Genomic DNA, 54,562 nt, shown 5'->3' with positions numbered 1-54,562 from the left:
TCGTGTTGCTACGCATCCGCGGCAGCCCAATAGTCGGCGAGCTGCTTCTCATCGGTCCACCAGGTCACGTTCACCGCAGCGGTCAACTCGTCGACAAGGCCTCGCTCACGTCCAGGGCCAGCACGGGGTTCGAACGCGCAGTCGTCCATCACGTGCTCCCCGATTCGGTGTAGAGGTCGGGCACCGGAAGCAGGAGCCAGTAGCCGGCGAACCTGCCGCCCTCGCCCATGACCGGGTCAGCCACGACGGTTCCGCCCGCCTCGAGGCCTGAGCCGATCGTGCCGACGATCCCCCGTCGTGACCAGTCCCCGAAGGCCGGGACGCCGGGGTCCGGGGCCTCGAACTCGGGAGGTGTACGTCGGCGCCACCACATGGCCACATCTTGCTCCTCAACGACCCGCATCCAGTCCCTGGACGACGAACACCGAAACCGAGGGCATCAGAGGGTCCGATCGGGGATCCCTTGCCGGACTCATCGAATGGAGAGCAGATCGGGGACCTAGGGCTCTGGTGGTGTCGCTCTCAGCCGTGCGCCGACAGGGTGCGTGAGTAGAGGATGAGCGATCCGTCGCGACCGGTCTCGAGAAGGCCGGCCCGTGTAAGCACCCGCTGGGACGGCATGTTGGACACCTCTGTGTCTGCGGCCGCGATCTTTGCTCCGTGCTGTGCTGCGAAGCTCAGAGCGAGTTGCACAGCTCCGGTCGCCAGCCCCTGGTTCCGTGCGCTGGGGATGAGGCCGTATCCGAACTCGATCCGTCCCTCTTCGTCAGGCGGTCCGAAGAAGCCGAAGCCTCCTACTGCGCGGCCGTCGGATGAGCGCCTGATGACGTACATGGTGAAGTTCGGGTCGGGATCCGTCGACTGCGCGAGTCCGCGCATCGGGTCAAGCTCGTCAGCGAGTGGGTACTCCGCGTCCCAGTTGTCTCCCGGCTCTTCGGCGCGATCGACGATGCGTCGGGCGAGCTCTGGTGTGATCCGATCGAGAGTGACGCGTGCTCCAGACAGTCCCATGCGGCGAGCTTGTCAGAACGCCGTCGGCACAGCTATCAGGAGCGTCCGGTAGCCGATCCCTTGACGAGACGCGCTTGGCTCGCCCTGTCGCGGCAGCTGCATGCTTCCCTGGAGAAGGGGTCCGCGTCGTCACGATGACCCCATCGCGGCAACTCCTCCACTTGCAGGACGACTGCCGGGCGTCGCTAGCCTCGGGGCATGCCCGCGTCCCATGACCGCATCGCTCTGACGACCGCCCGCCTGACCCTCGAGCCGCTTGCGGCGCGCGACGTCGACGCCTTCACGGAGTACCGGCAGGACCCGGATGTGGCCCAGTACCAGTCGTGGGGAACCGACTACTCCCTAGCTGACGCCCACCGACTGCTCGTGGGTCAGCGCGACGGACGGCTCCCGTCGCCTGGCGACTGGCTACAGCTCGCGGTGCGCGAGACCGCGTCGGGAGCGCTCCTCGGGGATCTCGCGCTGCACCGCCTCGACGGGCAGCCCGACACCTTCGAGCTCGGCGTCACCCTGGCGCGCTCGTCGCAGGGTCGCGGCATCGCCTACGAGGCGCTGACCGCTCTGCTGGACCTCGTCTTCGACCGGGAGCGCGCCCACCGAGTCATCGCCTCCTCCGATTCACGCAACGCCCCGGTCGCACGGCTGCTGACGCGCGCGGGGTTCCGGCAGGAGTCGAGGCAAGTCGACGCCGACTGGTTCAAGGGCGAGTGGACCACCCTCGACGGCTACGCACTGCTCGCCAGCGAGCGGCACACGGCGTGCCTCTGAGCGGCTTCTGGCAGATGCCCGACAGGGATTCCCTACCGGGCAGGTCGCGCCTTCGAGGTCGAGGTACTGCGCTCAGCCCTGGAACCCCAGGGTGCCCTCGGCCCTGGCGCGCTGCGCCCGGGCGGAATCTGTCACCTGTGCGGAGTTGATGTCGTCGTCACCGAGCACGCTCTTCGCAGCGTGGGCGTTCATCTCGTCATCGTCTTCAGCAATCAGCTCGAGAGCGGCGCGCGGCCGATCCGGGCGATGCACGACGGTCCAGCGAACCCCCACAGATCGGTCCTGAGCGAGGCGCAGGAGCTGCTCGTCATCCGGGTAGCGCATACCGCGGGCCGCGGCTGACGCACGGACCTCCCATCTGCGATCGGTGATGAGTCGCTCCATCTGCTCCCGCTCGATGCGGGGGTTCGCCGCGCACGCGGCGCGAACTCGATCGTCGCTGTCGTGCAGCAGAGTCTCGAAGATGTCGAGGTAGTTCGTCGTCTCCGCGATCCGCGATCGGGTCTCAGCGAACGTGTCCGCCATCAGTGCGCGTTGCACGTCGCGTGGCAGCGACCGATCGTCCTGATCCAGGAAGGTGCTCGCGAGTGCGGCGCGCAGCCATTCCTTGCTCGATCGGGCCACGAGCCGTTGCAGCGATGGCCGCTCCGCCAGGTTCGAGGCTGCGGTGCAGCGCACCGATTCGTCCGGGTCGTCGATCAGAAGGGCGATGGTCTCGTCGTCGGTTGCTGGGTTGTCGGCGACTGCGTACCGGACCGACATCGAGGGGTGCGTGCTGAGCGATCGGAGAACGTTCGCGTCCTTCGCGTCAGTGGCCTCGAGCGCGCTTGCGCGGACAGTGGGCATGCAGGGATGGTCCCACAGCACGGTGGCAGATCAGCGATACCGAGCTGCCAGGAGGCCACTACGCGGCGTGTCCGGCAGGGGACCGCTCTCCGGACGGCCTCAGAGACGCGGGAGCCGGCGCCGGTTGTAGAAGCGGAGGGCCAAGTTGCCGACCAGGATGACGACCGTGACGATGCCAGCACCCAGAGCCAGGCGAGGTAGCCGGTCAAGATCCGTGAACGACATGACTCCGAGTGCGAGGACCACGGCAACTACCGTCATAGACGCGGATTGCAGGTAGGACAGCCCTCGTGCGCGTCGCTGCTGCTCTAGGAGATCCGCATCGAGGTCGCCTGCGTCCGGGGCCGTCATGCGCTCAGACTGCCAGAACGGCATGGTTCACCCGACGCCACGGCGCCCTCGTCGCTGCCCGTCTCAATGGACCCGTCCGGTGAAGAGTCCGGTGGAGGGGGTGGGGCTGGACGAGACACCCTCCGCGGCCTCTCAGCTGCTTGTCGCGGCCGCTGCGTCGGCTCTCTGAATGTCCCGAAGTCGGCGGTAAAGCGTCGACCTCGACATGCCCACGTTGCGCGCGACCTGGGCGGCCGGCTCGCCGGCATCGATCAGCCGGGCAGCGTTCTTGACCTGGCTGTCGGGAACGCTCCTACGCTGGTCGATGCGCATCGCCGCGGCCCTCGGATCGCCGCTGGTGCCGTGGCCCGGTGCCGTGCACGAGGTCACCTCAGCCACGAGCGCCAGGCACTCGAGGTCACGCGCAAGGTGCGGCGAGCCGTCTCGGGGCCCTGATGCCGGTCCGATGCCCGACGAGCGACACACCGACACGAGCCGCCAGGGCGGGTCGCCGCCTGAGGGACCTGCACCCGCGGCCCCTGCGCGACCGTCGGAGGCTCCCCGCCTCGGTGCTCACCGGCGTGGCACGCGAACTCGACGCGAGGTGAGGGTCCGTGGTCCGCTCGCGCCGACTTCGAGCATCCGGTCGCCGCCGTCGACCGCCGAGCCACCGGCGACGACGGCCGGGTCGCGACGGCCACCGACGCCGTCATCGCCCTTCCGCGGGCTGACCGGTCGTCCGGATCGGCTCCTGTCCGCCCTCCGGCATGCGCAGCCGCAGGGCGCCGACGCCGTCAACCGTCGTCGCGCGGCGTGAAGAACTCGAGGGCGATCTCGTCGGGATCCCGGAAGCTGAGCGCCGATCCGTACGAGACGTCGACGATCCCGCCGTGGGCGATGCCGAGGCCGGTGAGGTGCTCGGCCCAGAGCGCCAGCTCCTCGCGGCTGTCGACGGCGAAGCCGAGATGGTCGAGGCCGGGCTGGAACGGGGTGAAGGTCCCGGTGGTGGTCGGGGTGTGCTCGGTGAGTCCGAGGTTCGTCCCGCCCGGGAGCGCGAACAGCTCGCGGCGGAGGTCCTGACCCTCGAGCTGCGCGGCGGGCGGTGCGCCGAAGACCCGCTCGTAGAACGCGACGCTGGCCGCGAGGTCGCGGACGGTGAGGGCGAGGTGGTGGATTCCCGAGAAGCGCGGCATCTGACCAGTCAACCCGAAGCCGCGGGCTGCCTCGATCGTCGTGCCGCTGGTCGGACATCCCCACGCGATCCCTCCGCCGCAGCTTCGGGCGATCCCGCCTCGACTCCCCCGCCGGTCACCGATGCACGCGGACCGGCATCTCACGGGCGAGCCTCAGAGCACCCTCGGCGGCGGCACGGGCCCCACCTGCGCGTCCCGCTGCAGCAGCACCACGGTCGGCACCACCGACGGACGTCGGCGCCGGACGTGCCTGCACGAGGACCTGTGCGGCGAGGGGCGCGCCGGGCGGGCCGCCTGCTCCTAGGGGTGCAGGCTCGCATCCGCAGGCCCGGTCCGCCACGCGGCGAACCGGACGGTGAGCCCGGCCCTCGACGGGGCGCAGCACATCGGGCCGGCGGTCACGGCGGCGTCGGGATCCAGTGGCGCCACCCGCACCAGGCGCCACGGCTCGTCGTCGACGCGCGCGCGGACCGTCAGCGCGTCGCCGGAGCGGCTGGCGCGGATGGTCACGAGCCGGCCGTGCCAGCCGGGGACGGGCGCCAGCGACCAGTCCGACATGCCGCGCGTGACGACGGCCCCGAGGCCGTCCTCGCCGTCGCTGCGCTCGACGCCCGCCTTGGTCCACGTCGTGTCGTCGACCTTGACGAAGATGCCGGCCTGGTCGAACTGGGCGGAGAAGTCGAGCAGGAACGAGACCTCCATCGCCGTCCCCTGGTCGAACGGCGCGAGGAGGGCGTGCTCCGTGTCGTGCACGAAGCCGTAGGAGGTGACCCGCCAGGCGTCGCTCCCCTCGACCGCGGTGACGCGCATGCCGTCGGCGTCCACCTCCACGTGGGTGGGCGCGGTGGTCCAGGTGCCGGAGGTCCAATCGATGTCGATCATGGGGCCGAGTGTACGCTTGTACACATGGCTACCGACCACTTCGCCGGAGACGACCGCAGCAACCGCGAGCGGATGCTCGCCGGCGACCCGTACATCGCCGACGACCCCGAGAGCGCCCGCCTGGCGCAGCGCGCCGTCCGGCTGGCGGACGCGTGCCGCCGTGCCGCTGTCGAGGATGAGGCCGCGGCACGCCCCCTGCTCGAGGAGCTGCTCGGGTCGCTCGGCTCGGACGCGTTCGTCAAGCCGCCGCTGCACGTCGACTACGGGGAGAACATCCGCATCGGCGCACGGACCTTCGTCAACTGCAACCTGACGGCTCTGGACGTCGCCGCGATCACGATCGGCGAGGACTGCCAGATCGGGCCGAACGTCCAGCTCCTCACGCCCACGCACCCCATCGATCCGCAGCCCCGACGCGACAAGCTCGAAGCGGCCCGCCCGATCACCATCGGCGACAACGTCTGGCTCGGCGGTGGCGTGATCGTCTGCCCCGGCGTCCGCATCGGCGACGACAGCGTCATCGGCGCCGGATCGGTCGTGACCCGGGACATCCCCGCGGGGGTGGTCGCCGTCGGGAACCCCGCCCGGGTGATCCGCGAGATCGCGCCCCGGGGATGACGGCCCCGGCTCCTGCCCGGTCGCCCCGGCGATCGGATCCGCACCGTCGGGATCGGATCGTCGAGGCTTGCCTCGACGTGATCGCCGACGTCGGGGTCGACGGGACGACGCATCGCCGGGTGGCCGCCGCAGCCGACGTCCCGCTCGGCTCGATGACCTACCACTTCGACGGCATGGACGACCTGCTCCACGAGGCGTTCACGCTCTTCGCCGACCGCGTCGCCGAGCAGATGCGTCGCCGCATGAACGACGCCAGGACCACCGAGGAGACAGAAGCCGCCGTGGTCGACGTCATCGTGCGCGACCTCCTCGGGACGCAGCGCGACCTCGTCCTCACCCACGAGCTCTACACGCTCGCTGCCCGCCGACCCGAGTACCGCACCATCACGCAGGCGTGGATGGCCCGCAGCCGCGCAGCCCTCGAGGAGCACGTCGACGCCGCCACCGCGCGCATGCTCGACGCGCTCATCGAGGGCCTCTCCATCCACCGCGCCCTCGACCCCGAGCCCCCGGACGAGGCCTTCGTGCACGAGGCCGTGCGGCGCATCCTGCGAGCGCCGGGCGCGACGACCGCAGGGGGTCCGCCGCCTCGCTAGACGATGGCTCCGGACGCCGCTCGCAGGACCCAGGGGGTCCTGTCGAGCGCACGCCTGCCGAGCGTGTACGGTGTCCCCATCTGAGGTAAAAGGCAGGCCGCGTCCATCCGCGGCATGCGCGCACACGCGGCATCGAACGATCCGCCACTTCTCCCCCGAGAAGGAGTGCGCCCATGGTGCTCGATGTCCCCCGATCCCCCACGCGCGACGCGAAGGGGCATCCCTCCCCGCGTCGCCTGCGTGATGCATGGATCGCCCTGTCCGGCCTCTCGGCCGTATTCCTCTTCGAGATGCTCGACGACTCGATCCTGAACGTCGCCCTGCCCACCATCGGGCGCGACCTCGACGCCTCGACGTCGGGCCTGCAATGGGTGACGGGCGCGTACTCGGTCGCGTTCGGCAGCCTCATGCTGCTGTTCGGCGCGATCGCCGACCGGTTCGGACGCCGACGGGTCATGCTCGCCGGGCTGGTCATGCTGGCCGTCGCCGGCTCGGCCGCCGTGCTGGTGACGTCCACGGATCAGCTGATCGCCGTCCGCGCGGTCATGGGGGTCGCCGCGGCGATGACCACGCCCGGTTCGATGGCGCTCGCCTTCCGGCTGTTCGACGCCGAGGACCTCCGGGTCCGCGCGATGACCGTCATCTCCACTGCCGGGCTCGCCGGGCTCGCCGTCGGCCCGACCGCCGGCGGGCTCGTGCTCGCGGTCGCCCCCTGGCAGGTGCTCCTTCTCGTGAACGTGCCCATCGCGGCGCTCGCCTTCGTCGGCATCCGCGTCGGCATCGCAGCCGACGCCCGAGCCGAGCTGCGCCCGGACCCGATCGACGTCGTCGGCGCGCTGCTCGGCACGGCGACGATCACCGCGGCCCTCGTCGCGCCGACGCTGTTCGTCGGGGGCGGCTCCGGATCCTGGGCCCCGTGGGCCGCCACCGCTGCGGCCATCGCGGCGGGGACCGCCTTCGCCGTCCGCCAGCGCCGCGCCCGGCACCCGCTGCTGGAGCTGCGCCTCATCTCCCTGCCGCTGGTGTCCAGCGGCCTGGCCTTCAAGGCGGCGGCCGGTCTGGCGGTCGCGGGCCTGTCGTACCTGGTGACGCTGCAGCTCCAGCTCGCGTGGGGGTGGCCCCCGGCACTCGCCGCCGTCGCCCTGCTCCCGCAGGTGGTCGTCCTCCTCGCCAGCGGACGCCTCGTCGGCCCGTTCGTCCGGCGCGTCGGCCTCGACCGTGCGGCCCTAGCGAGCGCGACCGCCGTGGTCGCCGGGCTCGCCGTGTTCGCCGTCCTCGGCCGCCTCGGCTACGTCTGGGTGCTGATCGCCCTCGTGCTGGTCGCCGCCGGGGTGCGCGTGGTCGGCGTCGTCGCCGGGACGAACGTGCTGCGCGGGCTGCCGGCGGACCGGACCTCCGTCGGCGCCGCTCTGGTGGACACCTCCAGCGAGCTGGCGACGGCCATCGGCATCGCCGCGACCGGCACGATCCTCGCCGCCTTCGTCACCGGGAGCATCACGAGCGCACCCGCGACCGCATCCGGGCTCGCGCAGCTCCACGGGGCGATCGCCATCGCCGGCTCCACCCTCGCCCTCGCCGCGGCCGCGCTCGTGGCCCTCGGCGCCATCCGCTCACGCACCACCACCTCGAACCAGGAGCCCGCCCATGTCTGACGCACTCGCCCGCCCGCCCTTCGACCCCGAGCTCGCCGAGTTCCTCACCCGCATGCAGGAGCACGGCCCCTTCACCCTGACCACGGAGATGCTGCCCCGCATGCGCGAGCTGGGGATGACGGAGCAGGAGCTCGACGAGTCCCTCCGCGCGCGCGGGCTCGAGCGCCGGACGGTCACCGTCCCCGGGCACAGCGGCGACCCGATCGCGCTCGGCATCATCCAGCGCATCGGGCGCACGGGCTCCGCTCCCTGCTTCTTCACCATCCACGGCGGCGGCATGATGTTCGGCCACCACCTCGGGAACCTCGACTCCTACGACGACTGGCTGCTCACCCACGACGTCGTCCTGGTCACGGTCGACTACCGCCTCGCGCCCGAGCACCCCGATCCCTACCCGGTCGAGGACTGCTACGCCGGCCTGGTCTGGACCGCCGAGCACGCCGACTCCCTGGGGATCGACGCGGACCGCATCGTCCTCGTCGGCCAGAGCGCAGGCGGCGGGCTCGCGGCGGGCACCGCCCTGCTCGCCCGCGACCGGAAGGGGCCGCCGCTGCTGGCCCAGATCCTGATCTCGCCCATGCTCGACGACACCGACTCGACCGTCTCGACCCGGCAGATCGACGGCGTCGGCGTCGCCGACCGCGCGATGACGCGCTTCGGGTGGGAGGCATACCTCGGCGACCGCCGTGCCGGATCCGACGTGTCCGTCCACGCCGCTCCCGCGCGGGCGAGGGACCTGTCCGGGCTCCCCGAGACCTACATCGACTGCGGCAGCGCGGAGGTCTTCCGCGACGAGACGGTCGCCTACGCGAGCCGGCTCTGGGAGGCCGGCATCGCGGCCGAGCTCCACGTCTGGCCGGGGGCGTTCCACGGGTTCACCAGCATGATGCCGCAGGCAAGACTGTCCCGGACCGCCGTCCACGCGCTGGCGGGGTGGACGACGCGGCTCCTGAGCAGGTGACCGGGCAGCAGGGCGCCCCGGTAGGGCACACGGCGCCACTGCGCCGGAGGGTGGACGATCCGGCCGGCTGACCGCACGCACCTCCGTCCTCGACGGCGTGGGCGTGCAGCGCCGTCGTCGGCGACCCTTCCCCGGATATGGAAATCGGTCCTGTACCGTCGCGCCATGGCGATGCACACCGACGAGCACCACGTCGACGCGACGACAGCACGCCTCTTGATCGCCGAGCAGTTCCCCCAGTGGAGCCACCTCCGCGTGCGACCCCTCGCGACCGATGGCACCGTCAACGCCATCCACCGCATCGGCGAGGGGCTCACCGCGCGGTTCCCCCTCCGCGCACAGGACCCGTCGGCCGTCGACGCTGAACTCGACCGGGAGGCGCGCGCGATGCGCGAGCTCAACGACAGCTGCCCCTTCCCCACGCCGACCCCGATCGCGTTAGGGCACGGCGGACACGGCTACCCCCTCTCCTGGTCGGTGCAGACATGGCTGCCCGGAGACGTCGCGTCGCCGACATCCGTCGCCGACTCGACCGCCTTCGCGCTCGACCTCGTGACGCTCATCCGTGCGCTCCGCGCTGCGGATGTGCGTGGTCGCGCGTTCACCGGGATCGGGCGCGGCGGGCACCTCCCGGCGTCCGATGCCTGGATGGAGACCTGCCTGACGAACAGCGCGGGGTTCCTGCCCGTCGATCGACTCGGTGACCTCTGGAGCTGGTTCCGCACCCTGCCGCCTGCCGGCCCGGACGTCATGAGCCATGGCGATCTGACACCCGCGAACGTCCTCGTCCATGAGGAGCGCGTGGTCGGCGTCCTCGACGGAGGCGGCTTCGGGCCGGCAGACCCAGCCCTCGATCTCGTCGCGGCATGGCACATGCTCGACGGTGACGCTCGCGCGCTCCTCCGCCGCGAGCTCGACAGCGACGACGTCGAATGGCAGCGAGGTGCAGCATGGGCCTTCGAACAGGCGATGGGCGCCGCCTGGTACTACCGCGAATCCAATCCGGGCATGAGCGCTCTCGGCCGGACCACCCTGGCTCGGATCCTGGACGACGCGAGCATCGCCGCCGCAGCCGGCGGCTGGCTCGGATCCCGAGCTCCCATGCGATGAGCTGCCGCGCGTGGGTCGCGGCCTGCAAGTAGGGTCGGCCGTCATGGACGCGACGATGCCGAGACCCCGACGACTCTCCCCCGGCGACTCGGTCGCACTGGTATCCCCCGCGTCATGGCCGGACGACGACGTACCGGCATGGATGGTCGAGCGGATCGAGGCATGGGGGCTGCGGGTCGTCATGGGCACCCATGTCCTCGATCACCGGGGCTACCTCGCCGGCCGCGATGAGGATCGCCTGGCTGATCTCAACCGCGCGATCCGCGATCCGGAGATCCGCGCGATCATCGCGACGACGGGCGGCTGCGGCAGCTTCCGGCTCCACCCTCACCTCGACCTGGATGCGCTGCGCGCGGATCCGAAGCCCCTCGTCGGCTACAGCGACATCACAGCGCTCCATCTGGCATGGGCCAGCGCCGGCGTCCCCGCGCTCCATGGTGCGATCGCCGGGAAGCACGGCGACCACGTCCGTCGCCTGCTCCTGGATGACGCCGAGACGGTCGTCACGACCGACGTCGAAGCGCTCTCCGCGCGGCTGACGACCACAGGGAAGGCGCAGGGTCGACTGCTCGGCGGCAACCTCGAGATGATGGCCCGCAGCGTCGGGGTCGTCGACATGGACCTGACCGACGCGATCCTGCTCCTCGAGATCAACAGGGCCGCCGGACTCGGCATGGTCGACCGCGCCCTCACCCAGCTCCGCTACTCCGGCGCGCTAGACGGAATCGCCGCCGTCGCACTCGGCAGCATCGACCAGTTCGCCGGATACGAGGACCGCGGATGGACGATCCTCGACGTGCTGCGCGACCACCTGGACGCCCTGAGGGTCCCCGTCCTGGGCGGCCTGCCGCTGGGCCACGTCGAGGACCTCGTCCCCGTCCCCGTCGGCGTACCGGCCACCCTGGACACTGCGACCGGAGAGCTCACCGTCGCTCGTCCGTTCGCCGAGCGAGCATCCGGCGGATGACCGGCGTGTGGCGATCCCCGCCTGGATGGCCGGGCCGACCGGCCGCCGGACCGCGGGCCGCGCCCTAGGTTCGGATGGTGGACGAGCGCATCGAAGTCGTACGGCATGAGGATCTGAGCCGCACCCGCCTCGAGCAGCTGCAGGTGCTGTTCGACCACGAGTACCTCGACGACCACGGACCCTGGACCCCTGATGCGCCGTACGGCTACTCCCCCGCGGACGTGCACGTGCTCGTCACGCACGGGTCCGAGCTGGCCGCGCACGCGGGATTCCAGCGACGCGTCACCGCCGTGGGAGTGCACGACGTCGCCGTGGGCGGGACGGGAGGCGTGCTCGTCAGCGAGCGCGCCCGAGGAGGAGGTCTGGGCGGTCGCCTCATGAGCCGTCTCGCCCGCACGATGCGCTCGACGGCCGGCGTCGAGTACGGGTATCTGGGCTGTCGGCCGGAGGTCGCGCCGTTCTACGCCTCCAGCGGGTGGCGACCCGTAGCGGCCGATGAGCGCTCCCGATCACGACGGGACGGAACCGTCGTCGTGACGACCGATGACCCGATCCTGATCCTCCCCGTGACCCGAGCCGTCTCCGACTGGCCGGCGGGAGTCATCGACCTCCGCGGCACCCCGTGGTGAGCGACGCCGGGACTCCGCCGGCGCGTTCCAGGACGATGAGATGCGTCCTGGCGGCGGCTCAGCCGGCTCGGCGCGCGAAGAGGCCGAGGGCGTAGGCGAGCAGCATGCCGCCCATCGCGAGGCCGGCGATCACGGCGACGAGCTCGGCCGCCGCGGTGAGGAGCCCGACGGTGCCGAGCACGACGAGCATCGCTCCCAGCCAGGTGAACATGCGCTCGTGGAAGGCCCAGGCGAAGGGCAGGAAGTGCAGCCCGACCACGAGCACGATCAGCGCAGGGCGGAGCTCGTCACGGCCGGCGTCGACCAGCGCGTCCGTGCCCACGCGGATGAGGGCGAGCTCGCCCACGACGCAGAGCAGGTACACCCCGATCGCGACCCGCGACGGCGGCACGAACCGGCCCAGACCGCGAGGTCGGACGAACAGCATGCCGAGCGTCGCCACCACGATCACGACGACGAGGACCTGGACCGCCACGGCCGCCGCGTCATCCAGGCCGCCCGCGTACGAGAACACGAACGTCGCGGCGCCGACGAGCCCGGCCAGCGCTCCGATGCGCCGCGGGTCGACGAAGCGGGGAGGGGTCCCCGCCCGGTCGGTGCGGGTGCCCTGTTCCATGGGGCGAGTGTAGGACCGGGGCTCGATGGACGCCACGGCGCCGGATCCCCTCACGCGCTCGTCGGCTCCTCCACCGGATGGGGATCCCCTATCGGACGTGAGCGTCGAGGAACTCGAGCGCCTGGTGGACGGTCTCCTCGAGCGGGCGGGTGCTGTCGATCACGAGACGGTCATCCGTACGTGCTTCGTATTCCTCGGCGGTGCGCTGCACCGCCTCCCATGTCGGCAGGATGAAGCCGGGCAGATCGTTCTCACGGTGCTCCACGCGCCGACGGTGCTCGTCGGCATCGGGACACACGACCTCGATCACGCGCAACTCCACGCCTGCGGCCTCTGCTGTCGAGACCCAGCCGGCTCGCGCCAGCTCCACACCGCTCACCGCGTCCGCGATGACCGTCTGGCCACGGCGCAGGTTCGGAGCGGCGATCGCGTGCATGACCGAGTACGCGGCGATCCCCGACTGCTCTGGCGGGATGCCGTGCTTCCACATCGCCGCCTCGATCGCATCGAGCCGCAGCAGCACGGTCGGGACCTCCTCCGCGATCGCGGCCGACAGCGTCGACTTCCCCGCACCGGGCAATCCGCACACCTGTACCAGCATCATCAACCCCTTGATCGACACGTCCCACCTGTCTACCGGACAGGCCGGAGCGACGCATCGACCGTCTCCTACCGGGACTCGGACACAGCCGCACCGTCACCGGCGCCGAGGCCTTGGCCGGGAATCCCCTACCGGCGAGGTCCACCCGGGTCCGGACGAGTCCCTGCCGTTCGGCGCGTCCGGCGGATGGACCAGGAGATGGTCAGGGCGAACGCCGCAAGGCAAGCGAGGGCCGCAGCAGAGGACTCCACGAAGGCGCAGCACCCTGCGGCCGCGGACATGACCCTGATGCGGATCCGATCCTGTCGTGTGACGCTCGAGATGACGGCGGAGACCGTCAGGGCGACGGCGCTGACGACCACCCCGAAGCCGAGGCCCACGGCGGCGCCGACGATCGCGCCGAACGTGGAGAGCCTGGCGGACCCGGTCCCTCCCCGCGACCCGACGGATGACGGCTACGTGGCCGCGCCGTGCTGGTCGCGGAGGTCCGGATCCGCAGCCGGTCGTTCCTCGGTGGCGCGGATCAAGGCGGGGAGCACGTCGTGCAGGCCCATCTCGATGCGGCTGTAGACCTCGTTGTTGAGCACCGTTGTGCCGTCGAAGTCACCCGCGTTCGCGTAGAAGCCGACGGGGATGGTCGCGGCCTGGAAGAACGCGAACAGCGGCCGGAGCTCGTGCTCGATGACGAGAGCGTGCCGGTCGCTCCCGCCGGTCGCCACGAGGATCACGGGCTTGTTCGCCAGCGCGTACTGATCCACCAGGTCGAAGAAGTGCTTGAACATGCCCGAGTACGACGCGCGGTAGACCGGCGTCGCTGCCACGAGCACGTCGGCGGTCTCCACCGCGCGGATCTCCGCCTCGACGGCCGCATCCACGTCCTCGCGCTGCACGGCTCCCGTGAAGGAGGCGCCCAGGCGGTGGATGCCGACGTGGTGCACCTCGATCGGGAGCAGGTCCGCGAGCGTCGCCGTGACGAGATCTGCGAGGCCGCCGGTCTTGGATCGCTCGTTCGGGCTGCCGTTGACGACGACGACCTCGAGTGCCCGGCTCACGCAGCCGCCTGCTCTCGGCGCGCGAGCTCTGCGCGCACGACCGGGGCGACCTCCGTGCCGAGGCGCTCGATGGACGCGAGGTGCTCCTTCTGCGGCACTCCCCCGAAGCCCATCTGGATCACGGCGCGGGTCACCCCGTAGAGCTCGTGGTAGGTCATGAGCTTGTCGATGATCTCCTGGCTGCTGCCCACGAGGAGTCCACCGTGCTCGGAGGCCTGCGCGTCGAAGGCGCGTCGGGGGATGTCGAACCCCGTGCCGCGCTGGTGGTTGTTCTCCCGCATGCCGATGCGGAAGTAGGGGAACATGACATCCCGGGCCTGCTGACTCGAGGATCCGACGTAGCCGTGCGTGTTGATGCTGATCGGCGGGCGCTGCGAGTCGTGGCCCGCCTCCGACGCGGCCTGCCGGTACATGGCGACAGTGCGCAGGTGCTGGTCGACGGGTCCGAGCAGCAGGGCCAACGCCATCGGCAATCCGAGTCGACCGGTGCTGACCGCCGAGGCCGGCGATCCGCCCACCCCGACCCATACGGGCAGGCCTCTGACCGGGCGCGGTGCGATGTCGACCCGGCGCAGGTCGTTGGTGTGCGCGCTTCCCGCCCACTGTGCGGGGTTGCTCGCGCGGATCGCCAGGAGGGCGTCGAGCTTCTCGCGGAACAGGTCGGCGTAGTCGTCCAGCTCGTATCCGAACAGGGGGAACGACTCGCTGTACGAGCCGCGTCCGGCGATCATCTCCGCCCGCCCGTTCGATACGAGGTCGAGCGTGGAGAAGTTCTGGAACACCCGCACCGGGTCCTCGGAGCCCAGCACGGTGACGGAGCTCGTCAGGCGGATCGCCCTGGTGAGGGCGGCTGCGGCACTGAGGATCATGTGCGGCGCTGACGCGATGAAGTCGGATCGGTGGTGCTCCCCCCTACCCCGAATACGTCGAGCCCGACCTCGTCCGCGACCACCGCCTGCTCCAACGTCTCCGCCATCCGCTGCTGAGGCGAAGGGGTGACACCGGTGGTGAGGTCGGAGGTGATCTCACCGAAGGTGATCGCTCCTAGTTCGAAGGGCATGACTGTGTTCTCCTCGTGCTCGTAGGGAATCCGATGCGGGGTGTCCCCCGTCGGAAGTCGTCGTGGGAATCGCTGCCGCGACGGACGGCAGACGTGCTGCATGCGCACTGATGGAGCGCACAGGGCGCGCTGGCCAGGTGCGACGCTCCCGGGCGCCGGTGGAGACCACCGGCCGTCGATCGGCGGAGATCCGGTCGCTGCGCTACTCCGCGCCCTCGAAGCGGTGCTCGGGCGTGCGGGTCCCTGCCAATGCGTGCGCGTGACCCCAGAGGACGATCTGCTGGAGGATCGGGAGGAGCTCTGCGCCCCGTCCGGTGAGCGAGTACCGGACCCGCACGGGTGGCCCGTCGAGGACCTCCCGGACGACGAGGGAGTCGTCTTCCAGCTCACGGAGCCGACGCGCCAGCATCGTGTCGCCGATCACCCCGATGAACCTGCTGATCTCGGCGAAACCCGTGTTGCCCTGACCGATGGCCTCGATGATCAGCCCCGACCACCGCCGGCCGATGACGTCCATCGCCGCCACGAAGGACGGGCATGCCCCGACATCGAAGGACGCACGCGAATCCGGCGCCGTCTCGTTCAGGTCCTCGACCATCGCACTACCTCTCTCGTAGTCACTACACAAAAGGTAGCACATGGGTCGGGAGCGCGGCAATGACGGCCGTGACGAGACGCGACTCGTCGAGCCGCGGCGATGCGCGGTCGTGCTTCGAGCTGATGGCCGGGCGCTGAGCTGGAGCGCACCGCCGCGAGCCACGCGACGACGCCGGCACCGCCCGAGAGCCCATCGGCAACGCGACGCCGACCACCGCGGAGGCGACGGTGATGAGCAGGAGGCCGGGCAGCAGGTGGTCGACGTAGGGGGGTGTTGCCGGTGTCGATCGCACCACCGACGACGTAGGGGAACAGCGACAGGAACGCGATGGGCGGCACCGCGGTCATGACGGTCGTGTCCGGGCTGCGCCAGACGTGCGTGAGGGAGCGCCCGGTCATGACCGTGGTGTCGTGGATCGGGTGGGCGGACATCATGCCGCCTCCTCCCGGCGGCCGAGGACGGCGAGGAGGTCGTCCGCGAGCGCCGACTACTTCTCGACGTCCTGCGGGCAGCTCGCGCGCGACGACCGATCGCGCCTCTCGTCGGGCTCGCGTGGGGGCATCCCGCCGTCGTCGGACAGCGATGGGATGCCCGAGCGGTGCGACGCGAGCGCCGCGGGATCACACGAGCAGTTCGACGACCGCAGCCGCGAGCGCGGAACCCGCTCGTGACGGCGTGATCGCCCCGATCCTCCACGACAGGTCGCCTTGGATGGCGAGTCGTGCGAGCCCCGTCTCCCGCTCGGCGAGGTGGTCGGGGACGACCATGACGCCGAGGCCCGCCTCGACGAGCGAGAACCCGACGGTGACGTCATTGACCTCGTAGCGCCCGTTCCGGACGACCGCCGCTCGGTCGAACGCCCCGTCGACGATGTCGCGGAGCGCCCACTGCCCGCAGAAGTCGATGAAGTCCTCGCGCGCGAGGGACGCGAGCGAGACCTCCGGATGCGCGGCGATCCCCGACCCGGGAGGGGTGACCGCGACGAGGCGCTCGCGGTACAGCTCGCGGACGACGAGGCCCGGTTCGCGGGCCTTGCGCAGCGGGACGACGGCCACGTCGAGGTCGCCGGCGTTGACGTCGCGGAAGAGGTCGCCTGCAGGTGCCTGGCGCAGCGTCACCGTCACGTGCGGATGCTCTCGCCGCATCGTGGTCAGGGTCTCGGTCATGCCCCGCCACGCGCCCTGCGTGACGCCGATCCGGACCGTGCCGCGGAGCTCGCCGTCGGGTCGCGCGACCGAGGCGCGCGCAGCGTCCACGGCGCGGAACACCTCCCGCGACCGCTCGAGGAGCACGCGGCCCTCGTGCGTGAGCGACACCCGGTGCGTCGACCGGTCGAAGAGCCTGACGTCCAGCTCCCGCTCGAGCCCCTTGATGGAGGCGCTGATCGCGGACTGGACGACGTGGCACCGGCTCGCGGCGCGCGAGAAGTTCAACTCCTCGGCGGCGGAGACGAAGTACTCCAGCTGCTTGAGATCCATCATCTTCCCATCTGATGACCGTCATCTCAGATCATCGATCTGAGTGGGGATTGGTCCAGCACCGATCTTGCTTCGATCTCCTGTGCCGCGCATCCGCGACACCCCCTCCAACAGAGAAGACACAACGTGAGCACCTCAGCAACCCGCCTCATCAGCGCCGACGACGCCGTCCTCCTCATGGTCGATCACCAGAGCGGACTCCTCCAGGTGGTCCGCGACTCGCCGATCGCCGAGCTCCGGAACAACGTGGCCGCCCTCGCCAAGGCGGCGAGCCTCGCCGGCGTCCCCGTCGTCGCGACCGCGTCCGTGCCCGCCGGCACCAACGGCCCGCTCATCCCCGAGATCTTCGAGAACGCACCGCACACCCGGTACGTCTCGCGCCAGGGCCAGATCAACGCGTGGGACGTCGACGACTTCCGGGACGCCGTCGCGGCCACGGGCCGCAGGACGCTCGTCATCGCGGGGATCATGACGAGCATCTGCGTCGTCGAGCCCACCATCTCCGCCCTCGCCGAGGGCTACGACGTGTACGCGGTCATCGACGCCTCGGGCGCGTACTCCGAGGCATCGCAGCGGATCTCCATCGCCCGGCTGACGGCTGCCGGCGCCACGGTCGTCGACACCGAGGCCGTCATCTCCGAGCTCCAGCACACCTGGGCCCGCGAGGACTACGCGGCCTGGGGAGCCCTCCACTCGCAGGTCATCCCGTCCTACTTCGCCGCGGCCGAGCTGGCCGGACGAGCCACCGAGGAGGCCATCGGCGGCCCCGGGGCCGACGCCGAGGTCAAGTGGGCCGCGGCGCAGACGCGCGAGGCCTGATCCCGCCGACGGTGCGGTCGCGGAGATTCCCGCGGCCGCACCGTCTCCCCCGCCGGGTCTCCCGGCCGGTGCGCTCGCCGCCGGGGCGGCGGCGCGGCGGCCCGGTCGTGTCCGCGAGCGCGCCGCCGTGGACGCCCTCCGTGCCTCCGCACGCCCCGCGGGCGACGGTTCGGGCGCGGGCGGCGCGTGGTCGGGCAGTGCCGGGCCCCGCCCAGCGCGCCGTCCTCCACGGGCGGCCCCGTCCCGGCGCTCGCGGTGCCGGCCCGCGGGGACGTCGCCCGGTGGACGCCTCCCCGGCGGCGGATCCGAGCCGTCCCCTTGCGCTTCGACCCGCCGTGCATGACCATTGCGTCAACATGCGTACAAGTGTTCGCATGACGAACACCGGATGGTGACTGTGATCTCGAAGCTGAGAGACGATGCGGGCGATGCGATCGCCGACGTGAGCGACGGCGCGACCATCATGATCGGCGGCTTCGGTGCCGCCGGCCAGCCTGTCGAGCTGATCGACGCGCTCATCGCCCACGGAGCCTCGGGCCTCACGATCGTGAGCAACAACGCCGGCAACGGCGACACCGGCATCGCGGCCCTCATCACGGCAGGCCGGGTCCGCCGCATCGTGTGCTCGTTCCCCCGGCAGGCCGACTCGCACGCCTTCGACGCCGCCTACCGCGCCGGCGACATCGAGCTCGAGCTCGTGCCGCAGGGGAACCTCGCCGAGCGCATCCGCGCCGCGGGCGCCGGGATCGGCGCGTTCTTCACCCCCACGGGCGTCGGCACCACCGTGGCCGACGGCAAGGAGGCGCGCACGATCGACGGGCGCGACTACATCCTCGAGCACCCGCTGCGCGCCGACGTCGCGCTCATCTCGGCCTACCGCGCCGACCGCTGGGGCAACCTCGTCTACCGTCGCACCGCCCGCAACTTCGGTCCGCTGATGGCGGCGGCGGCGCGCTCCACCGTCGCGCAGGTCGACGAGGTCGTGGAGCTCGGCGCCCTCGATCCCGAGGCCGTCGTGACGCCGGGCATCTTCGTCGACCACGTGGTCGTGGTCGGCGAGCGCCCCTGGCTCCGTGACGGCGAGTTCGTGGGGTCGCCCGCATGAGCGGCCTCGACCGCCGCGCCCTCGCGGCCCGGATCGCCCAGGACATCCCCGAGGGCGCGATCGTGAACCTCGGCATCGGAGCACCCACCCTCATCGCCGACGCCCTGCCGACCGGGCTCGAGATCATCCTGCACACCGAGAACGGGATGCTCGGCATGGGCCCGGCTCCCGCTCCCGGGCTCGTCGACCCGGACCTCATGAACGCCGGCAAGCAGCCCGTGACCGAGCTGCCCGGCTCCTCGTACTTCCACCACGCCGACTCGTTCGGGATGATGCGCGGCGGTCACCTCGACATCTGCGTGCTCGGGGCCTTCCAGGTCTCCGAGCACGGGGACCTCGCGAACTGGCACACCGGCGCTCCCGGCTCGATCCCGGCGGTCGGCGGGGCGATGGACCTCGCGATCGGCGCGAAGAGCGTCTGGGTGATGACGGATCTGCTCACACGCGACGACCGGTCGAAGCTCGTGGCCGCGTGCACCTATCCCCTCACCGGCGTGGCATGCGTGGACCGGGTCTACACGGACCGGGCCGTGTTCGACGTGACCCCGGACGGGTTCGCCGTGACGGAGCTCCTCGGCGACGTGACCCTGGACGAGCTGCGCGAGCTCACGGGCCTGGGGCTGCGCGACGCGACCGGCGACCGCGACGCGACCGGTGACCCCGGCGACACCCACGACACCGAGGAGATGCCGTCATGACCGCGAGCTTCGTCTACGACGCCGTGCGCACGCCGTTCGGCCGCTTCGGCAAGGCCCTCGCCGGCGTGCGGCCCGACGACCTGCTGGCGACGGTGGTGCGCGGGCTGCTCGACCGGCATCCGGGGCTCGACCCTGCCCTCATCGACGACGTCGTGGCAGGAGCCGCGAACCAGTCGGGCGAGGACAACCGGGACGTCGCGCGCATGGCGGTGCTGCTCGCGGGGCTCCCCACCTCGGTGCCCGGCGTGGCCGTCAACCGGCTGTGCGGCTCGGGCCTCCAGGCCGTCATGGATGCCAGTCGGGCCATCGAGTCCGGCGACTCGCGCCTCGTGCTGGCGGGCGGTGTGGAGTCGATGAGCCGGGCACCGTGGGTGCTGCAGAAGCCCGAGCGCGCCTACCCGGCCGGCGACGCGACCCTGCACTCCACGACCCTCGGCTGGCGGCTCGTCAACGCGCGGATGCCGCGGGAGTGGACGATCTCGCTCGGCGAGTCGAACGAGCAGCTGGCCGAGGAGCTCGGCATCACCCGCGAGGAGCAGGACGCGTTCGCCGCGGCGAGCCACACGGCCGCGGCCGCGGCCTGGGACGCGGGCATGCACGACCGCGAGATCGTAGCGGTGCCGGGGGTCGACCTCCTGCGCGACGAGGGCATCCGGCCCGATTCGACGACGGAGTCGCTCGCCGTGCTGAAGCCGGCGTTCCGCCCCGAGGGGACCATCACCGCCGGCAACGCCTCGCCGCTGAACGACGGCGCGTCGATGGTGATCGTGGGGGCGGAGGACGCGCCGATCGACGCGGAACCGCTCGCCCGCATCATCGGTCGCGGGGTCGCGGCGGTCGACCCGGACAGGTTCGGGATCGGGCCCGTCGAGGCCGCGAACCGGGCACTCGCGAACGCGGGCCGGACCTGGGCCGACGTCGAACTGCTGGAGCTCAACGAGGCCTTCGCGGCGCAGTCGCTCGCGTGCCTCCGGCTCTGGCCCGAGCTCGATCCGGCGAGGGTCAACATCCACGGCGGGGCCATCGCCATCGGGCACCCTCTCGGCGCGTCCGGCGGCCGGATCGTCGGCCATGCCGCTCACGAGCTCGCCCGGCGCGGGCGCGGGGTCGCGGTCGCCGCCATCTGCATCGGCGTGGGCCAGGGCCTCGCCGTGGTGCTCGAGCGATGAGCGACACGGACACCGCCGGCGCCGCCGATCGAGCGGGTGGGCCGAGCGCCCGCGCACCGGGCGAGCAGTACGTGCAGTCGCTCGCGCGCGGCCTGGAGGTGATCAAGGCGTTCACCGCCGACCTGCCCGTGCAGACGCTCAGCGACGTCGCGCGCGGCACCGGGCTCACGCGCGCCACCGCACGCCGCTTCCTCCTCACCCTCGTGGAGCTCGGCTACGTGCGCACCGACGGCAGGGGGTTCTCGCTCACGCCGCGCGTGCTCGAGCTCGGCTTCGGGTACCTCAGCGCGCTCACCCTGCCCGAGGTCGCGCAGCCCCACCTCGAGCGGCTCGCCCACGAGCTCGGCGAGTCGACCTCCGCATCGGTGCTCGACGGCGGCGACATCGTCTACGTGGCCCGCGTGCCTGTGCGGCGCATCATGGCGGTGGCCATCACCGTCGGCACGCGATTCCCCGCCTACGCCACCTCCATGGGCCGCGTGCTGCTCGCGGGCCTCCCCGAGCCCGAGCTCGACCGGCTCCTCGATGCCGTGGATCCCGTCGGCCTGACGCCGAGGACGCTCACGGATCGCGAGGTGCTGCGCACCGAGATCGCCGCCGCGCGGGAGCGCGGCTGGGTCGCCGTGGACCAGGAGCTGGAGGTCGGGCTCCGCTCGATCGCCGCTCCAGTGCGCCGGCATGGTCGGGTGGTGGCCGCCATCAACGTCTCGACCACGGTGGGGGCGGCCTCGATCGAGCGCATCCAGGCCGACTTCGCGCCCGCCCTCGTGGCGGCGGCCGAGGCCATCGGGGCCGACCTCGACCTCACCCGACCGGGGAGGCGAGGGTGACGGCACGGGCCGGGGCCCCCGGAACCCGGTCCGCAGAGATCCCTCCGCCCCGACGGAGTAAAGCATCGGGCACCCGCAGTAGCCGAACAACAAGGAGATGACAATGACGTATGTCGCCGGTTCCCATCACGTGACCCTCTCAGTAGGGCATGCGCAAGAGGATGTCGACTTCCACACGCGGGCCCTCGGCCTGCGCTTCATCAAGAAGACGGTGCTCTACGACGGCGGCACGCCGGTCTACCACCTCTACTACTCGAACGCCGGCGGGGACCCCTCCGCCGTGATCACGACGTTCCCGTGGGCGCAGGTGGGGCTCTACGGGACCCGCGGCACCAACCAGGCGCGTGAGGTTCTGCTCTCGGTGCCCACGGGCTCGCTCGAGTTCTGGTCGAGGCGGCTCACCGAGCACGGCATCGAGAACGGCTTCGAGGACGTGTTCGGCGGCCGCCGACTGAACCTCCGCCACCCCTCCGGCATCGAGTACGTGCTGATCGAGGTCGACGACGACCCGCGTGAGGGCTACACGAGGAACGGCGTGGGGATCGAGCACGCCATCCACGGCATCTACGGCGTGGGCATCCACGTGTTCGACCAGGACCGCATGGTCGACTTCGGCAAGGAGGCGTTCTTCGCCTCGAGCGAGGTCGAGGAGGAGGGCGACCGCGCCCGCTTCCGCGTGGGCGACGCCGACGTCGGCAACTTCGTGGAGCTCACCGGCAACCGCACCGACGCGCAGGGGACCTGGCGCTACGGATCCGGCGCCTACCACCACTTCGCCTGGAACCTCGGCGACCTCCAGAACCAGAAGGAGGTGCGGTTCGACATCGAGGGCGCCGGCTACACCGACATCTCGGAGCTGAAGAACCGCACCTACTTCAAGTCGCACTACGTGCGCACCCCGGGCGGCGCCCTGTTCGAGCTCGCGGTGACGCACGACGAGGGCGGCTGGGACTGCGACGAGTCGCCCGAGGAGCTCGGCCGGGCCTTCATGCTGCCCCCGTTCTTCGAGCACGAGCGCGAGGCGATCATGGCCCGCCTCGAGCCGCTGCGCGACGAGGACTGAGCGGCGCGTGCGACGGCGGGCGACGAGGAGAGGATGAGCGGATGACGGAGCCGACCGTGGGACCGCAGGTCTGGGGCGATGCGGAGCCGGGCGACGCGGGGGCGCTCGCCGTGGTGGCGCTGCACGGCCGCACCCAGGACGTGACATTCGTGCGCGGGCTGTCGGTGCGGCTCGGGGTGCCCGGCCTCCGCTGGTTCGCGCCCGAGGCCGTGGGTCGCTCCTGGTATCCGCATCCCTTCCTCGACCCCGCGCCCGACAACGCCGAGCACCTCGGACGGGCGCTCGACGCGGTCGAGGCCAGCGTCGCCGCGGCCCACGCGGCCGGCTTCGCCCGCGTGGCGCTGCTCGGGTTCTCGCAGGGGGCGTGCACCCTGTCGCACTTCCTGCTCACGCGGGACGTGCCCGTCGTCGGCGCCGTGCTCTTCACGGGCGGGTACGTCGGCGCCGACCCGCTCGAGCCCCGGACCGTCGCCGAGCGGGTGGGCACCCTCCGGCGGGGTGTGCCGGTGCTGCTGCGCTCGATCGACCACGACCCCTGGGTGCCCGCCTTCCGGGTCGCCGACACGGCCCGGCTGCTCGCCCTCGCCGGAGCGCAGGCCGACGTGCTGGTCGAACCGGGCGACGAGCACGGCATCACCGAGCGGGCGGCGGCCGACGCCCGCCTGCTCCTGCACCGGCTGCGCGACCCCGAGGAGGAGACACCATGAGGTTCGACCACCGCACCCTGCCCCAGCGCGTGCGCTTCGGCAGCGGGGACGCTGCCGCCGCGCTCGCCGCCGAGGTCGCCGAGAGGGGTGCCGGAGCCGTCATGCTGATCGCGGCGCCCTCCTCGGCGACCCTCGCCCGCGGCATCGCCGCCGGCATCGAGGTGGCGCTGCACTGGGACGACGTGGCGCCGCACGTGCCCGTCGCCCACGCCGAGCGAGCGCGGGCCGCCGCGCGCGAGGCCGGCATCGACCTCGTGGTGTCGGTGGGCGGCGGCTCGGCCACCGGCCTCGCCAAGGCCGTCGCACTCACGGAGCGGCTGCCGATCGTGGCCGTGCCCACCACCTACGCCGGATCCGAGGCCACGAACGTCTGGGGCATCACGACCGACTCCCGCAAGACCACCGGGGTCGACGACGTCGTGCTCCCGGCGGTCGTGATCTACGACGCCGCGCTCACGCTGAGCCTGCCCGTCGGCCTCTCGGTCGCCTCCGGACTCAACGCCATCGCGCACTGCATCGACTCGATGTGGGCGCCGTCCTCGGATCCGCTCGACCGCGCCCTCGCCGAGGAGGGCATCCGGGAGATCGCCGCGGCGCTCCCGGCGATCGTCCAGGATCCAGGCGACGTGCCCGCCCGCGAGCGCATGCTCCACGGGGCGTACGTCTCGGCGGTCGCGTTCGCCTCCGCGGGCTCGGGCCTCCACCACAAGATCTGCCACGTGCTCGGCGGGGCCTACGACCTGCCGCACGCGCAGACCCACTCGGCGGTGCTGCCGCAGGTGCTCGCCTTCAACGTGGGGGCGTCGGCCGAGGCGGAGGAGCGGATCGCCCGTGCGCTCGGCGCCCCGAGCGCGGTCCGGGGCCTCGACTCCCTCTACGCGTCGATCCCCGCCACGCGGGCCCTCGCCGACGTGGGGTACCGCGCCGAGAGCATCCCCGAGAGCGCCGGGCTGATCCTCCCCCTCGTGCCCCCGAGCAACCCGCGTCCCGTGGACGAGCGCGACCTCGAGGGCATCCTGCAGGCGGCGCTGGAGGGGCGCCGCATCGGCTGAGGCCGAGGCTCCTGCTGCTGCTGCTGCTGCTGCTGAGGCTGAGGCTCCTGCTGCCGCGTCCGACCAGTCGCCGCAGCATCAGCCAGCGCCTGCCCCGCGGCTGCCGGTTCCCGGCGTCGTCGATGAGGACGGTGCGCAGCAGCGCAGCAGCGCATCGGCCGCGTCGGCTCGCGACGGCACGTCGCGTTCGGCCGGGGTGCCCGTACCGCACCGCGCGCGCGTGCATGGGCGATCCGACGGCGCCGTGGCGGGGTCGGCGAGGCGCGCGACGCCGCCGGGGCTTGCCGCGTCGCCGCAGGGCCGCCTACCTCGTCGGCAGGTCCAGGGCGTGCTCGCGGACGTGCGTGAGGGCCCGTTCCACGGCGCCGAGGGTGACGACCGCGTCCCCGAGGGTGGAGGCCACGACGACGGGCGCCTCCCGGTGCGTGAAGCGGGCGAGCCACTCCCGGGTGCGCTCCAGGAGGAGGTCGATCGACGGCGCGACCGCACCGGCGACGACGATGCGGTCGACGTCGAGCATCCCGCCGAGCACGGCGCAGACGCGCGCGAACCGCTCCGCGGCGTCCTCCACGATCGCGAGGGCGCCGGCATCCCCGGCATCGGCGGCGGAGAGCACGGCCTGGGCGTCGAGGTCGGCGGATGGCGCGCTCGCGAGCGGTGAGGACGGCGGCAGGGTCCCCAGTGTGCGGGCGGCTCGCGCGCCGTCACGGAGGATGGCGCCGAGCCCGTCCGCCGATCCGACGCCCTGCACCAGGTCGAGGAGCCGCATCTCGCCGGCGGCGCCACGGCTCCCCCGCACCAGCGCCCCGTCCAGCACGAAGCCCGCGCCGAAGCGCTCCCCCGCGAGCAGCGCGATGAAGGAGCCCCGGGGCCGGTGCGCCTCGGCCGGATCCGTGGAGGACCGGGCGAGGACCGCCGCCTCCGCGACGGCGGCGAGGTTGGCGTCGTTCTCGACCACCACGGCCCACCCGCGTCGCGAGAGGAGCCCGGCGTAGTCCGGGTTCACGCGCTCCCAGAAGTCCCCGTCCGCCTCGCGCGGCGACCGGCCCCGGGCGTCGGCGGGCGCGGGGACGCCGATGGCGACGGCGAGGACGTCGGCGTCCCCCATCGACGCCTGGGCGAGCACCTCGTCGACGATCCGCGACACGTCGGCGCGCCGGGCCTCGGCGCTCCCGTCCGGGTCGACGCGGCGCACCAGGCGCGCGACGGGGCGCCCCCGGAGATCCGCGATGATGCAGGTGACCTGGTGCCGCCCGGCATCGACGCCCATCACGTGGGCCGCGCTCGACGCGAGGGCATACCGCCGTGCGGGCCGACCCGCGCGCTGCTCACCTGTGGCGCGCGCATCCGGTAGGACCGTGAGCCAGCCGCGCTCGATCAGCTCGTCGCACAGGCTGATCACGGTCGACCGCGTCAGACCGGTCGACCCGATGAGGTCGCTCGCGGTCACCGCCTCCGCCCACCACGCCCGCCGCAGGACGACCTCGGCGTTCAGCCGCCGCGTGCCCACGAGAGGCGACGATCCCGTGATCGTCGTCATGGCGGGCTCCTCGCTGCTCGTCGTCCGTCGTCCGGGCTTGCCCATGGTGCCACGTCCCGAATTGATCTAGTGTCTAAATCTAATCGCTAGATCAACGGGTTCCGTCAGGGTCGACGGCACCACGACCCGGGAGACGACGACGTGCCCACACCCCCACTGCCCACCCCCACGGGCCTCAGCCGCCGGGCGCTGCTCGGCGGGATCGGCGCCGCCGGCGCCTCGCTGCTCCTCGCCGGCTGCGCTCCGAGCATGGGCGGGAGCCGCTCCGGACGCACCGAGATCACCTTCTACCAGACCAAGCCGGAGGCGATCGGGTACTTCTCCGACCTCGTCGAGCGGTTCAACGAGTCGCAGTCGGGCGTCCGCGTCATCCACGACTCGACCTCCGGGATCTCCGCCGGCTTCGTCCGCGGCAACCCGCCCGACATCGCGGCCTTCACCTACAACCTCGAGATGGCGCGCTTCATGGAGCGCGGGGCCCTGAGCGACCTCGGCGACATGCCCCAGGCCGCCACCATCCGGCCGGAGGTGCAGGACCTCGTCGACCAGTACGCGACCTATCCCGGTCGGACGAGCGTGCTCCCCTACTCGATCACCGCCGCGTCGGTGATCTACGACCAGCGGATCTTCGCCGACCTCGGCGTGGACGTGCCGACCACCTGGCAGGAGTTCCTCGCCGCGTGCAAGACCTTCGCGGCCGCCGACGTCACCCCCATCTACAGCACGTTCCGCGAGCCGTGGACCGTGGCGCAGGGTCTCTTCGACTACACCACCGGCGGGATGCTCGACGTCGCCGCGTTCTACCGCACCATGGGCGAGGAGGGGACGCGCGTCGGCGAGGGCAGCGCGGTGTCGTTCGAGAAGGACTTCCGCGAGCCCGTCGACCGCATGGTGCAGCTGGCCGGGCTGTCGAACGCCAACCGCAACAGCCGCGGCTACGGGGACGGCAACCTCGCCATGGCCCAGGGCGAGGCCGCGATGCTGATGCAGGGCCCCTGGGCCCTGGGCGAGATCACGAAGGCCAACCCGGACGCCCGGATCGGCACCTTCCCGTTGCCGATGACCGAGGAGCCCGACGACCGCAGGGTGCGGGTCAACCTCGACCTCGCGCTCTGGGTGCCCGAGCAGTCCCGCAAGCAGGACGCGGCGCGGGAGTTCCTCGCCTTCCTCATGCAGCCCGAGATCCACGACGCGTACAACGAGGAGTTCCTCGCGTTCGGCACGACGACCACGGCTCCCGCCGTCACCGACGAGCGGATCGTCGGCATGCAGAGCTACTACGACGAGGCGCGCTTCTACCAGGGCGCCTCGAAGGCGATCCCGCTCACCATCCCCGCGGAGAACTACGTCCAGGGCATCGTCACCGGCGCCAGCGCCGCCGACACCCTCCGCACCATGGACGCCGACTGGCGCCGCCTGGCGCTGCGTTCGTGAGCACCGCGTCCGCCTCCCCCACCAGATCCGGCCGAGTCGAAGGAGACCCGATGGCCACCACCCGCACCGAGGAGGGCCCCCGTGCCTCCCTCTCCGGAAGCACCACCGGGAACCCGAGGCGGCGGGGCGTCCGCGTCGACCCCGTCTTCCACCTCTTCCTGCTGCCGACCCTGGCGCTGTTCACCCTGTCGATCACCCTGCCCGCCGCGATGGGGGTCTTCTACAGCTTCACGAACTCCATCGGCTTCGGGGAGTTCCAGATGGTGGGCGTCACCAACTACATCGCGATGGCCACCGACCCGGCGATCCTCAGCTCGTACGGCTTCACCATGGGCTTCGCGCTCGTCACGGTGCTGGTCGTGAACGCGATCGCGCTGCTGCTGGCGATCGGCCTCACGGCGCAGATCCGGGCGAAGACCGCCCTGCGCGCGGTGTTCGTGATCCCGATGGTCATCTCGGGCATCATCATCGCGTTCGTCTTCCAGTTCCTGTTCTCGAACTCGCTGCCCGCGATCGGGACGGCCCTCGGCATCACGGGGCTGCAGGACAGCATCCTCGCGGACGCCGGCACCGCCTGGATCGGCATCGTGCTGGTCACCGCGTGGCAGGCGATCCCGAGCACGCTGCTGATCTACATCGCCGGCCTGCTCGCCATACCCGGCGAGGTGTACGAGGCCAGCGCCCTGGACGGAGCCTCCGGCTGGAAGCAGCTGCGCTCGATCACGCTCCCGCTGATCGCCGGGTACATCCTCATCAACACGATCATCGGATTCAAGAACTTCCTGAACTCCTACGACATCATCGTCGGCCTCACCAACGGCGGTCCCGGCACGTCGACGCGCAGCATCGCGATGACGATCTTCACCGGCTTCACCGGCGGCGACTACGCCTACCAGATGGCGAACGCGACCATCTTCTTCGTGATCGCCATCGCGATCGCGCTCGTGCAGCTCCGGATCACCCGTGGAAAGGCGGCCGTCTGATGGCGAACACCGCTCTCGTCACCCCCGCCGCCTCCGCGGCGCCCACTCCCGGCGGCTCCCGCCGCGATGCCGACGCCAGCGCACGACGGCGTCGGAGCCGCATCGGCCGCGAACGGCCGAACCGCCTCGTCACCGTCCTGCTGGCGCTCGCCTCCATCACGGTGCTGATCCCCATCTACGTGACGATCACGATGTCGCTGAAGACGTCGGCCCAGGCCGTCGACGGGAACGCCTTCAGCCTCCCGGCGCCGATCGACCTCTCCAACTTCGCCACCGCGTGGCAGCTCACTTACTTCCCGCGGGCGTTCACGGTGTCGACCCTGGTGACCCTCGTGACCGTCGCCGGGACCGTGGTGCTCGCCTCCATGGCCTCGTTCGCGATCGCCCGCAACTGGGACCGCCGGCTGTTCCGCTGGTCCTTCTACTACCTGCTGGCGGCCATGTTCCTGCCGTTCCCGGTCGTCGCGCTCTCGCAGATCAAGCTGACGGGTCTCGTCGGCCTCGACAACCCCGCCGGCGTCGCCCTGCTGCACATCATGTTCCAGCTCTCCTTCTCCCTCCTGCTGTTCACGGCGTTCCTCCGGTCGCTGCCCGAGGAGCTCGAGGAGAGCGCGCGGCTCGACGGCGCGTCCACCTGGCAGGTGTTCTGGCAGCTGGTGTTCCCGCTCCTCGCCCCGATGAGCGCCACGGTCGGCATCTTCGCCTTCCTCGCCTCCTGGAACGACTTCGCGATGCCGTCGCTCATCACCGCCGACCCGTCGCTGCAGACGCTGCCCGTGCTGCAGCAGATCTTCCAGACCCAGTTCAGCAACGACTACAACGTGGCCTTCGCCTCCTACCTCATGGCCATGGCCCCGGCGATCCTCGTCTACCTCTTCACCCAGCGATGGGTGATGGCGGGCGTGACCCAGGGCGCCATCAAGTAGGCGACGACGGCGGGCGCGCGACCCGCGCGACCCGCACCGACCCCCGATGCCCCCGAGAGGACCTCCATCACGATGACCGACACGCTCCCGAGCACCCCGAGCACCCCGAACGGCCCGTTCCTCGCTGGCGACGCCACCTGGTGGCGGCAGGCCGCGGTATACCAGATCTATCCCCGCAGCTTCGCCGACTCCGACGGGGACGGCATCGGCGACCTCCGCGGCATCACCGCCAAGGTGCCGTACCTGCGCGACCTCGGCATCGACGCCGTCTGGCTCAGTCCCTTCTACCCGTCGGCCCTCGCCGACGGCGGGTACGACGTCGACGACTACCGCGACGTCGACCCCCGGATCGGGACCCTCGCCGACTTCGACGACATGGTCGCGGCGCTCCACGGCGCCGGGATCCGCGTCATCGTCGACGTCGTGCCCAACCACTCCTCCGACCGGCACGTCTGGTTCCAGGAGGCCCTGGCCTCCCCCGCCGGTTCGCCCGCCCGGGCGCGGTACGTCTTCCGCGACGGCCTGGGCGAGGACGGCGAGCTGCCGCCCGCCGACTGGACCAGCATCTTCGGCGGGCCCGCATGGACCCGCACCGCCGACGGCCAGTGGTACCTGCACTCCTTCGCCCGCGAGCAGCCCGACTTCGACTGGACGAACGAGGAGGTCCGGGAGGACTTCCTCACGACCCTGCGCTTCTGGTCCGACCGCGGCGTCGACGGCTTCCGCGTCGACGTCGCCCACGGCCTCGCGAAGGACCTGCCCGACGTCCTCCCCTCCCAGGCGGAGCTCGACGCCGCACCGACCGACGACGGGCAGCACGCGCGCTGGGATCGCGACGAGGTGCACGAGATCTACGCGCGGCATGGCGGCAGGTCTTCGACTCCTACGACCCGCCCCGCATCGGCGTCGCCGAGGCCTGGGTCGACGCCTCCCGGCGGGCCGGCTACGCCAGCGCCGAGGGCCTCGGCCAGGCCTTCAACTTCGACCTCCTCGAGGCGGACTTCGACGCGGCGGCGTTCCGGGAGAGCATCTCCCACAACCTCGAGGCCGCCACCGAGACCGGGTCCTCCAGCACCTGGGTCCTCTCCAACCACGACGTCGTGCGCCACGCCACGCGCTACGGACTCCCGCCGGCGGCTGGCCGGGACATGCGCTCCGGCAACCGCTGGCTGCTCGACGGCGCGCCGTCCGACGCCATCGACGTGGAGCGGGGCCTGCGTCGCGCCCGCGCCGCGACGCTGCTCATGCTCGGCCTCCCCGGCTCGGCCTACGTCTACCAGGGCGAGGAGCTGGGCCTTTCCGAGGTCGCCGACATCCCCGCCTCCGAGCGCCAGGACCCGACGTTCCTCCGGAACCCCGGCGTCGACGTCGGACGCGACGGATGCCGGGTGCCGCTGCCGTGGACCCGCACCGGGCCCTCCTTCGGCTTCGGGCCCGCGGGCGCGCACCTGCCCCAGCCCGGCTGGTTCGGGGACGTGTCGGTGGAGTCCGAGGACGCGGATCCCACCTCGACCCTCTCCCTCTACCGTTCCGCCCTCGTGCTGCGCCGCGAGCTGCAGACGGACGAGCTGCTCACCTGGGAGGAGCCGACCGCAGGGGACGTCCTGCACTTCTCCCGCCCGGGCGGCTGGCACATCGTCGCCAACCTCGGCACGGGCCCCGTCCCCCTGCCCGCCGGCGAGGTCGTCGTGGCCAGCGGCCCGCTGGGCACGCCCGGCGAGCTGCCGGGCGAGACCACCGCGTGGGTGCGCACCAGCTGACCCGCGACGCGGACGGCGGCGGCTGACGGCGTGCGCCGCCGTCGGCCCGCCGGTGCCGGGCGCCTGGACCTCCTCGGGCGTCCGTCCGCTGCGCGGGTCGGCGCTCCCGCCGCCCGCCCCGCGAACGGGGGCGGAGAAGACGGATGCTCCGCCTTCATAGGAGGCGCATAGGGGCGCCATGGCGATCCCATCGAGCGGGTTCGTAGCGTCTCCCCATGATCACGGACACGAACACGACCAAGCGCCCGCGACGGAAGAGGATCCTCGCCGGCACGACCACCCTGCTCCTCGGCGGGCTCCTGCTCGCGGGCTGCGCGGCCGGCGGCGCCGGCACCTCCGGAGGGACGGCGGCGGCCTCGGGCACGACATCGGCGACCACGGTCTCGGCGGCGTCGGAGGCGGTCACCGGATCCACCGCCGCCACGACCGCGGAGACGATCGCGAACACGACCGCGGCTGTCCAGGCGTTCCTCGCGACCCTCTCCGACGAGCAGGTCGCCGCGGTCACCTACGACTACGACGACGAGACGAAGACCACCTCCTGGTCGAACTTCCCCGTCACCTTCGTCGAGCGCGCGGGACTCGACGTCGCGGACCTCACCGAGGAGCAGCAGGTCGCCGCGATGCAGGTGATGGAGGCCCTCCTCAGCGACGACGCATACGACACCGTCTCGAGCATCATCGGCGGCGACCAGTACCTGCTGGAGAACAGCAGCAGCACCGAGGACTCCCTCGGCCAGTACTACATCGCCCTCTTCGGCGACGCGTCCGACACCGGCGCGTACGAGGTCCAGTTCGGCGGCCACCACCTCGGCATCAACGCCACCCTCGACGGATCCGCCGACGCCATCACCTTCGCGCCCACCCACCTCGGAGTGCAGCCCGCCCAGTACACGGCCGCGGACGGCACCGATGTCGAGCCCTTCGACGGCATCTACACCGACGCCTTCGCCTTCTACGACTCCCTCAGCGCCGATCAGCAGGCGACCCTGACCTCGGGCGAGGTCACGTTCTGCGCCCCCGGCGACGTCTGCGACTTCAGCGCCGGCACCGGCCTCACGGGCGCCGACCTCACCGACGCGCAGCGCGCGCTGCTGCTGGACCTCATCGCGAACTGGTCCGGGATGGCCGACGAGGAGAGCGCCGCCGCGACCCGCGCCGAGATCGACGCGACCCTCGACACCACGGTCATCGCCTGGACGGGTGCGACCACCTACGACATGACCACCGGCGACGGCATCTCGTTCTCGATCTCGGGGCCGGACGTCTACGTCGGCTTCCAGGCCCAGGACGGATCCGCCGGAGCGGACGTCGACGGCGTGGTCACCTCCGGGTGGGGCCACGTGCACACCATCTACCGCGACCCCACGAACGACTACGCGGGCAGCGTCACCCAGCAGGCGGCGACCGGCGGCATGGCGGGCGGGGCACGCGGCGGTGGTGGCACGCCGCCCGGCGGCGGCACTCCCCCGACCGAGGGCTGACGCGGACGCGTCCGGTGGCGACGCACCTCCCGGGCGCGCCCGCCGGCGCCCTCCGTGCACCGTCGTGTCGGTGTCGGGCGGCTGTCGGGCCGCTGTCGGGTCGATGTCGTGGCCCGCGCGGGCGTGGTTCCCTAGCGTGGAGCCCATGAACGAGACACGGATCGTCGACCTCCGCACGCAGCGGGGCTGGACCCAGGAGCGGCTCGCCGACGCCAGCGGCATCACCGTCCGCACGGTGCAACGGCTCGAGGCCGGCAACGACGCGAGCCTCGACACGCTCTCCCGCGTGGCGAAGGCGCTCGATGTCCCGGTGCGGGACCTCTTCGCCACCGTCGACGAGAGCGACTTCGGACGCTCCGTCACCGCGCTCGACGACCGGGCGGCACGGCAGCAGGAGCGTCGGGACACGATCACGGACGGGCTCGAGGCCCTCTACTACGGCATCGGCGCGCTGTTCACGATCGCCGTCATCGTCGGCGTCGCCTCGAGCGCCCTCCCCAACCTCGCGGTGTTCCTCATCCCCGCCTACTGGATCGCCGGATGGCTGCTCTCGCTGTTCCTGTTCCTCGTCGTCCTCAGCCCGCGCCTGGACCGCCGGTACCCGCTGTCGCGCGACCGGAAGGAGCCGGCACCCGACGGTCGTCCGTGACCGGCGTCGACGGGATGCGAAGCGGTCGCGGAACCGGGGAGGAGATCGAGCCCAGGAGGACGGCGGTGCGGCCGGACCCGACCACCGGCCGGGTGGCGCTCGCCCCTCCTCGTCAGCGCTCCGCGGGCGGATCGCCCTTGCGCGCGCTCAGCTCGCGCCCGAGCTGGACGCCGCCCAGGACGACCAGCAGCAAGCCGGCCGCGAGGCTCAGGATCGTCACCCACAGCTCCGCCGAGCCGCCGAAGACGATCACCGGCGTCGCGAACACGAACGTCGCCGCGATGAAGCACCAGACCGCCCGTTGCGGCGGCGTGTCCGGTCTGCCCTGCGTCATGGTCATCCTCCTGTCCTCGCTCCCACGCTAGGACCGCGGCTCGCCGCGCGCGTCCGCCTCCCGACGGAACCCGGATCGGCAGACGACCCGTACCCGGGACGCCGACGTGGCCGCCTCGTGGACGAACAGGGGGCTGTCGCCCACTCCGGCGAGCCGCCAGAGTGGGCGCATGTCACCTCGCAGGATGTCCGCCGCCGCGGTCATGACCCTCATCGTGTCGCTCGCCGCGGCCGGCTGCTCCTCGCCTGCTGCGGGACTCAGCGACCTCGAGCGAGACGCGACGACGGACCACCCGGTGCCCGTGGAGGTGTCGGACGACGCCCTCGCGGACCTCGACCTCGACAGCATCCGCTGGGTGGGCGAGCACGACGGCACGGACCTCTGGCTGGCCTCGGGCGCGGAGGACCACGACGCCTGCCTGCTGATCTACCCGGACGCCACGGACTGGGTGATCGCCTGCGGCGTGGGGCCCATGCAGGAGCAGCACCGGCGCCGGCCGCACGTTCGCCGTCGTCCCCGACGGCGCGACCGCGCCGGCGGGCTTCGAGGCCGTGTCCCGGAACGTGTTCGCGTCCTCCTAGCGTTCCGGGGGCATCCGGCCCCGACGGTCGCGGACCGAGTACCGGGGAACCACCGGTTCCCCCTCGCGCTCTTGCGCCTCCGGGGGTGACGACGCCTACGATCGCCCATGGAGATGGTCAGGGTCAGCGCCGACGTCCGAGCCCCCGCACGCGTCGTGTGGGACACGATGCTCGCCCGGGACACCTACGAGCAGTGGACGGGCGCCTTCCACGAGGGATCGACGTACGAGGGCAGCTGGGACGAGGGCGCGGAGATCCGCTTCGTGGGCCCGGGTGAGGACGGCCATGCGGGCGGCCTCATCGGCACCGTCGTCGAGAGCAGGCGGGACGAGTTCGTCTCGATCCGCTACGACGGGGAGATCGACCGCGGCGTCGTGTCGCGCGAGAGCCCGATCGTCGGCCTCCACGAGTCCTACGCGTTCCGGGAGGCGGACGGGGTCACCACGGTCGACGTCGAGCTCGAGGTCCCCGACGAGTGGGCCCCGAGCATGCGCGAGATGTGGGGCGAGGCCGTCATCGCGCTGAAGCGGCTCGCGGAAGCCGCCTCGGCCTCGAGCGCCTCCGAGCGCTGACGACGGCGATCGAGACGGAGCCCCGGATGCCGCAGCACGAGATCAGGCCGCTCACGCCGGAGACCTACCCCGCCTGGCTCGCGCTGGCGCAGAAGCACAACGGGGTCTGGGGCGGCTGCTACTGCAGCTACTTCCACGGCGACACGGAGCGGACGGTCAAGCGGGAGCACGACGGCCCCGCCTTCAAGGAGCGGCTCGTCGCCGAGGGCGTCGCCCATGCCGCCCTGGTCTTCGACGGCGCCGTCGCCATCGCGTGGTGCGAGTACGGCACACCGCAGGAGCTGCCGAACATCTACCACCGCGCCGAGTACGACCGCGGCGAGACCCGCCCCGCCCCGTGGCGAATCACCTGCTTCTTCGTCGACCGCGACCACCGCCGGCAGGGCCTCGCCCGCGAGGCGCTCGACGGAGCCCTCCGGCTGATCGCCGATGCGGGGGGCGGCGAGGTGGTGTCGTTCGCCAACGAGCTCGTGCCCGGGAAGAGGACCTCCTCGTCGTTCCTCCACAACGGCACGCGGGCCATGTTCGAGAAGGCCGGCTTCGCCTTCGAACGCCACCTCGGCAAGCGGAAGACCGTGATGCGCATCACCGTGGCGCCCACCCGCGGCTGATCCGCGCAGGACCGCGCGAGCGGATCGTGCGCTACGGTCGCACTGCACCTCGTGCTGGTTCCGCGGCGTTCCCGCGTGATCGTCGAAGCCCAGGCCGACCTGTCTGCCGATCGATCACCATGCGCCGCGCCGGAGGCCTCGTCGATGACGGCTGCGCACCCTCTCCTGTCCGCGATCGGCGGCTCCGTCCGCTCCGTGACCACCCGGTACCGCGAGGTCCTGGTCCTGCCCGGGGCACGGGGCATCGTCGTCCCGGCCGCCGTCGCCCGACTCGGCGTGGCCATGACCGGGCTCGGCCTGCTGTTCTCCGTCCAGCACGCGTCGGGGTCCTACGCCTTCGCGGGAGCGGCGACCGGCGTCTTCGCCGCGACGGAGGCGGTCGTCGGTCCGCAGCTCGCCCGCCTCGTCGACCGCTGGGGTCAGGGCGCCACGGTCCCGGGCATCGTGGCCGTGCACGCGGCGGCGATGGTCGTCGCGCTGACCTCGGTCGGCTCGGTGCCGACGCTCCTGACGCTCGCCCTCGTCGCCGGTGCGGGCGCGACCGTCCCGCAGCCCGGAGCGCTGTCGGCCGCCCGATGGGTGCACCTCGTCGCGGATCCGGCGAGGCTCCGCACCGCGTTCGCGCTCGAGGCGAGCGTCAACGACGCCGCGTTCCTCTGCGGCCCGGTCCTCGTGACCGTCGCGAGCACGTCCCTCTCCCCGTGGGCCGGCTCGGTCGCCGCGGGCCTCCTGCTCGTCGTCGGGTGCGTCGTCCTCTCCTGCCGCCGGGGCACCGATCCCGGGCCGCGGCGTCGCGAGCGGCACCCGGGCCGACCACGGACGACGTCGCTGCGGACCCCGCGCTTCGTCGCGACGCTCGGGGTGAACGCCGGCCTCGGATGCTTCTTCGGGGCCGTCCCGCTCCTCGTCGCCGCCCGCGCGACGGACAGCGGCCTCGAGGCCCTCAGCGGCGTCATCCTCGCCCTCTCCAGCGCGGCCAGCATCGTCGCGGGGCTCGCGTACGGATCCCTGCGGCGGAGCCCCCGGCCCCCGGTCGTGCAGCTGGTGGCCGCGGTCGTCCTCGCGGGCGGCGCGGCGGTCGGCGCGCTGTGGCCGTCGCTCCCCGGGTCGGCGCTCATGCTCGTCGTGGGCGGGGCCGCGGTCGCGCCGCTGCTCGCGTCGTCGTCGCAGATCGTGCACGCCACGATCGCCCCCGCGGAGCTGACGCAGGGGTTCGCGTGGATCAACACGGCCTCCGCCTCGGGCATCGCCGCCTCCGCGGCGCTCACCGGCACCCTCATCGCCACCGCGGGCATCCGCGCCGCGACGGCCGCGCTCGTGGGGCTGGTGCTGATCGCCGTCGTCTCCGCGGCGCTCTCGGCGCGTGGTGGGAGGCCCGACGCCGTTCCCGCGGCGTCCCGGTGATCGATGCGCGACCACGCGCGGACGACCGATCGTCCTGACGGCTGACGCGGGGGGTCCGCACCGTCCGTAGCGTCGGAGCATGGTCATGATGCGACGGAACGTGCCGCTCGTCCTCGGTGCCGCCCTCACGCTCATCGGCGCGGCCGTGACGGTGCTCTACCTCTTCCAGCCGTGGCGGACGTGCCCCTACGACGACACGGCCGCCGGATGCGGGATGCTCGCCGGCGATGCGGCGGCGATGACGGCGGCCATGGCCGTCACGCTCGTCGGCGTGGTGCTGCTCCTCGCCGCTGCGCTCCGGTGGTGGTGGCGCGGCGTCCGCTGAGGGTCACCAGCCAGACGGCCAGCGTGAGCGGGATGAGCAGCTCGGTCAGCGACGGCCGGTCGGTGACGGTGAGGCCGTCCACGAGCCACGTGCAGGTGCGCCCGAGCGGGAACCAGCTCCATCCCGCGTCCCCGAGGACCGAGGAGCCGGGCGACAGCTCGCAGCCCGTCGTGTCGCCGAACAGCACCTTCTCGGCGAGGACCGAGCCGACCCAGGCGAGCGCCAGAACGCACCAGGGCAGGAATCGAAGGCGGGGATCTCGTGCGGCTCGCATCCCGCCAGCCTCGCAGCGACGCGGCGTCGGCACGTCCTCCCCGGTGATGATCGGCGGGTCGGCGAGCACCGATGCCTGCCGCGGCGGAGACCGAAGCCGTGACCCGGTAGCGTTCTCCGATGGTCTCCCGCCCGGCGGAGGAGACGCCGCCCGCGGGACGGGCTGGGCGCGGTGATCGGATCCGCTCGCGGGGACGCCGCTCGTGCTCGTCCCCGCCGTTGAGATCCGACCCCAGGAGAGAGGGAGGCGAATCCGATGGGAGACCTCGCGCGCTGGCTGTCCCCGCTCCTGCTCGGCGCCGCGTGGGGGAGCCTGTGGGCCGCCGTCGTCGCCGGGCGACAGGGCTCGTCGGACGCGGTGCCGATCCTCCTGGGCGCGGCGGCCGTCGTCGCGTGCCTCGCGCTCCCGGCGATCGCGATCGCGTCACGTCCCCGGGTGCGGTTCTTCCTCGTCTCCTCGCGGCGGACGTCCGGCGTCATCCTGATGGTCGTCCTCGCCGTCGGCGGGCCGCGCCTGCTGCTCTCGCGCGAGCCGGTGATCGACGCCATGATCCTCGTGGTCGTCTCCGTCTCGCTCGCGGCCGTCGCCGCCGCCGCGGCGCAGCACGCGCTGCGGCGGGAGACGCCCGACTCCCCCGACGGGCTCGACGGCGACGGCTGACGCCCGCGCGCCCGTGGTGCCCGCGACCGCAATCACGTGGACGCCCGGACCACCAGCTCGGTCGGCACCCGCTCGATGCCGGTGCGCGCCTGCCCGCCGATGGCGGCGAACAGCGCCGACACGGCCGCCCGCCCGACCGCCTCCAGGCGCATGTCGATCGTCGTGAGGGGCGGGCGGCTGCCGGTGGCCATCAGCTCCCAGTTGTCGAACCCGACGACGGCCACGTCGGTCGGCGCGCGCCGGCCGCGGTCCCGGAGCTGGTCGACGACGCCGCGGGCGAGCATGTCGCTCCCGCAGAAGATCGCATCGAAGTCCGTCCCCCGGTCGAGCAGGGCGTCGACGGCGTCGTGTCCCGTCGACTCCGCCCACGCTCCCTGGATGGGCTCCGCCGGGGGCCGCAGACCCGCCTCCTGCAGCGCCGCCCGCCAGGCCTGGGCGCGTCGCCCGGTCGCCGCGTACCAGTCGGGGCCCGTGACGTGCGCGATGCGCGTGCGCCCGTGGCTCACGAGGTGACGGACGGCGTCGCGCGCCCCGCCCTCCTCGTCGGGGACGACGGAGAAGTCGGCCGGACTCGTGGACGCGCCGTACGCGTACACGACAGGGACCCCCAGCGGCCCGAGCGACGGCTGGTCGTTGGTGTTGTCGGCGAGCACGATGAGGCCGTCGATCCCGTGCTCCAGCAGGGTGTTGAGCTGATAGGCCCCTCGCACGTCGTCGCCTCGGCTGTCGCACAGGAGCACCGACATCCGCTCCGTCCCGACCGCGTTCTCGGCGCCGAGCAGCACCGGCAGGCTGAGGCGCCCCACCCCGTCCTGCGTCAGCAGCCCCACCGCCCGGGTCGACCCGGACCGGGTGGGTCGACCGCTCCCCCGCGGCTGGTAGGACAGCTCGGCGGCCGTCCGACGGACGCGGATGCGCGTGTCCTCGCTGATCTCCTGGTTGCCGGACAGCGCCTTGGAGACGGTCGAGATGGAGACCTGCGCGCGCGCCGCGACATCCCGGATGGTCGCTCGTGGCATGGCCGGCCCGCTTTCGGAAGTTTTCGTCGGAGGTGCTTGTCGACGATCGTATCCCCCACCTAACTTTTCCCTACTGTTTCGCTGACATGGCGAGGCGGGACCCGCGGTACCCGACCGCACCGATCGAAGGAGATCCCATGTCCCACCGCACTCGAGCCCGCGGCCTCGCCGGCATCGCGGGCCTCGCCCTCGGCGCCGTCGTGCTGAGCGGCTGCCAGGCCGCAGCCGGCGGCGGTGGGGGCGACGCCGCCCCCGTCACCGCAACCGACGACGGCACCACCATCACCATGTGGACCCGCTCATCGACGAGCGACTTCACGACGGCCCTGGTGGACGCCTACAACGCGTCCCACGAGAACCAGGTCGACCTGACCGTCATCCCGTTCGACGCCTACCAGCAGAAGGTCGGCTCCGCCGCCGGCAGCGGTCAGCTGCCCGACGTCGTCTCCAGCGACGTCGTCTTCACGCCCAACTACATCCAGCAGGGCATCTTCCGCGACATCACGACCGAGGTCGACGCGCTCCCGTTCAAGGACGACCTCGCCCCCGGCCACATGTCCGTCGGCGAGCAGGACGGCAAGAACTACGCCGTCCCCCACGACCTCGACCTCTCCGCGATGTTCTACAACAAGGTCCTGTTCGAGGAGGCGGGCCTCGACCCCGAGACGCCTCCCACGACGCTCACCGGGTGGGTCGAGGCCGCAGAGAAGATCGACGCGCTCGGCGGCGACGTGAACGGCTTCTACTTCGGCGGCAACTGCGGCGGCTGCATGCTCTTCACCACCTGGCCCTCCGTCTGGGCCGGCGGTGGCGACGTGCTGAACGAGGACGGCACCGAGGCGGAGCTCGACTCCGACGACGCCGGCGACGTCTATGCCCTCTACCGCGAGATCTGGGAGAAGGGGCTCGCCCCGGAGGGCGCGCAGACCGAGACCGGCGCGACCTTCAACCAGGTCTTCGCGGACGGCTCCATCGGCATCCAGCCGCTCGGCGCGACGGCCTACGGGTCGTTCGAGCAGAGCGACGCCCTCGAGGTGGGCGTCGCGCCCATCCCCGGCGTCGACGGCGGCACCTCGACCTTCCTCGGCGGGGACACGCTCAGCATCTCCGCCACCAGCGAGGAGGCCGCCGCCGCGTGGGACTTCGTCTCGTGGACCCTGTCCGACGAGGCCCAGATCGAGGTGCTGGCCAAGGGCGGCTACCTGCCGGCCCGCACCGACCTCGCCGACAACCAGTACAGCCAGGCGGACCCGAACGTGGCCGCGATGACGGCGCTCGTCGAGGTGGGCGAGACGCCCAAGTCGAACGCCTTCGGCGCCACCTTCAACGACGCCAACGGCCCCTGGACGACGTACTTCCGCGACCAGGTGTTCGGCGACGCCGGCAAGCGCGCCGCCGACAACGACGCCATCACCTCCGCCCTCCAGTCGGGCCAGTAGCCCTCCCCCACGCGGCCGCCGCCTCCCCGGAGGCGGCGGCCGGTCACCCCCTCCCGGGAAGGCTCGACCATGACCACCACGACCCGGCTGCCCGCCGCCGCCCCGCGGCCGCAGCCCGCCACCCCGCGCTCCCGCCGTCCGCTCTCCCGCGACACGGCGCGCACCGGACTCCTGTTCGCGACCCCGACGGCCCTCGTCGTCGGCGTCGTGTTCGTCGTCCCCCTCGTCCTCCTCATCTGGATGGCGTTCAACGACTGGCCGCTCATCGGCGCCTCCTCGCCGAACTGGGGAGCCAACTTCACCGAGATCAGCGACCCGCTGTTCGTCACGGCCATCGGATTCACGGCGCTGTACACCGTCATCACCACCGTGCTCCTCAGCGCCGTCGCGCTCGGGCTCGCGCTCCTCGTGCAACAGTCCCGCCCGGGCACGGCGCTATACCGGACAGCGTTCTTCATCCCGGCCGCCATCGGCCTCGCCTCCACGAGCCTGCTGTTCTACGGGCTGTACACGCAGAAGGACAGCGGCCTCAACGAGCTGCTCGGACTCGTGGGCATCGGGCCGCTCAACTGGATCTCGACGCCCACCGGCGCGCTCTGGTCGACCGTGCTCCTCGTCGTCTGGCGCTTCTCCGGCTTCTACATGCTCATCCTGCTGACGGGCCTGCAGGCGATCCCGGACGAGGTCTACGAGGCCGCCCGCGTCGACGGGGCCTCCTGGTGGCGCACCTTCGTCTCGGTGACGCTGCCGCTGCTCCGCCCGTCGATCGCGCTCATGCTGATCCTCTCGGTGACCGGATCCGTGCTGGCGTTCGACCAGTTCTACATCCTCACCAGCGGCGGGCCCGACAACTCCACCGTCACCCTCGTCGTCGCCCTGTACCGCAAGGCGTTCGTGCAGTTCGACCTCGGCACCGCGGCCGCCCTGTCGCTCGTGGTGCTGGCGTTCCTGCTGGTGCTCAACCTGATCCAGTTCACGTTGCTCCGACGTGACAACACCGCGTGAGGCCGTCATGAAGCGAACCAAGACCCTGGGCATCGCCGCCCACCACGTCACCAGCACCGTCCTCGCGCTGCTGTTCCTGCTCCCGCTGCTGTGGACCCTGCACGGGTCGCTGTTCGGCACCGGCGCCTCCCCCGAGGGCGGCTTCGGCTTCGCCAACTACCAGAGCGTCGTCGAGTACGGCAGCGGCCTCGGCACCTACCTGCTGAACACCACGGCGGTCGCCCTCATGACCGTCGCGGGCGTGCTCGTCGTCTCCGCGTTCGGCGGGTACGCGTTCGCGCGGCTCCCGTTCCGCGGGCGGAACGTGCTCTTCATCCTCACGCTGGCGATCCTGATGGTGCCGTACGCCACGATCCTCATCCCCCTCTACGTGCTGCTCGGCTGGCTCGACCTGCAGGACTCCCTCGTCGGGCTCGCCCTGGTGATGGTCATGCTGCAGCTGCCGTTCAGCCTCTTCATGATGCGGAACTCCTTCGAGGCGCTGCCGAAGGAGCTCGACGAGGCCGCCCTCATGGACGGGTGCAGCGTCGCCGGGGCGTTCTTCCGCGTGCTGCTGCGCGGCACCGTGCCGGGGCTCGTGACGGTCGGCCTGTACGCGTTCCTGTCATCCTGGAACGAGTTCATCGCGCCGCTGATCTTCCTGACCAGCGGCGACCTCTTCACCCTCCCCGTGGCGCTGGTGAGCCTGCGCACCGGGGCGCTCGGCTCGGTGGACTACGGCGCGCTGCAGGCCGGCGTGATCGTGTCGGCCCTCCCCTGCCTGCTCCTGTTCCTCTTCCTGCAGCGCTACTACGTCCGCGGCTTCACCTCGGGCGCGCTCAAGGGATGACCACCCGCCGCGCCGCCGCCGATCCCCTCCCCACCGAAGGACACCCCATGGACGCACACCGCACGCACCGGGCGACGACGCCCGCCCCCCTCGCCGACGTCGACATCGCCGACTCCTTCTGGAGCCCCCGCATCGAGACCGTCCGCACCGAGACGATCCCCTTCCAGTACCACCAGCTCGAGACCATCGGGCACCTGGAGTCCCTCCGCCACCAGCAGGAGGACGGCGATCCCGTGCCCCACATCTTCTGGGACAGCGACATCGCCAAGTGGATCGAGGCGGCCAGCTACAGCCTCGTCTCCCACCCCGACCCAGAGCTCGACGCCCGCCTCGACGACGTGATCGCCCTCCTCGCCTCCGCCCAGGGCGACGACGGCTACCTCAACACGTACTTCACGGTCATCGCGCCCGAGGAGCGCTTCACCGACCTCCGCGACGCCCACGAGCTCTACTGCGCGGGGCACCTGATCGAGGCCGCCGTGGCGCACCACGCCGCGACCGGCAAGACGACCCTGCTCGACGTGATGCGCCGCTACGCGGACCTCATCGGGACGGTGTTCGGCCGGGGCGAGGGGCAGATCCGCGGCTACGACGGCCACGAGGAGATCGAGCTCGCCCTGGTGAAGCTCGCCGCGGCCACCGGCGAGCGCCGCTACCTCGACCTCGCGTCCTACTTCGTCGAGGAGCGCGGCACCGAGCCCTACTTCTTCGACCTCGAGGCGGAGCGCCGCGGGACCCCCGGGTACTTCGGCGACCAGTTCAGCGGCGAGGCCCACCCCGGCCGCAGTCGCGAGTACCTGCAGGCCCACGCCCCGGTGCGGGACCAGCACGAGGCGGTCGGCCACTCCGTCCGCGCCATGTACCTGTACTCCGCGATGGCGGACCTGGCGCGCGAGCAGGACGACGAGTCGCTCCTCGCGGCATGCCGGGGACTGTGGGAGCACCTGACCACGCGGCGCATGTACGTGACCGGCGGGATCGGCAGCTCCGCCGTCAACGAGGGATTCACCCGGGACTTCGACCTGCCCGACGAGACCGCGTACGCGGAGACGTGCGCCGCGATCGGGCTCATGATGTGGGCGCAGCGGATGCTCCGCATCGACCGGCACCGGCGCTACGGGGACGTGATGGAGCTCGCCCTCTACAACGGCGTGCTGGCCGGCCTGTCGGACGACGGCACGTGCTTCTTCTACGACAACCCCCTCGCGAGCCGCGGCGGCATCGAGCGGAGCGCCTGGTTCGACGTCGCATGCTGCCCCCGAACCTCGCCCGGCTCCTCACGTCACTCGGGTCCTACGCCTTCGCGACGGGCGACGCCGAGCTGGTGGTGCACGTGCCGGTGTCGGGGATCGTGCGCGTGCCCGTGGGCGACGCGGTGGCCGTCGTCGCGGTGGATGCGGACGTGCACGGCAGCGGCCGGGTCGCGCTCCGCGTGGTGGACGCCCCCGACGGCGAGCTCACGCTCCGCGTCCGCGTGCCCGCGTGGTCGGCGACGACGACGCTGCACCTCGACGGCCGGCCGCTCGACCTCGACGACGGCGACCTGCTCGGCGAGGACGGCTACGCGACCGTGACACGGCGCTGGCAGGACGGCGAGGAGCTCGTGCTGCAGCTCGACACCGCCCCGCGCCGCCTCCGCCCCGACCCCCGGCTGGTCGACCACGCCGGCCGGGTCGCGATCGCTCGCGGACCCATGGTGCACGCGCTCGAGGAGGCCGACAACGGCGCGATGCTGCACATGCTGTCCCTGCCGGCGGACGCGGACCTGTCCGCCCGTGACGCGGACGGGACGCACGTCGTGACCGCGCGCGGCCGCCGCGCCGACGTCGTCGGGGACGGCCTCTACCGCAGCGGCCCGGTCACCTCCGAGGACGCGGAGCTGGTCTTCGTGCCGTACTCCTCGTGGGCCAACCGGGGCGCCGGCGAGATGCGGGTGTGGACGCGGGAGGCCTGAGGCGCATCCGGTCGGGGTGGTCCGGCACGTCGTGGGCGGGACGGTGCGGACCCTCGTCGACGAGGTGGAGGCGCATCGGGAGCTGCCGTCCTCGATCGGTCGCGGGGACGCCTGATGCGCCCGGCCCAGACGTCGACGCGCGAGACGCCTCGCCGGTCCCGTCAGCGCAGGGGCCGGACCAGGATGAGGGTGGGCCCCGACCAGTCGAGGCCCGTGTGCTCCTCGAGCGGCAGGAACCCGAGGCGCCCGGAGAAGCGGCGCGTGCGCGCGTACGGCTCGTGGTCGAAGGACGGCCCGACCGTGTGGACGGAGAGGACGGCGCATCCGCTCGCCGCGAGATCGGCGCTCACGCGCTCGACGAGGAGCCGGCCGATGCCCCGCCCCTGCGCCTCCGGAGCGACGGCGATCAGGTGCAGCTCCGCGGCCTCCGGGAAGTGCCGGTGGACGAGGGCGACACCGAGCACCTGCGTGCCGTCGGATGCCAGGAGGCTGTCGTACCGGTCGCTCTCGGCGTCCACGACGTACGCGTCGATCGCGTCGGGGTCGCCGAACCAGTCCGGAAGGGCCTCCAGCACACGCCGGACGTCCGTGCCGCTGCGGCCGTGCCCGACGTCGATCTGCATGGGGCCATCGTGGCAGCCCCGGTGCGGAGGCCCCGTGCCGCGGGCCGGCGCGCCTCTCGCGGCAGCGGGTCCGCGCAGGGCTGGTGACCGCCCGCAACGCCTCGATCGGGACCGCCCCAGTGCGAGGGGTCTGCCGGGCAGGACCTGGCGTGCCCGCGGATCCGCGCCTAGCCTCGGCGAGGGATACCCGTCCCCATCCGTCGACGGAGGAGCGCCATGACCGAGACCACCAGGGTGGGACGCCGGGGCACCGAGGGCATCGCCCGCCACGGCCGCCTGCGGAGGCCGAGCGCCTCGCGCACGGTGGCCGCCGCGATCGGCGTGGTGACCGCGGTCGCCGTGGTCGGCAGCGGATCCGTCGCCGCGATCGCCGCGTGGGACATCGCCCGCACCGTCCAGGCCAACTCGGTCGACATCTCCGACGGGGACGCCCTGCCGCCCTCGATCGGCGCGATCGACGGCGGGGCCAACGTGCTCCTCGTCGGCGGCGACACCCGCGAGGGCCAGGGCGACGGCTTCGGCACGGGCGCCGGCGTCCAGACCGGCAACCTCAACGACGTCACGATGCTGCTCCACGTCAGCGAGGACCACACCCGCGCCACCGTCATCTCCTTCCCCCGCGACATGCTCATGACCATGCCCGCCTGCTGGAGCCAGGACGGCATCACGGAGGTGCCGGCGCAGGACGACGTGCAGATCAACGTCGCGCTCAAGAACGGCGGGCTCCCCTGCGTCGTGCGCGCCGTGGAGAGCATCACGGGCCTCGACATCCCCTACGGCGGCGTCATCCAGTTCACCGGCGTGATCGAGATGTCCAACGCCGTCGGCGGCGTCCCCGTCTGCCTGGCCAACCCGATCGACGACTGGCGGACCGAGCTCGACCTCCCCGCCGGCGTCGTGCCCCTCCAGGGCGAGGATGCGGTGCAGTTCCTCCGCCTCCGTCATGGCATCGGGGACAACAGCGACCTCTCCCGCATCAGCAACCAGCAGGTGTTCCTCAGCGCGCTGCTGCGGACCATCACCAGCTCCGACACCCTCACCAACCCGGCGAAGCTCTACGGCATCGCGCGCGCCGCCGTGGACAACATGAGCCTCTCCACCTCGCTCGACAGCCCCGCGGCGATCACGTCGCTCGCGCTCACCATCAAGGACATCCCGCTCGACGAGTTCGTGTTCGTGCAGTACCCGACCACGTACCTGGAGAGCGGCCGCGTCGCGCAGGACGTGGCGACCGGGGATCGGATGATGCGGCTCATCGCCTCCGACGCGGACTTCGCCCTCGCGCCCGACAGCACGGGTCAGGGTGTGGTGCTCGCCGAGCCGACGGATCCCGCGGCTGCTCCCCCGGCGGATCCGGCTCCGCCCGCGTCGGACGGCTCGGCCGCCCCTCCCCGCCGTGCTGCCGGAGGGCGTCACCGGCCAGACCGCGGCGACGGAGACCTGCTCGAACGGCTGACGGAGTCCGCGCGCGTCACGCGGGGGCGGGGGTGACGAGGGCGAGCAGCGGGAAGGCGCCCAGCCAGAGCACCGACGGGGACACGACGAGGAACACCGCGTCGACGACGAGCATCGCGATCGCGCGCCTCCTCCGACCCTCCCGCCGGGCCAGCGACATCACGGCGGACACGAGGCTGACCAGCGCGAGGATCCCGATCGGGACCCAGGCCACGAGGAACAGCGGGTAGAGGATCAGCCAGCCGGAGCCGAGCACGGCGGACGGGATCCACATCAGGCACCAGAGCAGCGCGAACGCGCCGAGGGCGATGAGCCCCGTGGTCACGGCGACCCTCCCGCGGGCGTCGTCCCGCGGAGCCGGTCGATCCTCCACCCGGTCCCCCAGCCGCTGCACCGCTCCAGCGTAGGGACGGGTGCCCGGCGCGAGGACGCGATGGCCGCTGCGGACCGGCGGCATCGCGGCCGTCCGCCGATCAGGGCATCCGTGCGTCTCCACGGTCCTCCGGCCAGAGCGGGGTCCTGATCACCGTCCGATCGGCCGCGACGAGGCGGGCGGCGAGGCACCGGGACGACAGGTCCCGCACGGCGCGGGAGCCGCGGACGACCGCCGCCGTGGACCAGGTGTTCGCGCCCACGCAGGTCGCGGACGCCACAGTGACCGAGCGCCACAGCGGGGCGGCCGGCACGCCCCAGCGGGGATCGAGGATGTGGTGCACGGGCGTGCCGTCGTGCTCCCACCTCCGGCGCCGCGTGCTCGAGGTCGCGACCGCCCAGCCGCTGCGCAGCGAGACGACCTGCGCGGGGTCCTCGTCCGTGTCCTGGACGAGGACCTGCCAGCCCTCCGCGGGACCGTCCCCCGCCGTGGCGATGTCGCCGCCGAGCGACACGAGGACCGCCGCGCCGGAGGCCGCCGCCGCGCCTTCCGCGGCGCGGTCGGCCGTCCACGCCTTGGCGGTCGCCCCCAGGTCGACCACGACGCCGGCGGGGATTCGCAGCCGCGTTCCCCGGAGCTCGACGTCCCGCCACCGCGGCGTGCGCTCGGCGCTCCCGCGCGGGAGATCGCTCGCCGCGCGCCGCCCGTCGCCATGCGCGACGGGGCGGGGTGCCGCGCCCCGCCGGTCGAGGTCGCAGCCGAGGCTGATCAGCTCGGCGCCGAGCGTGGGATCGACGTCGCCGTCGGTGGCCTCCGCGGCGCCCAGCGCCGTCCGCATGAGGTCGGCGAGGAGCGGCGAGACCGCGCACCCGCGCTCGAGGTCCGCGGCGCGCGCCATGAGCTCCGAGTCGGGCCGGAACCGGCTGCACGCCCGGTCGACCGCGGAGGTCACCCGGCGGACCGCGTCGACGGCCGCATCGAGGGCACGGGGATCCGGGCTCTGCACGACGACCTGCGCCGTCGTGGTCCAGAGGTCCCACGAGCGCTCCCCGCTCGCGGGCGGTCGATCGACCACGGTGCGCACGTCAGGACCCCGACGTCCGCGCCGAGGAGCCGGACCCGGTCCCGGCGCTCACGCCGGAGTCGGTCGTCCCCGAGCCGGTAGACGTGTCGGAGCCGGTAGACGTGCCGGAGCCGGTCGAGGTGTCGGAGCCGGTCGATCCGGAGCCCGTCGACCCGCCTCCCGAGCCCGTCGAGGGATCCACCGGGGTCGAGGTAGCGGCCGCGTCGTCGGTGCTCGGGTCCGCGGGGACGACGGCGGACGTCGTCGGGGCGCCGGCGTCGTCCGCGAGCACGGCCTGCGTCAGGTAGACGGTCGAGCCGAGCGCCCCGGCGCCCACGAGGGCGATGCCCGTCGTGAGCCCCGTGATCATGCGCCGCGTCCATGTGGTGTCCTCGTCGTGCATGCGTCCTTCTCCTTCGTGGGGGTGATGCGGTGCCGTCACCAGCTGAAGCGCTCGCGGTGGAGCTGTGCGCGCGGCAGCCCCGCGGCGCGTGCGTCGGCCTCGACGAGGTCCGCCCAGCGTGCGGGTCCGCAGACGTAGAGGTCCGAGCCGTCGAGGTCGGGGAAGACCGTGGCGATGCGGTGGCCCTGGCCGGCCTGCTCGTCGGCCAGCCACGCGCCGGGTCCGCTGCCGCGGGAGCCGACGCTGGTCAGGACGCGGTGACCGCGGGCGGCGGCCCACGCGATGACCTCGTCCCAGAGGTGCGTCTCCCGGGCATCGCGCGCGCGGAGCAGGATGGTCACCGATCCCGCCGGCGCGGAGACGTCCTCGAGGAACGCGCGGACGGGGGTGATCCCGATCCCCGCGGCGGCGACCGCGATGCGGGGGCGGGTGCGGCTGGCCGCCGTGAAGACGCCGTACGGTCCGGCGAACGACACGGGCGTCCCGGGCCGGAGCCGAGCGAGGCCGCCGCTGCCGCGCCCCAGGGCCCGCACCGTGAGCCGCAGGCCCGTGCCGTCGGGTGCGGCGGACAGCGAGAGCGGGTGCGCGTGCCACCAGGTCCCCGCTCCCCAGAACCGCCACATGAGGAACTGACCGCCCCGCGCGGGCAGGCGGTCGAGCAGGCGACCGCGGAGATGGAGGGACACCACGTCGTCGCCGAGCGGCTCGACGCGGTCCACGACCACCCGGTGCCGGAGGGACAGGAGGACGGGCGTGCCGAAGCGGAAGACCGCGATGCAGCCGAGCGCGATCGCGTACAGCGCGATCCAGTACGCCCGCTGCCACGACGTCTCCGCGAGGACCTGTCCCTGCTGCAGCTGGTGCGGGACGGCGAGGACCACCGCGGCATAGGACAGGAGATGCACGCCGTGCCACGCCTCGTACGGGAGCATGCGGCGCACGGCGATCACGGAGCTCACGACGACGGCCACGAGGGCGCCGAGGCCGAGGATCGCGAGCCGGACGTCGGTCGTCTCCCACAGCGCCACGACCATCGGCCCGATGCCCTCGCCGGAGTCGAGGGAGTAGCCGACCACCAGCAGCGCGCCGTGGGCGAGGAGGAGGTGGAGGGCGGGCTTTCCCAGGCGCCCGTGCAGCGCCATGGCCGCGTCATGGCCGACGAGGCGGTCGATCAGCGGCACGCGGGCCGCGAGGACGAGCATGACCAGGATCAGGTCGGTGCCGATGAGTCCCGCGATGATCCCGAGGACGATCAGGATCCGTCCGTCGCCGGTGATGCGTGCCGCGTCGGACGTCGCCCACAGCAGCACCGCCACCACGGCGGAGGCCCATGCCGCGGCACCGAGGAGCCGCGTCATGCGCGACCGCCGTCGTCCCGCCGCCCGCAGCGCCGCGTCGGCCCGCGGTGCGGGGGCGGAAGGTGCTGGTGCAGGTGCAGGTGCAGGTGCAGGTGCAGGTGCTGGTGCAGGTGGTGGCGGTGCATGCATCGGTGCGCTCATGCCCCGATTCAGCGGCATCGACGCATGAGCCGGCCCTGGCACGGCTATGGACCGGCCATGAACCCGGGCGAGGTGGGACGCCGCCCCGACGCGGCCGGTGGAGCGGTGGCGGCATCGACGGCTGCCGGCACGGGGCCGGGTTCCACCGCGTGCCGCCGGAAGACGAGCGTGCGCTGCACGGCGAAGCCGGCGACGAACAGGGCGGCTCCCGCGCCGATCTTGGCCAGGAGCAATGGGATGCCGGCCGTCGTGAGTGCTTCCAGGAGCACGACGTCGCCGAGCGCGACCAGCGACGCGAGCGCCGTGTACCGCAGCGCCTCCCCGAGGAGCAGACGGCGCTTCGCGCCGCTTTCCGCGGGGAGCGGCGCGGCCGGACCGCGGCCTGTGTGGACGAGGCGGCGGTTGGCGAGGAAGTTGACGGTGCCGCTGATCAGTCGTGCGCCGATCACGCCGATCAGGAGCTCTCCGGTCACGGCGACCAGGGCCCAGAGGGCGATGAGGTCGAGGACGAAGGACCCGATCGCGACCAGGGCATGCAGGATGAGCGGTGCGAGCACCCTCCACGAGTCCGTCATCGGGCGGAAGTGCGAGGACGCGTTGCCCTCGAGGTAGAGCGTCTCGATGGGGATCTCCTCCACCCGTCGCCCGTCGGCGTGCGCCCGCAGCAGCACCCGCAGCTCGTACTCGAACCGGTCCCCCGGCACGTCGAGCAGCCACGCCAGGGATCCCGCCGGGTAGCCGCGGAGCCCGGTCTGCGTGTCGTGGACGTTCCCCCCGGACGCCCGGCGGAGGAGTCCGCGGGACACCGCGTTGCCGAAGCGGCTGCGGAGCGGCACGTCGCCGTCGAACCTCCGCCCGCCGAGCACCATGGAGCCGGTGCGGCGGACGTGGTCGGCGACGCGGAGCACGTCGACGGCCGTGTGCTGCCCGTCGCTGTCGGCGCACACGACGTCCTCTCCGGGGTGGGCGGCTCCGGCGTACGCGATGCCGGTCCGCAGCGCGCGGCCCTTGCCGAGGTTCCGCGGATGGGTGAGGACGACGGCTCCGGCCGCCCGCGTCGCGTCGAAGGTCGCGGTGCGGCCGGGCCCGCTGCCGTCGTCGACGACGACCGGGATCACGTCGGGGCGGGCCTCGACGAGGGCGGTCACGAGCGCGGGGAGGCGGGCGTCGGGCTCGTAGGCGGGGATGAGGACGATCATGCGGCGCTCGTGGGGATGTAGAGGATGTCGGAGGTGCCGCGCTCGCTCGTCGTCCCGAGCGGCCGGTTCACGAGCTCGCCGTCGTGGACCATGGTCGAGGATCCGCCGCCGTCGATGTTGTACGCGGTCTCGCAGCCGAGGTCGAGCATGATCGCGGCGAGACCGGGCAGGGTGACGCCGGCGCTGTAGCCGGCGCTCCGTCCGTCGACGACGACCAGGGCGAGGTGGTTCGCGGCGATGACGCCGACGCAGGTGCGGGGCTGGCGGCCCTGGATGGAGTGGTTGCCGAAGTTCGTGTCGACCTCGACCTGGTCGATGCCGGCGACCTCGGCGCCGTCGCGGACGACGGCGGGACCGAACGAGAGGGTGTTCCAGACGCCCGCGGCGACCAGCGCATCCGCGCTGGTGGCGGTCTCGTCGTACACCTCCGCGTGACCGTCTCGGTAGAAGGCCAGCCCCTCGCGGGCGCCCGCGTCGCGGAACGCGACGCCGTTCCGGATGACGATGCCGGTGTCGCGGAAGCCGTAGTAGTCGCCGTTGATCGCGAACGCCGCGTCGTTCTGCGCGGCGATGCTCGAGGTCGTGTCGATGATGTTCTCCCCGAACGCGTCGTCCGCGAACGCGGACCGCAGCGCGGTGGCCTCCGTGAGGAGCAGGTCGGCGACGTAGTAGGTGACGAGGTCGTCGCCGGATCCCTGCGTCCGGGTGGTGACGGTGACGGTCGCTGTTCCGGTACTGGTCGAGGCGGTGTCGGTAGAGGCGTTCGCGGCCTCGAAGGCGTCGACGTCGTCGATCTCTACGTGCGGGACGACGAAGCGGTCAAGGGCCCAGCCAGTCCCCGTGGCAGCAAGGCCCAGGGCTGCGGCGCCGCCGAGGAGGAAGGTGCGGCGGGAGGGGCGTCGGGTCGGTTCGTGGGTCATGGGATCAGGGTGCAGAGCTGCATGATGACGATTCGATGAGGCGTCGATGACGCTCCTATGAGCGCGGATTCCCGTCGAGGAGCTCGGTGCGGGCGGGAGGGACGACGAAGGGGAGGCCCCGCGACTCGCCGGACCTCCCTTCCCTGCTGCCCGCGGGACCGCGGGCAGCTCCGGTGCTAGCGGCCGCCCATCCCGCCGGTCGCGGCCTCACCCGCGGTGACCGTGACGGAGGCGGCCGCTCCCGTGGCGTCGCCCGACGCCGCGAGGCCCCCGTGCTCGCACCGGAGACCGTGCCGCCGATCGCGACCGAGTAGCTCTCGCCCGTGGTGATCGCGTCGGAGGAGTAGACGATGTTGCCGAAGGACTTGCTCGCCTCGAACGATGCGACGACGGTCCCGTCCGCGTCCAGGATCTGCACGGTCGTGCCGGCGTCGTAGGTGCTGTCGAGCGTCGCGGAGATCCAGCCCTGGGTGCTCGTGGTCGCCGGGGAGACGACCATGCCGCTGCTGCCGGCCGCGAGGAGGGTGCCGGCGGAGACGTCGAGGGTGCCGTTCACGTCGAGCGCGCCGTTCCCGCTGCCCTCGGGACCGTTCACCACGACAGTGCCGCCGGAGATGGTGGCGGACCCGTTGGAGTCCAGGCCGTCGCCCTCCGCGTCGACGACGAGGGTGCCGCCGGTGATGGTCAGGGTCGATCCGTCATCACCGCTTCCGCCGCCGCCGGCCATGCCTCCGCCGCCCGTCCGCATCCCTCCTCCGGGGCGCCCCCCGGTCGGGGCCGTGCCGGCTGCAGGAGCGGTACCCGCCTCCGGTGCTGCGGCGCCGTCCGCCGCCGCGGCCGCGTCGCCCGTGCCGGTCGCGCTCTCCGTCGTGGTGGAGCCCACGGTCGCGTTCACGCCGTCGTCCTGGGTGACCAGGGACGTCTCCCCGCCGTTGACCGTGATGGCGGCGCTCTCGAGCCCCTCGACGGCGGTCGTGATGTCGAGGGTGCCGCCGTCGATCACGAGGGCGGTGTCGGCGTGCACACCGTCGTCTCCGGCGGCGGCGTCCACGGTGCCGGAGACGAGGTGGAATCCGCCCGTGGCGTTGATCGCGTCGTGCTGGGCGTCGATGGTGGTCGTCCCGCCCTCGATGACCGCGATGACGCCGGCGGTGATGCCCTGCGCGCTGGAGTCCGTCGCTGCGGCGGCCGCGTTCGCGGCGCCGCCGCCCGTGGTGACGTCGAGCGTGCCGCCCGTGATGATGACGTCGGTCGTGGCCGCGAGGCCGTCGTCGTCCGCGGTGACGGTCACGTCGCCGTCGGTGATGGAGATGAACCCGCGCGTCGGGTCCTCGTCGTCGTCGGACTTGAGGCCGTCGCCGCCGGCGGTGACGCTGACCGTCCCGCCCTGGATGACGAGGGCGTCCTTCCCGCGGATGCCGTCGTCGGCGGCGGTGACCGCGATGCTCCCGGAATCGATCACCAGGCCGTCCTGCGAGGCGATGCCGTCGTTCCCGTTCCCGGTCACCGCGAGCGAGCCGGTCCCGGTGATGGTGAGGTCGGTGGCGCTGTAGAGCGCCGCGTTCGCCTCGGCGGAGTCGTCGTAGGACGAGGCGTCGCTCAGCGCGTTCTCGGTGCCGGTGGCGAGCGAGATGATGGCGGCGTCCGCCTGCCGGATGTCGATCGCGGCCGTCGTGGTGGAGGAGATGCTCGCGCCGTCGAGGATCAGGGCGACGGTCCCGGTGTCGGCCGTGTCGACGACCACCTGGCCGTCGTCGAGCGTCCCGCTGATGCGGTAGGTGCCGGCCGCGGTGATGGTGACGGTGCTGCCGTCGACGGTCACGCCGTCCCCGGAGCTCGTCGCGGTGTCGCCGTCGAGGGCGACGTCGACGGCCGCCGACTCGTCGATGTCGCCGCTGGCATCCGTGACGGCGTCGTTCGCGGCCAGGACCTGCTCGGCGCTCTGGGTGGCGTCGACCTCGACCCCGGCCGAGGCCGTGGTCGAGGAGTCGGCGCCGGTCGTGGCGATGCCGCAGCCGGCGAGGAGGCCGACGCTCAGCAGGAGGGAGACGGCGATGGCGGTGGGATTGCGGAGGGAGCGCTTCGGGCTCATGGGGTGTCCTTCGGTGGGCGCGGGTCGGCGCGGGTGGCTCGGATGCCGCGCTCAGGCGGCGGAGGAGGTGGAGGTGGTGCGGCCGTCGGCGAAGTGGCGCCGGAGGACCCGGTTCCACTTGTTCGAGGGCAGGTCGTCGCGGAGGGCGGCGAGGCCCGTGCCGTACTTCGAGATGGTCGAGGGGCGGTGCCCGTGGCTCCAGAGGAGCCGGTCGACGGCGGACGGTCGGGAGCCGGACTTGGTCTCCACGATCGCCACGCGGGGGAGTTCGAGGCGGCGGTCGTCGAGGATCCAGGCGAGGGAGGTGTCGACGGTCGCGCGACTCTCATCGCTCGGGACGAACAGGGTCGTGCGGTCGTACTCGGTCACGAGCGTGGGCCGCAGCCGCTGGGGCGCGATGCCCCGGATGCCGGCCTCCTGCAGCGTCGCGTCGACGTGGGCGAGGCCCGCGTCGGTGAGCATCCGCTCGTCGCCGGCGACGTGGGCGACCCGGTCCTTGACGGTGCTGCTGCGGCCGCCGCGGGTCTTGACCTCGAGGTTGCACTCGCCGGAGTCGACGTAGCTGCGGGTCCGGACCTTGAAGCGGCGCCGCCGACCGTGCGCGGCCAGGTGGAAGCTCGCGAGCTCGGGGGTGTCGAAGTACACGCTCCGGTACGCCGATGCGCGGCGGCCGTCGATCTCCAGGGCTCGCGTCCCCGGCTCCAGTCCCGCGAGGGCCGCGTCGAGCTCGTGCATCGGCAC

The 54,562-nt window shown here is 72.4% G+C and carries 60 protein-coding genes and 2 pseudogenes; 34 read left to right on the top strand and 28 right to left on the bottom strand.

Going from position 1 to position 54,562, the window contains the following annotated elements; translation table 11 throughout:
• Window positions 1-148: 148 nt before the first annotated feature.
• Both ACZ411_RS01705 and ACZ411_RS01700 read right to left on the bottom strand, forming a co-directional pair.
• Window positions 149-379: a hypothetical protein gene (locus ACZ411_RS01705; RefSeq protein ID WP_464168073.1), complete on the bottom strand. Its 231-nt coding sequence runs from the start codon at window positions 377-379 to the stop codon at window positions 149-151.
• 143 nt (window positions 380-522) lie between these two features.
• Window positions 523-1,011: a GNAT family N-acetyltransferase gene (locus ACZ411_RS01700; RefSeq protein WP_464168071.1), complete on the bottom strand. Its 489-nt coding sequence runs from the start codon at window positions 1,009-1,011 to the stop codon at window positions 523-525.
• A 198-nt stretch (window positions 1,012-1,209) separates the two neighbouring features.
• On the opposite strand from ACZ411_RS01700, the gene ACZ411_RS01695 reads away from it, so the two are divergent.
• The gene (locus tag ACZ411_RS01695) at window positions 1,210-1,779 is read left to right on the top strand and encodes a GNAT family N-acetyltransferase (RefSeq protein ID WP_464168069.1); all 570 of its coding nucleotides are present in this window, start codon (window positions 1,210-1,212) and stop codon (window positions 1,777-1,779) included.
• 72 nt (window positions 1,780-1,851) lie between these two features.
• Here ACZ411_RS01695 and ACZ411_RS01690 read toward each other — a convergent pair whose 3' ends face one another.
• From ACZ411_RS01690 to ACZ411_RS01670, 5 genes are all read right to left on the bottom strand, one after another.
• Window positions 1,852-2,625 (bottom strand): hypothetical protein, encoded by a 774-nt coding sequence (locus ACZ411_RS01690; protein ID WP_464168067.1) that lies wholly within the window; start codon window positions 2,623-2,625, stop codon window positions 1,852-1,854.
• Between the two features lie 99 nt (window positions 2,626-2,724).
• Complete coding sequence (locus tag ACZ411_RS01685) at window positions 2,725-2,871, bottom strand: hypothetical protein (protein ID WP_464168065.1); 147 nt, start codon at window positions 2,869-2,871, stop codon at window positions 2,725-2,727.
• A gap of 237 nt (window positions 2,872-3,108) precedes the next feature.
• Entirely contained in the window at window positions 3,109-3,354 is a 246-nt protein-coding gene (locus tag ACZ411_RS01680) for a helix-turn-helix domain-containing protein (protein ID WP_464168063.1), read from the bottom strand.
• 395 nt (window positions 3,355-3,749) lie between these two features.
• The gene (locus ACZ411_RS01675; RefSeq protein WP_104343372.1) at window positions 3,750-4,148 is read right to left on the bottom strand and encodes a VOC family protein; all 399 of its coding nucleotides are present in this window, start codon (window positions 4,146-4,148) and stop codon (window positions 3,750-3,752) included.
• 300 nt (window positions 4,149-4,448) lie between these two features.
• The gene (locus ACZ411_RS01670) at window positions 4,449-5,030 is read right to left on the bottom strand and encodes a DUF1349 domain-containing protein (RefSeq protein ID WP_464168060.1); all 582 of its coding nucleotides are present in this window, start codon (window positions 5,028-5,030) and stop codon (window positions 4,449-4,451) included.
• Between the two features lie 24 nt (window positions 5,031-5,054).
• On the opposite strand from ACZ411_RS01670, the gene ACZ411_RS01665 reads away from it, so the two are divergent.
• The 7 genes from ACZ411_RS01665 (at window position 5,055) to ACZ411_RS01635 (ending at window position 11,563) form a co-directional block, all read left to right on the top strand.
• Complete coding sequence (locus ACZ411_RS01665) at window positions 5,055-5,648, top strand: sugar O-acetyltransferase (protein WP_464168058.1); 594 nt, start codon at window positions 5,055-5,057, stop codon at window positions 5,646-5,648.
• Entirely contained in the window at window positions 5,645-6,244 is a 600-nt protein-coding gene (locus ACZ411_RS01660; protein ID WP_464168056.1) for a TetR/AcrR family transcriptional regulator, read from the top strand. The genes ACZ411_RS01665 and ACZ411_RS01660 overlap by 4 nt, the downstream gene beginning before the upstream one ends.
• 173 nt (window positions 6,245-6,417) lie before the next feature.
• Window positions 6,418-7,896, top strand: a complete 1,479-nt coding sequence (locus ACZ411_RS01655) for an MFS transporter (protein WP_464168054.1) — start codon at window positions 6,418-6,420, stop codon at window positions 7,894-7,896.
• Entirely contained in the window at window positions 7,889-8,857 is a 969-nt protein-coding gene (locus ACZ411_RS01650) for an alpha/beta hydrolase (RefSeq protein ID WP_464168052.1), read from the top strand. The genes ACZ411_RS01655 and ACZ411_RS01650 overlap by 8 nt, the downstream gene beginning before the upstream one ends.
• A gap of 165 nt (window positions 8,858-9,022) precedes the next feature.
• Window positions 9,023-9,967: an aminoglycoside phosphotransferase family protein gene (locus tag ACZ411_RS01645; RefSeq protein ID WP_464168050.1), complete on the top strand. Its 945-nt coding sequence runs from the start codon at window positions 9,023-9,025 to the stop codon at window positions 9,965-9,967.
• A gap of 142 nt (window positions 9,968-10,109) precedes the next feature.
• Window positions 10,110-10,934: a S66 peptidase family protein gene (locus tag ACZ411_RS01640; protein ID WP_464168048.1), complete on the top strand. Its 825-nt coding sequence runs from the start codon at window positions 10,110-10,112 to the stop codon at window positions 10,932-10,934.
• A 77-nt stretch (window positions 10,935-11,011) separates the two neighbouring features.
• Window positions 11,012-11,563 (top strand): GNAT family N-acetyltransferase, encoded by a 552-nt coding sequence (locus tag ACZ411_RS01635; RefSeq protein ID WP_464168046.1) that lies wholly within the window; start codon window positions 11,012-11,014, stop codon window positions 11,561-11,563.
• Between the two features lie 58 nt (window positions 11,564-11,621).
• Here ACZ411_RS01635 and ACZ411_RS01630 read toward each other — a convergent pair whose 3' ends face one another.
• The 8 genes from ACZ411_RS01630 to ACZ411_RS01595 form a co-directional block, all read right to left on the bottom strand.
• Window positions 11,622-12,179 (bottom strand): DUF7010 family protein, encoded by a 558-nt coding sequence (locus tag ACZ411_RS01630; RefSeq protein ID WP_464168044.1) that lies wholly within the window; start codon window positions 12,177-12,179, stop codon window positions 11,622-11,624.
• A gap of 88 nt (window positions 12,180-12,267) precedes the next feature.
• A complete protein-coding gene (locus ACZ411_RS01625) occupies window positions 12,268-12,801 on the bottom strand; it encodes a P-loop nucleotide/nucleoside kinase family protein (RefSeq protein WP_464168042.1) in 534 nt (177 codons plus the stop codon).
• Window positions 12,802-13,235: 434 nt separating this feature from the next.
• On the bottom strand, window positions 13,236-13,832 hold the full coding sequence (locus ACZ411_RS01620; protein ID WP_464168040.1) for an NAD(P)H-dependent oxidoreductase: 597 nt from the start codon (window positions 13,830-13,832) through the stop codon (window positions 13,236-13,238).
• Entirely contained in the window at window positions 13,829-14,701 is an 873-nt protein-coding gene (locus tag ACZ411_RS01615; RefSeq protein ID WP_464168038.1) for an LLM class flavin-dependent oxidoreductase, read from the bottom strand. The genes ACZ411_RS01620 and ACZ411_RS01615 overlap by 4 nt, the downstream gene beginning before the upstream one ends.
• Entirely contained in the window at window positions 14,698-14,892 is a 195-nt protein-coding gene (locus ACZ411_RS01610; protein WP_464168037.1) for a hypothetical protein, read from the bottom strand. The genes ACZ411_RS01615 and ACZ411_RS01610 overlap by 4 nt, the downstream gene beginning before the upstream one ends.
• A 202-nt stretch (window positions 14,893-15,094) precedes the next feature.
• Window positions 15,095-15,490 carry a winged helix-turn-helix transcriptional regulator gene (locus tag ACZ411_RS01605; protein ID WP_172407188.1) on the bottom strand — a complete coding sequence of 132 codons (396 nt, stop codon included), beginning with the start codon at window positions 15,488-15,490 and terminating at the stop codon, window positions 15,095-15,097.
• Window positions 15,475-15,921: a hypothetical protein gene (locus tag ACZ411_RS01600; protein ID WP_464168034.1), complete on the bottom strand. Its 447-nt coding sequence runs from the start codon at window positions 15,919-15,921 to the stop codon at window positions 15,475-15,477. Before ACZ411_RS01600 ends, ACZ411_RS01605 begins: the two co-directional genes overlap by 16 nt.
• A gap of 189 nt (window positions 15,922-16,110) precedes the next feature.
• Window positions 16,111-16,971: a LysR family transcriptional regulator gene (locus tag ACZ411_RS01595; RefSeq protein ID WP_464168032.1), complete on the bottom strand. Its 861-nt coding sequence runs from the start codon at window positions 16,969-16,971 to the stop codon at window positions 16,111-16,113.
• A gap of 123 nt (window positions 16,972-17,094) precedes the next feature.
• Here ACZ411_RS01595 and ACZ411_RS01590 point away from each other — a divergent pair, with 123 nt between their 5' ends.
• The 8 genes from ACZ411_RS01590 to ACZ411_RS01555 all read left to right on the top strand — a co-directional run bounded on the left by ACZ411_RS01590 (window position 17,095) and on the right by ACZ411_RS01555 (window position 24,411).
• Window positions 17,095-17,787 carry an isochorismatase family protein gene (locus ACZ411_RS01590; RefSeq protein WP_219818353.1) on the top strand — a complete coding sequence of 231 codons (693 nt, stop codon included), beginning with the start codon at window positions 17,095-17,097 and terminating at the stop codon, window positions 17,785-17,787.
• Between the two features lie 388 nt (window positions 17,788-18,175).
• Window positions 18,176-18,892, top strand: coding sequence for a 3-oxoacid CoA-transferase subunit A (locus tag ACZ411_RS01585; protein WP_464168029.1), 717 nt, complete (start codon window positions 18,176-18,178; stop codon window positions 18,890-18,892).
• Window positions 18,889-19,590 (top strand): 3-oxoacid CoA-transferase subunit B, encoded by a 702-nt coding sequence (locus tag ACZ411_RS01580; RefSeq protein ID WP_464168027.1) that lies wholly within the window; start codon window positions 18,889-18,891, stop codon window positions 19,588-19,590. Before ACZ411_RS01585 ends, ACZ411_RS01580 begins: the two co-directional genes overlap by 4 nt.
• Complete coding sequence (locus ACZ411_RS01575; RefSeq protein ID WP_464168025.1) at window positions 19,587-20,759, top strand: thiolase family protein; 1,173 nt, start codon at window positions 19,587-19,589, stop codon at window positions 20,757-20,759. Before ACZ411_RS01580 ends, ACZ411_RS01575 begins: the two co-directional genes overlap by 4 nt.
• A complete protein-coding gene (locus ACZ411_RS01570; RefSeq protein ID WP_464168023.1) occupies window positions 20,756-21,589 on the top strand; it encodes an IclR family transcriptional regulator domain-containing protein in 834 nt (277 codons plus the stop codon). The genes ACZ411_RS01575 and ACZ411_RS01570 overlap by 4 nt, the downstream gene beginning before the upstream one ends.
• A gap of 130 nt (window positions 21,590-21,719) precedes the next feature.
• Entirely contained in the window at window positions 21,720-22,652 is a 933-nt protein-coding gene (locus tag ACZ411_RS01565; RefSeq protein WP_262404156.1) for a VOC family protein, read from the top strand.
• Window positions 22,653-22,693: 41 nt separating this feature from the next.
• Window positions 22,694-23,359 carry an alpha/beta hydrolase gene (locus ACZ411_RS01560; RefSeq protein ID WP_464168020.1) on the top strand — a complete coding sequence of 222 codons (666 nt, stop codon included), beginning with the start codon at window positions 22,694-22,696 and terminating at the stop codon, window positions 23,357-23,359.
• A complete protein-coding gene (locus ACZ411_RS01555) occupies window positions 23,356-24,411 on the top strand; it encodes a maleylacetate reductase (RefSeq protein WP_464168018.1) in 1,056 nt (351 codons plus the stop codon). Before ACZ411_RS01560 ends, ACZ411_RS01555 begins: the two co-directional genes overlap by 4 nt.
• Window positions 24,412-24,715: 304 nt before the next feature.
• On the opposite strand, the gene ACZ411_RS01550 is transcribed toward ACZ411_RS01555, so the two are convergent.
• Entirely contained in the window at window positions 24,716-25,951 is a 1,236-nt protein-coding gene (locus tag ACZ411_RS01550; protein WP_464168016.1) for an ROK family protein, read from the bottom strand.
• A 141-nt stretch (window positions 25,952-26,092) separates the two neighbouring features.
• Between ACZ411_RS01550 and ACZ411_RS01545 the strand changes: the two genes are divergently transcribed.
• The 6 genes and pseudogenes from ACZ411_RS01545 to ACZ411_RS01520 all read left to right on the top strand — a co-directional run bounded on the left by ACZ411_RS01545 (window position 26,093) and on the right by ACZ411_RS01520 (window position 33,187).
• Complete coding sequence (locus ACZ411_RS01545) at window positions 26,093-27,385, top strand: ABC transporter substrate-binding protein (protein WP_464168014.1); 1,293 nt, start codon at window positions 26,093-26,095, stop codon at window positions 27,383-27,385.
• A 50-nt stretch (window positions 27,386-27,435) separates the two neighbouring features.
• The gene (locus ACZ411_RS01540; RefSeq protein ID WP_094115918.1) at window positions 27,436-28,368 is read left to right on the top strand and encodes a carbohydrate ABC transporter permease; all 933 of its coding nucleotides are present in this window, start codon (window positions 27,436-27,438) and stop codon (window positions 28,366-28,368) included.
• On the top strand, window positions 28,368-29,294 hold the full coding sequence (locus ACZ411_RS01535; protein ID WP_464168011.1) for a carbohydrate ABC transporter permease: 927 nt from the start codon (window positions 28,368-28,370) through the stop codon (window positions 29,292-29,294). Before ACZ411_RS01540 ends, ACZ411_RS01535 begins: the two co-directional genes overlap by 1 nt.
• A gap of 72 nt (window positions 29,295-29,366) precedes the next feature.
• Window positions 29,367-31,054 (top strand): annotated as a pseudogene (locus ACZ411_RS01530) (glycoside hydrolase family 13 protein).
• A 215-nt stretch (window positions 31,055-31,269) separates the two neighbouring features.
• Window positions 31,270-32,538 carry a DUF3500 domain-containing protein gene (locus ACZ411_RS01525; RefSeq protein ID WP_464168009.1) on the top strand — a complete coding sequence of 423 codons (1,269 nt, stop codon included), beginning with the start codon at window positions 31,270-31,272 and terminating at the stop codon, window positions 32,536-32,538.
• Between the two features lie 145 nt (window positions 32,539-32,683).
• Window positions 32,684-33,187, top strand: coding sequence for a helix-turn-helix domain-containing protein (locus ACZ411_RS01520; RefSeq protein ID WP_104289342.1), 504 nt, complete (start codon window positions 32,684-32,686; stop codon window positions 33,185-33,187).
• Window positions 33,188-33,299: 112 nt separating this feature from the next.
• Here the strand turns inward: ACZ411_RS01520 and ACZ411_RS01515 are convergent, their stop codons facing one another.
• Window positions 33,300-33,521, bottom strand: coding sequence for a hypothetical protein (locus ACZ411_RS01515; RefSeq protein ID WP_464168007.1), 222 nt, complete (start codon window positions 33,519-33,521; stop codon window positions 33,300-33,302).
• A 184-nt stretch (window positions 33,522-33,705) separates the two neighbouring features.
• Here ACZ411_RS01515 and ACZ411_RS01510 point away from each other — a divergent pair, with 184 nt between their 5' ends.
• From ACZ411_RS01510 to ACZ411_RS01490, 5 genes are all read left to right on the top strand, one after another.
• Window positions 33,706-34,191: a hypothetical protein gene (locus ACZ411_RS01510; RefSeq protein WP_464168005.1), complete on the top strand. Its 486-nt coding sequence runs from the start codon at window positions 33,706-33,708 to the stop codon at window positions 34,189-34,191.
• An 18-nt stretch (window positions 34,192-34,209) separates the two neighbouring features.
• Complete coding sequence (locus tag ACZ411_RS01505; RefSeq protein WP_104343398.1) at window positions 34,210-34,674, top strand: SRPBCC family protein; 465 nt, start codon at window positions 34,210-34,212, stop codon at window positions 34,672-34,674.
• Window positions 34,675-34,700: 26 nt separating this feature from the next.
• Window positions 34,701-35,285, top strand: coding sequence for a GNAT family N-acetyltransferase (locus tag ACZ411_RS01500; protein ID WP_464168002.1), 585 nt, complete (start codon window positions 34,701-34,703; stop codon window positions 35,283-35,285).
• A 144-nt stretch (window positions 35,286-35,429) separates the two neighbouring features.
• The gene (locus tag ACZ411_RS01495; RefSeq protein WP_464168000.1) at window positions 35,430-36,689 is read left to right on the top strand and encodes an MFS transporter; all 1,260 of its coding nucleotides are present in this window, start codon (window positions 35,430-35,432) and stop codon (window positions 36,687-36,689) included.
• Between the two features lie 79 nt (window positions 36,690-36,768).
• A complete protein-coding gene (locus ACZ411_RS01490) occupies window positions 36,769-37,014 on the top strand; it encodes a hypothetical protein (protein WP_464167998.1) in 246 nt (81 codons plus the stop codon).
• On the opposite strand, the gene ACZ411_RS01485 is transcribed toward ACZ411_RS01490, so the two are convergent.
• On the bottom strand, window positions 36,947-37,288 hold the full coding sequence (locus ACZ411_RS01485; RefSeq protein ID WP_464167996.1) for a hypothetical protein: 342 nt from the start codon (window positions 37,286-37,288) through the stop codon (window positions 36,947-36,949). The two genes, ACZ411_RS01490 and ACZ411_RS01485, sit on opposite strands and share 68 nt — an antisense overlap.
• Window positions 37,289-37,543: 255 nt before the next feature.
• Between ACZ411_RS01485 and ACZ411_RS01480 the strand changes: the two genes are divergently transcribed.
• The gene (locus ACZ411_RS01480) at window positions 37,544-37,948 is read left to right on the top strand and encodes a hypothetical protein (RefSeq protein ID WP_464167994.1); all 405 of its coding nucleotides are present in this window, start codon (window positions 37,544-37,546) and stop codon (window positions 37,946-37,948) included.
• Between the two features lie 32 nt (window positions 37,949-37,980).
• Here the strand turns inward: ACZ411_RS01480 and ACZ411_RS01475 are convergent, their stop codons facing one another.
• Window positions 37,981-38,967 (bottom strand): LacI family DNA-binding transcriptional regulator, encoded by a 987-nt coding sequence (locus tag ACZ411_RS01475; RefSeq protein WP_464167992.1) that lies wholly within the window; start codon window positions 38,965-38,967, stop codon window positions 37,981-37,983.
• Window positions 38,968-39,104: 137 nt separating this feature from the next.
• Here ACZ411_RS01475 and ACZ411_RS01470 point away from each other — a divergent pair, with 137 nt between their 5' ends.
• The 5 genes and pseudogenes from ACZ411_RS01470 to ACZ411_RS01450 all read left to right on the top strand — a co-directional run bounded on the left by ACZ411_RS01470 (window position 39,105) and on the right by ACZ411_RS01450 (window position 44,194).
• Complete coding sequence (locus tag ACZ411_RS01470; protein ID WP_464167990.1) at window positions 39,105-40,406, top strand: ABC transporter substrate-binding protein; 1,302 nt, start codon at window positions 39,105-39,107, stop codon at window positions 40,404-40,406.
• Window positions 40,407-40,475: 69 nt separating this feature from the next.
• Complete coding sequence (locus tag ACZ411_RS01465; protein WP_094115902.1) at window positions 40,476-41,411, top strand: carbohydrate ABC transporter permease; 936 nt, start codon at window positions 40,476-40,478, stop codon at window positions 41,409-41,411.
• Between the two features lie 7 nt (window positions 41,412-41,418).
• The gene (locus ACZ411_RS01460) at window positions 41,419-42,240 is read left to right on the top strand and encodes a carbohydrate ABC transporter permease (RefSeq protein WP_104289353.1); all 822 of its coding nucleotides are present in this window, start codon (window positions 41,419-41,421) and stop codon (window positions 42,238-42,240) included.
• Window positions 42,237-43,493 (top strand): annotated as a pseudogene (locus ACZ411_RS01455) (glycoside hydrolase family 127 protein); the annotation flags it as partial. The gene ACZ411_RS01460 and the pseudogene ACZ411_RS01455, both read left to right, overlap by 4 nt.
• The gene (locus tag ACZ411_RS01450; protein WP_464167985.1) at window positions 43,490-44,194 is read left to right on the top strand and encodes a glycoside hydrolase family 127 protein; all 705 of its coding nucleotides are present in this window, start codon (window positions 43,490-43,492) and stop codon (window positions 44,192-44,194) included. The pseudogene ACZ411_RS01455 and the gene ACZ411_RS01450, both read left to right, overlap by 4 nt.
• 161 nt (window positions 44,195-44,355) lie before the next feature.
• On the opposite strand, the gene ACZ411_RS01445 is transcribed toward ACZ411_RS01450, so the two are convergent.
• Window positions 44,356-44,817 (bottom strand): GNAT family N-acetyltransferase, encoded by a 462-nt coding sequence (locus tag ACZ411_RS01445; RefSeq protein ID WP_464167982.1) that lies wholly within the window; start codon window positions 44,815-44,817, stop codon window positions 44,356-44,358.
• 216 nt (window positions 44,818-45,033) lie between these two features.
• On the opposite strand from ACZ411_RS01445, the gene ACZ411_RS01440 reads away from it, so the two are divergent.
• Window positions 45,034-46,308 carry an LCP family protein gene (locus ACZ411_RS01440; protein WP_464167980.1) on the top strand — a complete coding sequence of 425 codons (1,275 nt, stop codon included), beginning with the start codon at window positions 45,034-45,036 and terminating at the stop codon, window positions 46,306-46,308.
• Here ACZ411_RS01440 and ACZ411_RS01435 read toward each other — a convergent pair.
• The 8 genes from ACZ411_RS01435 to ACZ411_RS01400 form a co-directional block, all read right to left on the bottom strand.
• Entirely contained in the window at window positions 46,289-46,597 is a 309-nt protein-coding gene (locus ACZ411_RS01435) for a hypothetical protein (RefSeq protein WP_464167978.1), read from the bottom strand. The genes ACZ411_RS01440 and ACZ411_RS01435 overlap by 20 nt on opposite strands.
• 148 nt (window positions 46,598-46,745) lie before the next feature.
• The gene (locus tag ACZ411_RS01430) at window positions 46,746-47,720 is read right to left on the bottom strand and encodes an FAD:protein FMN transferase (protein WP_464167975.1); all 975 of its coding nucleotides are present in this window, start codon (window positions 47,718-47,720) and stop codon (window positions 46,746-46,748) included.
• 10 nt (window positions 47,721-47,730) lie between these two features.
• The gene (locus ACZ411_RS01425) at window positions 47,731-48,111 is read right to left on the bottom strand and encodes a hypothetical protein (RefSeq protein WP_464167973.1); all 381 of its coding nucleotides are present in this window, start codon (window positions 48,109-48,111) and stop codon (window positions 47,731-47,733) included.
• A 35-nt stretch (window positions 48,112-48,146) separates the two neighbouring features.
• Entirely contained in the window at window positions 48,147-49,610 is a 1,464-nt protein-coding gene (locus ACZ411_RS01420; protein WP_464167971.1) for a ferredoxin reductase family protein, read from the bottom strand.
• Window positions 49,611-49,654: 44 nt separating this feature from the next.
• Window positions 49,655-50,809, bottom strand: coding sequence for a glycosyltransferase (locus ACZ411_RS01415; protein ID WP_464167969.1), 1,155 nt, complete (start codon window positions 50,807-50,809; stop codon window positions 49,655-49,657).
• Entirely contained in the window at window positions 50,806-51,729 is a 924-nt protein-coding gene (locus ACZ411_RS01410; protein ID WP_464167967.1) for a phosphodiester glycosidase family protein, read from the bottom strand. Before ACZ411_RS01410 ends, ACZ411_RS01415 begins: the two co-directional genes overlap by 4 nt.
• 55 nt (window positions 51,730-51,784) lie before the next feature.
• Window positions 51,785-53,821 carry a carbohydrate-binding domain-containing protein gene (locus ACZ411_RS01405; RefSeq protein ID WP_464167965.1) on the bottom strand — a complete coding sequence of 679 codons (2,037 nt, stop codon included), beginning with the start codon at window positions 53,819-53,821 and terminating at the stop codon, window positions 51,785-51,787.
• Between the two features lie 51 nt (window positions 53,822-53,872).
• Window positions 53,873-54,562: polyphosphate polymerase domain-containing protein (locus ACZ411_RS01400; protein ID WP_464167963.1), on the bottom strand; the 690-nt coding region annotated here is incomplete at its 5' end.

Source organism: Clavibacter sp. AC415, from assembly GCF_979252985.1.
This window is presented reverse-complemented; position numbering and strand designations above follow the sequence as displayed.

Bases quoted from the DNA above. Each gene is read 5' to 3' on its own strand.
- ACZ411_RS01700 (WP_464168071.1), bottom strand. From the start codon at position 1,011: ATGGGACTGTCTGGAGCACGCGTCACTCTCGATCGGATCACACCAGAG.
- ACZ411_RS01555 (WP_464168018.1), top strand. From the start codon at position 23,356: ATGAGGTTCGACCACCGCACCCTGCCCCAGCGCGTGCGCTTCGGCAGC.
- ACZ411_RS01605 (WP_172407188.1), bottom strand. From the start codon at position 15,490: ATGGTCGAGGACCTGAACGAGACGGCGCCGGATTCGCGTGCGTCCTTC.
- ACZ411_RS01500 (WP_464168002.1), top strand. From the start codon at position 34,701: ATGCCGCAGCACGAGATCAGGCCGCTCACGCCGGAGACCTACCCCGCC.
- ACZ411_RS01580 (WP_464168027.1), top strand. From the start codon at position 18,889: ATGAGCGGCCTCGACCGCCGCGCCCTCGCGGCCCGGATCGCCCAGGAC.
- ACZ411_RS01440 (WP_464167980.1), top strand. From the start codon at position 45,034: ATGACCGAGACCACCAGGGTGGGACGCCGGGGCACCGAGGGCATCGCC.
- ACZ411_RS01445 (WP_464167982.1), bottom strand. From the start codon at position 44,817: ATGCAGATCGACGTCGGGCACGGCCGCAGCGGCACGGACGTCCGGCGT.
- ACZ411_RS01675 (WP_104343372.1), bottom strand. From the start codon at position 4,148: ATGCCGCGCTTCTCGGGAATCCACCACCTCGCCCTCACCGTCCGCGAC.
- ACZ411_RS01495 (WP_464168000.1), top strand. From the start codon at position 35,430: ATGACGGCTGCGCACCCTCTCCTGTCCGCGATCGGCGGCTCCGTCCGC.
- ACZ411_RS01670 (WP_464168060.1), bottom strand. From the start codon at position 5,030: ATGATCGACATCGATTGGACCTCCGGCACCTGGACCACCGCGCCCACC.
- ACZ411_RS01665 (WP_464168058.1), top strand. From the start codon at position 5,055: ATGGCTACCGACCACTTCGCCGGAGACGACCGCAGCAACCGCGAGCGG.
- ACZ411_RS01425 (WP_464167973.1), bottom strand. From the start codon at position 48,111: ATGCACGACGAGGACACCACATGGACGCGGCGCATGATCACGGGGCTC.
- ACZ411_RS01570 (WP_464168023.1), top strand. From the start codon at position 20,756: ATGAGCGACACGGACACCGCCGGCGCCGCCGATCGAGCGGGTGGGCCG.
- ACZ411_RS01535 (WP_464168011.1), top strand. From the start codon at position 28,368: ATGGCGAACACCGCTCTCGTCACCCCCGCCGCCTCCGCGGCGCCCACT.
- ACZ411_RS01560 (WP_464168020.1), top strand. From the start codon at position 22,694: ATGACGGAGCCGACCGTGGGACCGCAGGTCTGGGGCGATGCGGAGCCG.
- ACZ411_RS01585 (WP_464168029.1), top strand. From the start codon at position 18,176: ATGGTGACTGTGATCTCGAAGCTGAGAGACGATGCGGGCGATGCGATC.
- ACZ411_RS01660 (WP_464168056.1), top strand. From the start codon at position 5,645: ATGACGGCCCCGGCTCCTGCCCGGTCGCCCCGGCGATCGGATCCGCAC.
- ACZ411_RS01540 (WP_094115918.1), top strand. From the start codon at position 27,436: ATGGCCACCACCCGCACCGAGGAGGGCCCCCGTGCCTCCCTCTCCGGA.
- ACZ411_RS01505 (WP_104343398.1), top strand. From the start codon at position 34,210: ATGGAGATGGTCAGGGTCAGCGCCGACGTCCGAGCCCCCGCACGCGTC.
- ACZ411_RS01480 (WP_464167994.1), top strand. From the start codon at position 37,544: ATGGGAGACCTCGCGCGCTGGCTGTCCCCGCTCCTGCTCGGCGCCGCG.
- ACZ411_RS01450 (WP_464167985.1), top strand. From the start codon at position 43,490: ATGCTGCCCCCGAACCTCGCCCGGCTCCTCACGTCACTCGGGTCCTAC.
- ACZ411_RS01490 (WP_464167998.1), top strand. From the start codon at position 36,769: ATGGTCATGATGCGACGGAACGTGCCGCTCGTCCTCGGTGCCGCCCTC.
- ACZ411_RS01415 (WP_464167969.1), bottom strand. From the start codon at position 50,809: ATGATCGTCCTCATCCCCGCCTACGAGCCCGACGCCCGCCTCCCCGCG.
- ACZ411_RS01510 (WP_464168005.1), top strand. From the start codon at position 33,706: ATGTCCGCCGCCGCGGTCATGACCCTCATCGTGTCGCTCGCCGCGGCC.
- ACZ411_RS01475 (WP_464167992.1), bottom strand. From the start codon at position 38,967: ATGCCACGAGCGACCATCCGGGATGTCGCGGCGCGCGCGCAGGTCTCC.
- ACZ411_RS01525 (WP_464168009.1), top strand. From the start codon at position 31,270: ATGATCACGGACACGAACACGACCAAGCGCCCGCGACGGAAGAGGATC.
- ACZ411_RS01550 (WP_464168016.1), bottom strand. From the start codon at position 25,951: ATGACGACGATCACGGGATCGTCGCCTCTCGTGGGCACGCGGCGGCTG.
- ACZ411_RS01405 (WP_464167965.1), bottom strand. From the start codon at position 53,821: ATGAGCCCGAAGCGCTCCCTCCGCAATCCCACCGCCATCGCCGTCTCC.
- ACZ411_RS01655 (WP_464168054.1), top strand. From the start codon at position 6,418: ATGGTGCTCGATGTCCCCCGATCCCCCACGCGCGACGCGAAGGGGCAT.
- ACZ411_RS01630 (WP_464168044.1), bottom strand. From the start codon at position 12,179: ATGGAACAGGGCACCCGCACCGACCGGGCGGGGACCCCTCCCCGCTTC.
- ACZ411_RS01600 (WP_464168034.1), bottom strand. From the start codon at position 15,921: ATGTCCGCCCACCCGATCCACGACACCACGGTCATGACCGGGCGCTCC.
- ACZ411_RS01485 (WP_464167996.1), bottom strand. From the start codon at position 37,288: ATGCGAGCCGCACGAGATCCCCGCCTTCGATTCCTGCCCTGGTGCGTT.
- ACZ411_RS01640 (WP_464168048.1), top strand. From the start codon at position 10,110: ATGGTCGAGCGGATCGAGGCATGGGGGCTGCGGGTCGTCATGGGCACC.
- ACZ411_RS01645 (WP_464168050.1), top strand. From the start codon at position 9,023: ATGGCGATGCACACCGACGAGCACCACGTCGACGCGACGACAGCACGC.
- ACZ411_RS01465 (WP_094115902.1), top strand. From the start codon at position 40,476: ATGACCACCACGACCCGGCTGCCCGCCGCCGCCCCGCGGCCGCAGCCC.
- ACZ411_RS01410 (WP_464167967.1), bottom strand. From the start codon at position 51,729: ATGACCCACGAACCGACCCGACGCCCCTCCCGCCGCACCTTCCTCCTC.
- ACZ411_RS01515 (WP_464168007.1), bottom strand. From the start codon at position 33,521: ATGACGCAGGGCAGACCGGACACGCCGCCGCAACGGGCGGTCTGGTGC.
- ACZ411_RS01595 (WP_464168032.1), bottom strand. From the start codon at position 16,971: ATGATGGATCTCAAGCAGCTGGAGTACTTCGTCTCCGCCGCCGAGGAG.
- ACZ411_RS01420 (WP_464167971.1), bottom strand. From the start codon at position 49,610: ATGAGCGCACCGATGCATGCACCGCCACCACCTGCACCAGCACCTGCA.
- ACZ411_RS01695 (WP_464168069.1), top strand. From the start codon at position 1,210: ATGCCCGCGTCCCATGACCGCATCGCTCTGACGACCGCCCGCCTGACC.
- ACZ411_RS01650 (WP_464168052.1), top strand. From the start codon at position 7,889: ATGTCTGACGCACTCGCCCGCCCGCCCTTCGACCCCGAGCTCGCCGAG.
- ACZ411_RS01520 (WP_104289342.1), top strand. From the start codon at position 32,684: ATGAACGAGACACGGATCGTCGACCTCCGCACGCAGCGGGGCTGGACC.
- ACZ411_RS01575 (WP_464168025.1), top strand. From the start codon at position 19,587: ATGACCGCGAGCTTCGTCTACGACGCCGTGCGCACGCCGTTCGGCCGC.
- ACZ411_RS01470 (WP_464167990.1), top strand. From the start codon at position 39,105: ATGTCCCACCGCACTCGAGCCCGCGGCCTCGCCGGCATCGCGGGCCTC.
- ACZ411_RS01690 (WP_464168067.1), bottom strand. From the start codon at position 2,625: ATGCCCACTGTCCGCGCAAGCGCGCTCGAGGCCACTGACGCGAAGGAC.
- ACZ411_RS01610 (WP_464168037.1), bottom strand. From the start codon at position 14,892: ATGCCCTTCGAACTAGGAGCGATCACCTTCGGTGAGATCACCTCCGAC.
- ACZ411_RS01615 (WP_464168038.1), bottom strand. From the start codon at position 14,701: ATGATCCTCAGTGCCGCAGCCGCCCTCACCAGGGCGATCCGCCTGACG.
- ACZ411_RS01460 (WP_104289353.1), top strand. From the start codon at position 41,419: ATGAAGCGAACCAAGACCCTGGGCATCGCCGCCCACCACGTCACCAGC.